Origin of the sequence: Nitratireductor sp. PBL-C9, assembly GCF_050877045.1 — a bacterium.
GTDB lineage: Bacteria > Pseudomonadota > Alphaproteobacteria > Rhizobiales > Rhizobiaceae > Nitratireductor > Nitratireductor aquimarinus.
Genome location: NZ_JBPAXW010000011.1, coordinates 110339 through 168009 on the forward strand (window position 1 = coordinate 110339; position 57671 = coordinate 168009).

The following is a 57671-nucleotide window of genomic DNA, read 5'->3' on the forward strand; positions in this document are numbered from 1 at the left end:
GCCGCTCTGGGTGCCGCATCTGGCGATCCCGCTCGGCGGAACGCTTCTGGTCCTGTCGCTGGCAGTGGATCTGACGATCCGGCTGTGCGGCGGGCGGCTTGATGTGCCGCAGGGAGGGCATCACTGATGGATCCGGTCACGCTTGCCTTCGTTTCGGTTGGCATTCTTCTTCTTCTCATTCTGGCAGGGCTGCCCATCGGCTATGCGCTGCTGGGCGCTATGGTGGCTTCCTCCGTTATGGTGGGGGAGCCGCGCGAACTGCTCTACATCGCGGAAACCGCCTTCCAGTCGCTCGATTCCATCGAGCTGGTGGCATTGCCCATGTTCATCTTCATGGGCGCGGTGGTGGCGGTCAGTCCGGCCGGCGCGGACATCTATTCCGCCCTGAGCAGGCTCCTGCCCGTGCCGGGCGGTCTTGGCATGTCGACCATTGCCGGCTGCGCCATGTTCTCGGCCATTTCCGGGTCGTCACCGGCCACGGTGGCGGCAATGGGCTCGTCGGGCGTGCCGGAAATGCTGGCGCGGCGCTATCCGCCGGGGCTCGCCTGCGGCATCGTCGTCGGTGGTGGAACGCTGGGCATCCTCATCCCGCCATCCATCGTGCTTCTGCTTTATGGCGTGGTGACGAAAACCTCCATTGGTCAGCTCTTTCTTGCCGGCATTCTGCCGGGGCTGATGCTGGTGGCGCTGTTCTCGCTCTACACCTGGTTCGTCATGTGGCGGCACCTGAAGCGGCTGACGCCCGGGCAGCGTGCAGAATTCGAAGCACTGGGCGCAGAGCGCGCGGCGAATGGCGGGAATGGCAGCTTTGGGCGTGTCGTTCCGTTCTTCGCGCTGATGGCCGGCATCATGCTGGCGCTCTATGGCGGCTGGGCCACGCCTTCCGAAATCGCCGCCGTGGGGGCCACCGCCTCCATCCTCCTGGTTCTGGTGATCTACCGCATCACGAGCTGGTCGGTATGGCGCGAGCTGTTGCTCAAGACGGTGCAGGACACGTCGATGATCCTCATCATCGCCGCCTTCGCCTACACGTTCTCGCAGTTTCTCGCCTTCCACGATGTCGTTTCCGCGATCACCAGCCTGCTGGTCGATGCGTTCGACAATCGCTGGGTGACGCTGTTTGCCCTGTGGTGCGTGATGCTGGTTCTGGGCTGCTTCCTGCCGCCCTTTGCCATCGTCGTGATCGTGGCGCCCATGTTCCTGCCCTTCGTGCTCAGCGCCGGTTTCGACCCGGTCTGGTTCGGCGTCTTCGTGACCCTGAACATGGAGATGGGCTGCATCACACCGCCTCTGGGCATCAATCTGTTCGTGGTCAAGGCCATCGCCCGCAAGGTCGACATGCGCGAGATCATGATGGGTTCGCTGCCCTTCCTGGCGATCCTGGGCATCGGCACGCTGCTGATCACCCTGTTTCCAGAGATCGTCCTTTTCCTACCTTCGCAGATGATGAGATAACCATGTTGCAGTCGCCTTCGGCACAAGCGCGCGCCATCACGCGCATCCAGAGCTACGCTCTCAACATACCAGCCGAGATCACGGCGGCGGGCGTGACCCGCAGTCTCGATCTCTCCGCGGTGGTCTGTACGGTGGAAACCGCCGATGGCCATGTGGGGCACGGATTTACCGCCATCACCGAGGAACGCACCGTCGCCGAGGCCATTCGCGAAGTGGCGGCGCCCGCGCTGGAGGGCATGGACCCGCTGGCGACGGAGGCGATCTGGGAAAAGCTCTTCTGGCTCATGAGCCCGCGCGGCCAGACTGGCTATGCAGCGCATGCGATCTCCGCCGTCGACACGGCGCTGTGGGATCTGAAGGGAAAGATCCTCGGCCAGCCGGTGTGGCGGCTTCTGGGCGGCGCGCGCCGGGACGTGCCGGTCTATGTGACCTGCGGCTTCAATTTCCTCAGCATCGACCAGCTGGTGCAATCGGCGCAGTTCTGGGTGGATGCCGGCTTCAAGCGTCTCAAGATGACGGTGGCGCCCGAGGCGACCCGCCGCCGCGATGTGATCGACGTTGCCGAAATGATTGCGGAGGATGCGCGCCGGGTGGCCGCAGTGCGCGAAGCGGTCGGCCCGGAAGTGCAGCTCTTCATCGACGCAAACTGCAATCTCGATCCGCACAGCGCGTTCAAACTGGCGCAGGCGGTTGCGCCCTACAGGGTCGACTTCTTCGAGGAGCCGCTTTTGAAAAACGACATCGGCTGGCTTGCGGATCTGCGCCGGCGCTGCCCGGTGCCGCTGGCAGGCGGGCAGAATGAAGGGCTTTCCTACCGTTTCCGCGATCTGCTGGTCGAGAAATGCGTCGATGTCTTGCAGCCGAATGTGGTGATCGGCGGTGGCTTTACGCAGGCCCAGAAAATCGCGGCGATGGCCGACGCCTTCGCAACGCCCATCGCCAATGGCGGTGGCTGGCCGTTCCACAATGCGCATCTGCATGCCGGTGTGTCGAATGGCGGGCTGGTCGAGTATCACGTGCCGGCGGTCAATGTGTGCGAGAAGATCTTCACCGGGCTACAGAAGCCGGAACGCGGCAGGATGAGCCTTTCGGAACGCCCGGGCCTCGGCTTCGATCTGAACATGGAGGCCGTCGAGGCGTTCGCTGCGAGACCGTCGGCTGCCGGTCATGGCAAGGGGTGAGGGGATGGGCGGCAAACCGGTAATCGGCATGATCGTTCCACCGGCGGCGGGTGCTGTGCCGCCGGAACCTCTGGCGCTTTATGCGGGACGGGCTGAATTCATCGCCGAGGGGCTGGCGCTGAAGGCGCTCTCGCCGGAAGGCTATGATGCGGTGATCGAGCGGGTGGAGGAATTGTCCGCGCGTCTGGCGGAGCGGGGCGCGCAGGCAATTTCGCTGATGGGCACATCGCTGAGCTTTTATCGTGGCGCTGCATTCAATGCGGAGCTGATCGCGACGATGGAGAAAGCGTCGGGATTGCCCGCAACAACGATGACCGACAGCGTGCTCGAAGCGTTTGCGGCCCTTGGCGTGCGCCGGCTCGCGGTGGCGACTGCCTATCGCAGCGCCGTCAATGACCGCCTGAAGGCCTATCTGGAGGCCGCCGGATTCGAGGTGACGGTTCTGCGCTCACTCGACATCGAGGATGTGGACGCGATTGCATCCGTGACCAGTGAAACGCTGATCGATCTGGGAGCGGAAACCTGCCGGGCGGCGAAAGACGCAGAGGCGCTCTTCATTTCATGCGGCGGTCTGCAAACGCTTCCGGTGACGGAGCCGGTCGAGCAGCGTTGTGGCCTGCCGGTCGTCTCGAGCGCTCTGGCCGGGGCCTGGGGCGCGATGGGGCTTCTTGGCCTTGACCGGCGCGCCGACGGGGCCGGGCGTCTGTTCCAGGTCTAGTTTTTTGCAGAAACGAAAACCGCCCGCGAGGCTCGACCACGCGGGCGGTTTGCAGTCTGAAAAGGCCTGTGCCCAGGGTCCTGACTCTAGAGTGCGTTCACCGCTTCAAGGGCGCGGGCGAGGTCGGCCTGCAGGTCCTCGACATCCTCGAGCCCGATTTGCAGGCGCATGACCGGGCCTTCCTTGGGCGCATGCGCCACGGTGCGGTCGTTGAGCTGCACATGCACGGCGAGGCTCTCATAGCCGCCCCAGGAATAGCCGAGACCGAAATATTGCAGCGCGTCGAGGAAGGCATGGGCTTCCTTCTCGTCTCCGCCATCGAGCACGATGGAGAACAGGCCGCTCGCGCCGGTGAAGTCGCGCTTCCAGATTTCATGGCCCGGATGCGATTCGAGGCCCGGATGCAGCACGCGCGCCACGCCTTTCTGGCCTTCCAGCCAGCGGGCGAGCGTGAGCGCGCTTTTCTGGTGGCGTTCAAGGCGCACGCCCATGGTGCGCAGGCCGCGCAGCACCTGATAGACATCGTCGGGCGCAGCACACATGCCGAGCGCCCCATGCGTGTCCAGAAGCTGCTCCCAGCAGGCTTCATTGGCCGAAACCGTGCCGAGCAGAATGTCCGAATGGCCGCCCGGATATTTGGTGGCTGCCTGGATCGAGATGTCGACACCGTGATCGAGCGGACGGAAGAAGAGGGGGGTGGCCCAGGTGTTGTCCATCATGACGATGGCGCCGCCCTTGTGCGCTGCCTCGACGATTGCCGGGATGTCCTGCATCTCGAACGTGCCGGAGCCGGGCGCTTCCGTCAGAACCACCTTGGTGTTCGACTGCATGACCGAAGTGATGTCGGCCCCCAGATGCGGATCGTAATAGGTGACCTCCACGCCAAGCCGCGCCAGCATCGTGTCGGCGAAATAGCGGGTCGGGTGATAGACCGAATCGACAATCAGCACATGGTCGCCCGCCGAAAGGAAGGCGAGCATGGGCACCGTTACGGCCGCAAGCCCCGTGGGCACGATGACGGTTCCGGCAGATCCTTCAAGCTCGTTCATGGCCGCTGCAAGCGCGTCGCTCGTCGGGGTGCCGCGGGTTCCGTAGGTGTATTTCTGGTTCCGCGTCGCCATGGTGTGTGCGTCGGGGAAGAGCACGGTGGAGGCGTGCACCACCGGCGGATTGACGAAGCCGTGGAAGTCGCGCGGATTGTTGCCCATATGGGCAAGGCGCGTGTTGTCTCCGACTTTAGTATTAGTCTTGTCGTTCATGGAACCCTGTCGCTTGATTGTCTGCGGCGCTTGCCGGAAGGCCAGGAGCGTTGAAATGCGCCGGAAAAGGCGGGCGGATGGAACGCGATTGTGCGCTGCACGTCAACCGCAAACGGGCGTCTCCTTTGCTTCTGGAACAAGCCTCTTTCACACTTGACCCAAAAGAATTTATCGCATTCGATGGCTGCAGTGCGTGGGAGAGGAAGCGCGTGTCCGTTCGCCTTTTGGGTATTGAAGCTCCACTTCTGGAGTATGCTGCCCGAAGAGCCCGGTGTTCGGCATTCGCCTGCTTCCGCACTGAAAAGTGTCAGGGGATAAGCCCAAAAACAGAAAAAGGGTTCTGAATCATGAAGAAATTAGTCAAAGCGTTGCTCGGCTCTGCCGTGGTCGCAGTCATGGCCGCGCCGGCTTCTGCCGCTACGCTCGACGATGTGAAGGCGAAGGGCCATGTGCAGTGCGGTGTGAACACCGGTCTGATCGGCTTCAGCGCGCCCGATGATGATGGCAACTGGACCGGCCTCGATGTCGATTTCTGCCGTGCGCTGGCTGCGGCCATCTTCGACGATCCGGACGCCGTTCAGTTCTCGCCGCTCTCCGCAAAGGACCGTTTCACCGCGCTCCAGTCGGGTGAGGTGGACGTTCTTTCGCGCAACACGACCTGGACCATCAGCCGCGACACCGCGCTGGGTCTCAACTTTGCCGGCGTCACCTATTATGACGGTCAGGGTTTCATGGTGAACGCCAAGAACCTGCCCGACATCAAGTCCGCGCTGCAGCTTTCCGGCGCGACGGTCTGCGTGCAGGCCGGCACCACGACGGAGCTGAACCTCGCCGACTACTTCAAGGCCAACAACATGGAATACAATCCTGTTGTGTTCGAGAAGTTCGAAGAGGTGAATTCGGCCTATGACGCAGGGCGCTGCGACGTCTACACGACCGACCAGTCGGGCCTCTATGCCGTGCGCCTGAACTTGGCCAGCCCGGGTGATCACATCGTGCTTCCCGAGATCATCTCCAAGGAGCCGCTTGGCCCGGCAGTGCGCCATGGCGACGATCAGTGGCTCGATATCGTCAAGTGGACCTACTATGCGCTCGTCAATGCTGAAGAGCTGGGCGTGAACAAGGACAATCTCGAAGAGAAGATGCAGTCCGACAATCCGGAACTGCGTCGTCTTCTGGGCACCGAAGAAGGTGGCAAGCTCGGCACGGATCTCGGCCTGACGAACGACTTCGCTGTCCGGATCGTCAAGCATGTCGGCAACTATGGCGACATCTTCGAGCGCAATGTTGGTGCGGAAAGCCCGCTCAAGATTTCGCGCGGCATCAACGCCCTTTGGACCAAGGGTGGCCTCCAGTACGGCATGCCGATCCGCTGATCGCAGATCGGATACCGTCAACATAATGCGTGAAAGGCGGTACGCACCGCCTTTCACCATTCCTGGTGAGGATAGCCATGGCCACCCAGCACTCAACTGCGGAGGGCGCGGCGCCTCGTGTGCCGCTGCTCTATGATCCGCGCGTTCGAGGAATTGCCTATCAAGTCCTGGTGTTTGTCGGCCTGTTTGCCCTGGTCTACTGGATCGTCGGCAACACGACAGCCAATCTTCAACGCGCCAACATCGCTTCCGGTTTCGATTTCCTCAAGGGACGCGCCGGCTTCGATATCGGCGACAGCCTGATCGAGTATTCATCCGATTCCACTTATGGCCGCGCGCTGTTCGTCGGCTTTCTCAACACGCTGCGTGTTGCGATTGTGGGCATTATTACAGCGACCGTGATCGGTTTCATCATCGGTATCGGGCGTCTTTCGAAAAACTGGCTGATCAACCGGATCTGCCTCGTCTATGTCGAGGTTTTCCGCAACATTCCGCCGCTTCTCGTCATCTTCTTCTGGTATTTTGGCGTTCTTTCGGTGCTGCCGCTGCCGCGTGAGAGCATCGACCTGCCGCTCGGATCCTACATCAACGCACGTGGTCTCTTCGTGCCTGCCTTCCAGTGGGGGCCGGGCGCATGGCTCGTTCTTGTGGCTTTTGCGGTGGCGCTTGTCTTCGTCTTCTTCGTGCGTCGCTGGGCACACAAGAAGCAGATGGCGACCGGCGAACAGTTTCCGGTGTTCTGGACGAGTGTCGGCCTGATCATCGGGCTTCCGGCGCTGGCGTTCATCGTCACCGGTTTCCCGCTGAGCTTCGAGTTCCCCCAGCTGTCGACCTTCAATCTGCGTGGCGGCATGCAGATCAGGCCTGAGTTCCTGTCACTCTATCTGGCGCTGTCGTTCTACACCGCGGCTTTCATTGCGGAGATCGTGCGCGCCGGTGTGGTCGGCGTGAACCGGGGGCAAAGCGAGGCGTCGCATGCGCTGGGCCTGCGCTCGGGCCAGACAATGCGGCTGGTCATCATTCCGCAGGCGCTGAGGATCATCATCCCGCCGCTCACGAGCCAGTATCTCAACCTGACGAAGAACTCTTCGCTGGCGGTGGCCATCGGCTATCCGGATCTGGTTGCAACGGGCGGCACCACGCTCAACCAGACAGGTCAGGCCATCGAGGTCGTCGCGATCTGGCTGATTGTCTATCTCGGACTCAGTCTGGGAACGGCAGGTCTGATGAACTGGTACAATGCGCGCATGGCGCTGGTGGAGCGGTAAGATGCAAGAACACGATCTTTCCTTCGTCCGCGCCGAAATGGTTGCGAACCAGCCACCCCCCGCCTCCAATCAGGGGGTGGGCTCGTGGCTGCGCAAGAACCTGTTCGCCAACCCCGTTGACACGATTTTCACGCTCATCGGCATCATCCTGGTCCTGTTGATCGTGCCACCGATCATCCAGTGGGCGTTCATCAACGCACAATGGACGGGTTCGGACCGTTCCGTCTGCGCCACGGTGGCGCAGGGCGGCGTCCAGCCGGATGGCTGGAAGGGGGCCTGCTGGGCGTTTGTCGACGCCAAGTTCAAGCAGTTCATGTTCGGCCGCTATCCGGTGGATGAACGCTGGCGCGTCTATCTGACGGGCGCGATCTTCATCTCGCTCCTGACGCCCCTTCTGCTTCCCAGCGTGCCGCGCAAGGGGCTGAATGCGCTGCTGCTTTTCGTGGCGTTCCCGATTGTGGGCTTCTTCCTGCTTTCGGGCGGCATCTTCGGGCTGACGCCCGTGCCGACGCCGCTGTGGGGCGGGCTTCTGGTGACGCTGGTGCTGGCCTATGTGGGCATCGCCGTTTCCTTCCCGCTCGGCATTCTGCTGGCGCTCGGGCGACGGTCGAAAATGCCGGTGGTGAAGCTTGTCTGCGTGGTCTTCATCGAGACCATTCGCGGCGTGCCGCTGATCACCATCCTGTTCATGGCGAGTGTCATGCTGCCGCTCTTCCTGCCGCCGGGCACCTCGTTCGACAAGCTGCTTCGCGCACTGGTCGGCGTGGCGCTGTTTGCTTCCGCCTATATGGCCGAGGTGATCCGCGGTGGCCTGCAGGCAATCCCGAAAGGGCAGTATGAAGGTGCGGATGCGCTGGGTCTCAGCTTCTGGAAGAAGATGAACCTCGTCGTTCTTCCACAGGCGATCAAGCTGGTCATTCCCGGCATCGTCAACACGTTCATCGGCCTGTTCAAGGATACGAGCCTGGTCTACATCATCGGCATGTTCGACCTTCTGGGGGCGGTGCGTCAGAACTTTTCGGATGCGAACTGGGCGTCGCCCCAGACGCCGATTACCGGTCTGGTATTTGCCGGTTTCGTGTTCTGGCTGTTCTGCTTCGGCATGTCGCGCTACTCTATCTTTATGGAACGCCGGCTCGATACCGGTCACAAACGCTAGAGAGCAATTCCGGGAAAAGCGGGAACCGGTTTCCCGTCCGGAATTGCGCAAGGACCAATAAATTGGAGCGTTTTCGCGATTCAATAAAAAGCGGAAACGCTCTGGGCCGAGAGCCAAGGGGAATTGAACAAAATGGCATCAGAAAACGCCGTTAAAGCAGACGAGCTCCATGCTGACCGGAGCAAGATGCAGATCTCCGATACCGACGTCGCAATCGATATTGTGGGCATGCACAAATGGTATGGCGATTTCCACGTTCTCAAGGACATCAATCTGCGCGTCATGCGCGGTGAGCGCATCGTCGTGTGCGGTCCTTCGGGTTCTGGCAAGTCGACCATGATCCGCTGCATCAACCGTCTGGAGGAGCATCAGAAGGGCAAGATCGTCGTGGACGGGATCGAGCTCACCAACGATCTGAAAAAGATCGATGAGGTGCGGCGCGAAGTCGGCATGGTGTTCCAGCACTTCAACCTGTTTCCGCATCTGACCATTCTGGAAAACTGCACGCTCGCCCCGATCTGGGTGCGCAAGACGCCCAAAAAAGAGGCCGAGGCGACCGCGATGCACTTTCTGGAGCGGGTCAAGATCCCGGAACAGGCGAACAAGTATCCGGGCCAGCTTTCGGGCGGCCAGCAGCAGCGCGTGGCGATTGCCCGCGCGCTGTGCATGAACCCGCGCATCATGCTGTTCGATGAGCCGACCTCAGCACTTGATCCCGAGATGATCAAGGAGGTGCTCGACACCATGGTCGATCTCGCCGAAGAAGGCATGACGATGATCTGCGTGACCCACGAAATGGGCTTTGCCCGTCAGGTGGCGAACCGCGTGATCTTCATGGATCAGGGACAGATCGTCGAGCAGAACACCCCGGCGGAGTTCTTCGACAACCCGCAGCACGAGCGCACAAAACTGTTCCTGTCGCAGATCCTGCACTGACCGCAGGCGCTCCGGCGCAGACACCAAACGCCGCGTTTCCTCACGGGAGCGCGGCGTTTTGCATTTGGGGGATGAACCGGGAAGAGAGCGGCGGGCAGGGGCTGTCAGCCCGCCTCAGCTTTCAGAAGGCGCTTCTGCGTCGAAACCGTAGAGCCAGTCGAAATCCGCCATCAGCGCTTCCTGGCTGCGTGTCTTGAGCACGGCATCGCGCACAAGCGCCACGGGACCGCTGGCGTGCCAGGTGAAGCGGTTGAACGCGCCGCGTCGGGCGACGCGGCTCACGCGCGGTTTGCGCTGCGCCTCATAGGCCGCAAGCGCCACAGAAGGCGCATCGCGGTGCTTCGCAACAAGATTGGCAAGCACGGTCGCATCTTCAATCGCCATGCCGGCGCCCTGCGCCGCAAAGGGCGGCACCGCATGGGCGGCATCACCGATCAACGCGAGGCCCTCGGGCTTTGTCCAGGCATCGGCCGGGTCCACCTGATGGATGGGCCAGACGGTCCAGGAGGCATGTCTGCTGGCGGCCAGCCGGGCAAGGGCGGGATTGGCGCTGGCGAGCGTCTTTTTCAGCGGCGCGTCGTCAGCATCCTGCGCCCAGGCGTTGAGCGGCACTTCGCCCGGCACAATCGCAACCAGATTGATCGCCCTGCCGCCACTGATCGGATAGGCGACCAGATGGAATTTCGGGTGCATGAATGCCGTAACCCGGTCGGGCTGGATCGCACCGTCGCCGGCAGCCAGCGCCTCTTCGACGGGGACTGTCGCGCGCCAGGCGACGTAACCGGTAAAGCGGCTGCGCACGGCGGTCCGGGCGAGGCGACGCAGATGCGACCAGACCCCGTCTGCCGCGATCAGGAGGGGCGTGTGCACCTCTTCACTTTCGCCGTCCCGCAGGATCTGAAGGCGTGGACGACCGGCGTGGAAATCGGCTTTCTCGGCCAGCGCGCCGGTGACGATCTCGATCAGCGGTTGCTGGCGCGCACGGTTCAGAAGGGCTGCCTGCAGATCGGCGCGGTGCACCACAAGATAAGGTGCGCCCCAGCGGGCCTGTGCGGCCGCACCGAGCGGAACATGGGTGAGGGGGGCGAGTGTCGCAGCCTTCTTGAGAACGACGGCCTGCGGCTCCACGGCCGAAGCGCGCAGTTCCTCAAGCACACCCAGCCTGTCGAGCAGGCGGGTCGCGTTGGGCGAAAGCTGAAGGCCGGCCCCCACTTCGTGGAGTTCCGGCGCACGCTCATAGATGCGCGAGGCAAGACCATGCCGCGCCAGGGCAAGTGCTGCCGTCAGCCCGGCAACGCCTGCGCCGACGATGATTGCTGCTGGTTCGTCCGTCATCGGCCTGCGGGCCGATCAGGCCGCTTCGTCGTAAATGCAGCCCTCGGGCTTCGTGTCCGTCGCCTTCAGCGCCGGATTGTAGCGGTAAAGCGTCGAGCAATAGGGGCAGACCCGCTCGTTCTCATCGCCCATGTCGATGAACACATGCGGATGATCGAAGGGCGGATTCGCACCGACGCACATGAATTCCTTCACGCCGATTTCGATTGCCTGGTGTCCGTTGGTGTTCTGGAAATGGGGAATGGCTGATCCGGCCATCATCTTCTCCCGCTTGGAATGCGTTGGAAAGTCGCTTGCGTTTGTAGCATAAACTGCGTCTTTGCAAGCCTCTGATATGAAACTGTCATAAAACCATGTCACGAGGTACACTGGGCCACCAGTAGACAACGGCCCGTGCTGTGGAAATCAAGGGGCGCAGGCAGGATCATGAACCAGTTGAAGCCGGTCACGAAAGAATTCTCCGTTGATGGCGGACCGACTGGGCAGATCGCCGCCGTGGGGCCGGACCGTTTCGTCAATCGCGAATTCTCCTGGCTACAGTTCAATCGCCGTGTTCTCGGCGAGGCGCAGAACGAAAACCATCCGCTGCTCGAGCGGCTGCGTTTCCTGTCGATCTCGGCCGACAATCTCGATGAGTTCTTCATGGTGCGCGTCGCCGGTCTTGCCGGTCAGGTGCGCGAGCACATCGCCACGCGCAGCGCCGATGGCCGCACGCCGGAAGAGCAGCTTGAGCATGTGCTGCGTGAGGTGGCCGGGCTGCAGAACGACCAGCACGCCAGCCTGAATGCATTGCTTGACCTTCTGCGCAAGGAAGGCATTGAGCTGGTGCGCGCCGATGCGCTGAACCCAGTCGACATGCAATGGCTGGAAGATCACTTCATGGAAGCGATTTTCCCGGTTCTGACGCCGCTTTCCATCGACCCGGCGCACCCGTTCCCGTTCATCCCGAATCTCGGCTTCTCCATTGCGCTCGAACTCCAGCATGAGGGCGAACTGGAGCCGATGACGGCGCTTCTGCGCCTTCCGGTGGCGCTCAAGCGCTTCATCCAGCTTCCGGTGCACAATGGCACGGTGCGTTTCATCACGCTGGAAGATGTGGTCAACCTTTTCATCGGCAAGCTGTTCCCGCGTTACAAGGTTATCGGTTCGGGCACGTTCCGCCTCATTCGCGACAGCGATATCGAGGTGGAGGAAGAGGCCGAGGATCTGGTGCGCCTCTTCGAATCGGCGCTCAAGCGCCGCCGCCGCGGCTCGGTGATCCGGATCGAGTTCGACGACGAGATGCCCGAAGGCCTGCGCGACTTCGTCGCCAGCGAGCTGGGCGTTGCCGAAAACCGCATCACGGTTCTGGAACGGCCGCTGGCGATCAACCAGATTTCCGAGATCGTGAAAGTACCGCGCGAAGACCTGCTCTTCTCGCCTTACAATCCGCGTTTCCCGGAGCGCATTCGCGAGCATAATGGCGACTGTTTCGCCGCCATCCGCGAGAAGGACCTTATCGTCCACCACCCGTATGAATCCTTCGATGTCGTGGTGCAGTTCCTGCGCCAGGCGTCGCTGGACCCGGAAGTGGTGGCCATCAAGCAGACGCTTTACCGCACCTCCAATGACAGCCCCATCGTGCGGGCGCTCATCGAGGCGTCGGAGGCCGGCAAGTCGGTCACGGCGCTGGTGGAGCTGAAAGCCCGCTTCGACGAGGAAGCAAACATCCGCTGGGCGCGCGATCTGGAGCGTGCCGGCGTGCAGGTCGTGTTCGGCTTCCTCGAACTGAAAACCCACGCCAAGATGTCGCTCGTGGTGCGCCGCGAGGAAGGCAAGCTGCGCAATTACTGCCATCTGGGCACGGGCAACTACCACCCGATCACCGCACGCATCTATACGGATCTGTCCTATTTCACGGATGATCCGGAAATCGCGCGCGACGTGGCGCAGGTGTTCAATTTCATCACCGGCTACGCCGAGCCCGATGGCGAAATGCGCATTGCCGTGTCGCCATTCTCGCTGCGCAACCGATTACTGGACCACATTCAGGCAGAGATCGAGCATGCCCGGTCGGGCCGTCCGGCGCAGATCTGGATGAAGATGAACTCGCTGGTTGATCCGCTGGTGATCGATGCGCTCTATGAAGCAGGGCAGGCGGGTGTCGAGGTGGATCTCGTGGTGCGCGGCATTTGCTGCCTGCGCCCGCAGGTGCCGGGGCTGTCCGAGCGCATTCGCGTGAAATCCATTGTCGGCCGCTTTCTGGAGCACAGCCGGATCTACTGTTTCGGCAATGGCCACGGCCTGCCGTCGGATGAGGCGATCGTCTACATCTCGTCCGCCGACATCATGCCCCGCAATCTGGATCGGCGGGTAGAAACCATGGTGCCGATCACCAACCCCACCGTGCATGAGCAGGTCATCGGGCAAATTATGCTCGGAAACATCATGGACAATCAGCAAAGCTTTGAAGTATTGCCGGATGGAACTTCGCGGCGCATTATGCCCGACGAGGGAGAAGAACCGTTCAACGCTCAGGAATATTTCATGACGAATCCGAGCCTATCCGGTCGCGGCAATGCCTTGAAGTCCCATGCGCCGAAGCGGATCACCGCTTTCAGAAAGCGCAGGAAAGCGGACGTCGGGCCCGGTTCACCAACGGACTGACGAGCGCTTACTCTTGGGCATAGCTAATTCTCAGGGCCGGCTTCAGGACCGGCGTCCCGTTTCGGTCATCGATATCGGGTCAAACTCGATTCGCCTCGTGATCTATGAGGGAATCGCGCGCTCTCCGAGTGTGTTGTTCAACGAAAAAATGCTTGCCGGCCTCGGCAAGAGCATCGTCACGACCGGGGAACTGGATCCCGAAGGCGTGACAAGGGCTGTTGGCGAATTCCGCCGTTTTCGCGCGCTGTCCGAGCAGGCCGGCGCGCAGTCTCTCCATGTGCTCGCCACCGCGGCTGCGCGTGAGGCGAAGAACGGTCCGGACTTCATTCATCGGGCCGAAGAAATCCTGGGCACGGACATTCGCGTGCTCACGGGCCGCGAAGAGGCGAAATACTCCGCCTACGGCATCATGTCTGGCTTCCACAAGCCAAGCGGCATTGTCGGCGATCTGGGCGGCGGCAGTCTCGAACTGGTGGATGTCGAGGGCTATGACCTGGAAGACGGCATCACATTGCCGCTGGGCGGCCTCCGGCTCAAGGAGATGTCCGACAACTCCGTCGCCAAAGCGGCGCGTATCGCCCGCGATGAACTGGCCCGCGCCCCGTGGATGAAAGACGGGGCCGGGCGACCCTTCTACTGCGTGGGCGGAACCTGGCGAAATCTCGCCCGCCTGCACATGCTGGAGACCGGCTATCCGCTCGAGGTGATGCACCACTATGAGATGGACATCGAGCAGTCGGTCGATTTCCTCAAACGCGTTGCCGGCGGTGTGGACCGTTTTGCCGGCATCAGCCACATCTCCAAGAACCGCCGCGCGCTTCTGCCTTATGGCGCAACGGTGTTGCAGGAGATCATCCGGTCCTCAGAGCCTTCCAAAATCGTTTTCTCCGCGCTCGGCGTGCGCGAGGGGTATCTCTATTCGCTTCTCGAAAAGGAAGACCGCAAGCGCGATCCGCTGCTTTCGGCGGCCGAGGAGCTGGCGGTGCTGCGTTCGCGCTCTGTCACGCATGCACGGGAGCTCGCGGAGTGGAGCGGACCGGCGATGAAGGCGCTCGGCATCGAAGAAACCGAGGAAGAGGCGCGCTACCGCAGGGCCGCCTGTCTTCTGGCCGATATTGGCTGGCGCGCGCACCCCGAATATCGCGGCACCCAGTCGCTGAACATCATCGCCCACGGCTCCTTCATCGGCATCGATCATCCGGGCCGGGCCTTCATCGCGCTCGCCAATCTGTTCCGGCATGAGGGGCTTTTTGACGATGCGCTGTCACCGCGCATGCGCCAGCTTGCAACGCCGCTTTATGTGGAGCGTGCGCGCATTCTGGGCGGCCTGCTGCGGGTGGTCTATCTGCTCACGGCCTCGATGCCGGGCATCATGCCCAAGCTGAAATGGGAAAAGCGCGATGACGGCACGACCGTGCTTCTCATCCCGCATTCGCACAGGGCGCTGATGGGTGAGCGCCCGGTGGGCCGCATGGCGCATCTGGCCAGGGTGACGGGGCTCAAGCTGGCGCTGGAAGTGGCCGAAAGCTAGAGTTTTTGCAGTCAGACGGTTTTGCCTGAAATCTGCATAAATCCGGAAAATCAAAAAGATAGAGCGGAGAGCTGAATCAACTCTCCGCTCGCAATATTCCTTGGGACAGGACGTCCGTTGAGGTGCCTGGACTATTCAGCCGGTTCGCGCTGAGCCCCCGCCGCAGGCTCGAATATCTCGATCTTGCGCCTGTTGAAGCGCAGGGCGAGTTCGCCGCGCACCAGTTTCAGTGCTTCATCGCCGAACACTTCGCGCCGCCAGCCGGACATGGCCGGAACGTCGGCATCCTCGCCATCGGCCGCAATGCGGTCGATATCGTCGCTGGAGGCCAGCATCTTCGCGGCAACGCCCTGACGGTCGGCGACAAGCTTCAGGAAGACTTTCAGGAGCTCTGCTGCGGCTGCGGCGCCTTCCGGCGCCTGCGGTGGGCGCGGCAGGCGGGGAAGCTCTTCCTTCGGCAGCGCCATGGCCTTGGCGACCGCGCCCAGAAGACCAGCGGCAGCGCCCGAGCGCTCCCAGCCTCTGGGGATCGTGCGAAGCCGGCCGAGCGCTTCCGCATCACGCGGCTGCTGCTGTGCCACTTCATAGAGCGCATCGTCCTTCACGACACGGCCGCGCGGCACATTGCGTTCGCGCGCTTCGCGTTCGCGCCAGGCCGCAACGTGCTGGAGAATGGCCAGCTCGATGGGTTTCTTGACGCGCAGCTTCAGGCGACGCCAGGCGTCGTCCGGATGCGGATCGTAAGTCTCGCGGGCGGTCAATACGGCCATCTCCTCATTGAGCCAGTGGGCGCGGCCCTCGCGCTCCAGCTGCCCCTTGAGGTGCTGATAGACATCAATCAGATGCGTGACGTCGGCCAGCGCATAGCTGAGCTGCTTGTCGGAGAGGGGGCGTCTACGCCAGTCGGTGAAGCGCGACGACTTGTCGATGCGCGCACCGGTGATCTTGGCGACGAGCTGATCGTAGGAAACGCTGTCGCCGAAACCGCAGACGGATGCCGCCACCTGCGTGTCGAACAGCGGGTGCGGGATCAGCTTGCCCAGATGGTAGACGATCTCCACATCCTGACGCGCGGCGTGGAACACCTTGACGATGTTCTCGTTGGCCATCAGCTCGAAGAAGGGTTTCAGATCCAGCCCGTCGGCAAGCGGATCCACCAGCGCCGTGACACCGGGTGCGGCCATCTGGATCAGGCAAAGCTCTGGCCAGAAAGTCGATTCGCGAATGAATTCGGTGTCGACGGTGACGAAATCGGACTGCTTGAGCGCGGTGATCGCGGCTTCGAGGTCTTTTTGCGTAGTAATCAGCTGCATTCTGCTTCTTTAGGTCATGCGGAGGAAAAAGGAAAGAAAACGCTGTGCAACACGGCTTATCCGTCGTTCGCAGGGCGGGAGTTCCGGCTGCGCCGGGCCATGCGCATGAAAACGGGCGAGGTGCGCAGGAGCGCTGCAAAGCGCGGGCGATGCGCTCTCGGCACGGCCGGGCGGGCGCGCATCCGGTAGATCGTGACGGCGATGAGAACCGCATAGATGAGGGCGGTATAGGCAAACAATGCATGCGGGCCGAAACGCTGCATGAGAAGCGAGGCGAGCAGCGGGCCGGCCATGGCGCCGACCGAATAGAAGAAGAGCAGTCCGGCCGCCAGCTGCACGAACTGGTCCTTCTTGGCGTGATCGTTGGCATGGGCCACGGACAGCGAATAGAGCGACATGGCGAACGCGCCGAACAGGAAGACGAGCAGCATGTTCGCCGTGCGGTCATCGCCCGCAAACCAGACGATGATGAGCGCGGAGATCAGCGCACCAATGGTGGTTCCCAGCAGGATCTGCCGCCGGTCGCGCCGGTCTGAGAGCGCGCCCAGCGGATATTGCATCACCGCGCCGCCGATGATGCCCGCGCTCATGAAAGTGGCGATCTCCGACACGCTCAGGCCGATGGACTGGCCGTAAATCGGGCCGACGATGCGGAAGGCGCTGTTGGTGAGACCGACGGAAAGGCAGCCAAAGGCGGCCAGGGGCGAGATGCGCCAGACGGCCGGCAGGTTCAGGCTGAACTCGGCCGGGGGCTTGGGGTTGGAGCGGTCGGCCATGGAGACCGGCACCAGCGAAAGGGTGATCATCATGGCCATCACCGCGAAGACCGTGAACCCCTCGATGCCGAGCGCGGGAAGCATGTATTGCGAGCCGGTCACAGCACCGATGTCGATGATGCGATAGACGGCCAGAAGGCGGGCGCGGTTGCTGTTGCTCGCAGCCGAGTTGAGCCAGCTCTCGATGGTGGTGAAAAGGCTCGAAAAGCAGATCCCCGAGAGAAAACGTATGGCGATCCACGCGATGGGATCGACGAACAGAATGAGAAGCAGGGAGCCTGCCGCTCCCATCGCCGCGAGCGCCGCAAAGGCGCGGATATGACCGACGGCCCGCAACAGGCGCGGCACGCACAGGCAGCCAATCAGGAAACCGGCGAAATAGGCGCTGCCCATAAGGCCGATCAGCGTTTCGGAAAAGCCTTCTTCCGCTCCGCGCAGCGCGATCAAAGTGCCCTGAAGCCCGTTGCCCGCCAGCAGGATGCCTGCAGCGATGAGAAGCGGGATCAGCGGGCGAAGGCTGGACATGGCGGAAGGCCCGGTATTGGCGGCGCGGCCGGTCGCGCCCTTCATGATCGAGCTATAGGCCGGGCTGTACCAATTCTCTTGAGCCAGGCGGGTGGGCCGATCATCCCAGCCGCCTCATTCGCGTCAAACGTCGCCGTGCGTCGTCGGACGTCAGTCGTCGTCGGCGTCCGCCAGCATGCCGTCCACCAGATGGATGCGCCGGTCCATGCGCGCCGCCATGTCCAGATCGTGTGTCACAGCCACGACCGTCTTGCCGCGCTCGGAAACGAGGTCGCGCAGGGTCTGGAACACCTGTTCGGAGCTTTTCGAATCGAGGCTGCCTGTCGGTTCGTCGGCGAAAACCATGGGCGGATCATTGGCGAGCGCCCGGGCGACGGCGACACGCTGCCGCTGGCCGCCGGAGAGCTGGTAGGGTTTCTTGTCGCAATGATCGGCAAGGCCGAGCATGGCAAGCAGATCGCCGGCACGGTCGCGCATCTGCCGCCGCGAGAGCCTGCCGAGCTTGCGCATCGGGATCTCGACATTCTGACGGGCGGTGAACTCGGGCAGAAGGAAGTGGAACTGGAAGACGAAACCGAGCATCTCCAACCGTGTGCGGGCAAGCTCGGCATCGTTCATGGGACCGGTGTCGCGGCCCTCGATGATGAGCGTGCCGCTGGTTGGCCGGTCGAGCAGGCCAAGCAGATAGAGAAGCGAGGATTTGCCAGAGCCGGAGGGGCCGGTAATGGCCACGAATTCGCGCTCGGCAACGGTTAGCGAGACATCCCTGACCAGTGTGACCGGGATGGTTTCCGGCAGGATGCGGGTCAGATTGCGGGCTTCCAGAAGCGCGGTCATGAGGCCCCCCGAATGATGTCGACCGGATGAAGCCTTGCCGCCTTGCGCGCTGGCAGATAGCCGGCAATCGCAGCCGAGCCCAGCGCGAAGGCCGAGGCGATGGCATAGTGCAGGGCGCTCCAGGCTATCGGCAGCTCGGTCATCTCCTGACCGCCGGCATCAAGTTCGAAGCGAATGGAGGAGAGGGCGTAGGTGAGGGCAAAGCCCAGAACCCAGCCCAGAATGGAGCCGGCAGCGCCAATGGCGATGCCCTCGATCACGAACATGCGCTGCATGTCGCTGCGGCTGAAGCCGAGGGATTTCATGATGGCGATGTCGCGCGCCTTCTCATGGGTGATGGTGGAGACGATGTTGAAGATGCCGAAACCGGCCACCAGCAGGATTGCCGCCACCACCGCATACATGATGACATTGCGCACCACGAAAGCCTCCATGATGGCCTCGTTCGCCTCCTGCCAGGAAACGGCCTTGTAGCCGAGTTCCGCCTCAATGCGCTGGGCGGCTGTGGAGGCGGCGTAGGGATCGCGCAGTTTGATGCGAATGTCGTTGATGGCGTTGGTCCGCTCGGAAAGGATCTGCGCATTCTTCAGGAGGAGATAGGCCTCGCCCTCGTCGCGGGCCGTGGTGCCGGTGTGAAACAGGCCGGTGATGCGGAAATTGCGCGTCAGGCCCGAAGACGAAACCGCCGTGACCGTGTCGCCGAGATCCGCCCCCAGCTTGTCGGCCATGCGGTCGCCCATGACGATGTTGTTGCCGCCTTCGGACAGGGTGGCGAAGCTGCCACGGGTGAAATCCTCGACAATGGGCGAGATGGTGCGTTCCGTTTCCGGTTCGACCCCGACAAGGGCGGCGCCCGCCTCGCGGCCCTGATAGCGCACCACGCCCTGTGTTCTGAGGCTCTGCGCGACATTCCCGGGCACCCAGCCTTCCAGCCAGGCCAGCGCCGCAGTGGGGTTGATGATGCCGCGCCGGTCGTCGGGCGGGCGCAGGCCGGATATCGCGGCCGCATCGAACGCATCTTCGGCCGGCTGGCGGCGGGCGCTGCGGCGCTCGTCGGTGATCTGCACATGCGGCATGGTGTCGATGAGCTGTTCGACGAAATCGTCCTGGCCACCCTGCATGAGCGCCGCCATGGCGATGGAAAAGCCGACACCGACCGCCACACCGATCACCGCCACGAGCGTCTGTCGCCCGCGACCGACGATGTGGGTCATCGCGATGTCGAGGATGAGGCGCATGTTATTCGGCCTCTATGGCGACGGGCGTTCCGTCTTCCAGCGTGTCGGGGTAGGGGGTGATGATCTGCGCCCCGGCATCGAGGCCGGAGAGGATCTCGATCCGCTCGGTCCCGCGAATGCCGGTCTCGACCGTCACCCGCTTCGCTGCGTCATTCTCGACGATGAAAAGGTCATTGCCATGGAGCGTCAGCGCCGGCACGAGAAGCGTGTCCTTCACCACGCGGGTGATGATGTTGGCGTCGACGGACATGCCGATCATGAGCGGCGTGTCGTCCGGCAGGGCGAGGCGCACGCGATAGGTGCGGGTAACGGGGTCGCCCTTGGGGGTAATGCTGTCGACTATCGCTTCCAGTTCGCGGCCCGGAAAGGCGTCCGAGCGGATCAGCACGTCCTGATCGGGCTCGATGCTCGGAATATCCTCCTCATTGACCTCGGCCACCACAATGCGCGGCGTCAGCCGTCCGACCCAGAACAGGACATGGCCGGGCTCGGCAATCTCGCCGATTTCCACGTCCTGACGCAGAACCATGCCGTTGCTTGGTGCGCGCAGCGTGTAGTCCTCAAGACGCGCGGTCTGGCCGGCGATCAGCGCTTCCACCTGACTTACTTCCGCGCTGGCGCGTTCCAGCGCCGTCACGCTGGTGACATTGCGTTCCACGAGCAGGGTCAGCCGGTCGCGCTCATCCACCGCCAGCTTGTAGCGGGCCTTCAGTTCGGTGAGGATGGCTTCGGCCTCGGTGGCGTCGAGCCGCGCCAGAATGTCACCGGTCTCAACGCGCTCGCCCTCGCAATTGCAGACTTCGACGATGCGTTCGCGCACCAGCGAGGTTACCTTGGCCCAGTTGCGCGGCTCCACCACGCCGGAAGCGAACACGATGTCGGCGGCGCTGCCCCTTTCAGGACCGGTCACTGCGACAGGAGCGGGCTGGTTGTGATACCAGAAAGCCGCACCGGCAGCCGCGGCAAGCAGAATGGCTGCTAGAAAGAGGCGGAGGAATGTCACGTCGTTCTCCCTGACAGCCGCAGGAGGCGGCAAAATAAATACGATGCATATCTGTATCGAAATTATTTCGGTCGTACAATTGCCTTTCTCATGCTGAGAGAGGCTTCGCTTTGATCTGACGCAACGATGGAGAAGAACCCTGTCCGGCGACACGCAAAATTCGCAGGGTAAGGCACGCGGCCCGGGCCGCCCCCGCGATCCGCAGACCGACGCGGCCATACTCGATGCCGCGCTCGGGCTTTTCGTGGCCAACGGGCTCGATGGCGCGAGTTTTGAGAAGATCGCGCGCGAGGCCGGTGTAACCCGCGCCACCATCTATCGGCGCTGGTCGACGCGCGAAACGCTGATCGCCGATGCGCTGGGGCGGCTGAAGGAAAATGCCGAGCAGGATTTTGGCGAATGGCGGGCGCTGCCGCTGGAGGTGCTGGTCGGCATGATGATCGATTACGGGCCGAAGGGGTGGGTGGAGCACGATGCGCGTCGGCTTCTCGCCCGCATCATCGGTTCCGTGCCGGATGCGCCCGACCTGCTCGGCGTCTTCTGGGAGGTTTATCTCGCGCCACGCCGCGCCGCCTTCAATGTGGTCGTGGAGCGCGCACGTGCCGAAGGCGCGCTGCCGGCCGACACGGATGTGGATATGTTTCAGGACATGTTCAGCGGCGCACTGATGTATGAGCTTCTCTTGAAACCCGGGGCGAAGACGGAGGAGGGGCTGCGAAGCTACTTCATCCGCCTTCTCAATGAACTCGGTCTGGGCGATGCGGTCGCCCGCCATCTGGCGAACGCACAAAGTGCTTAAAGCGCACCCTCATTCACCATCGACATGACCTCGGAGACGATGCCGCGCGACACCAGACAGCGCCATGGCGCGCGATTGGGGCCGACGCCGACCATGACCAGCGTGTTCGCTTCGGAGAATTCCGAGCTCAGCACCGTCGCCGTGTTGTTGGTCTGTTGAGCCACGGCGGCGAGGCAGGCCTGCTCGTCCTGCGGGCTGCCGGTGCGCATGGCCGCAGCCGTGCTGCCCGACATTGATGTGCTTTCGGATTGTGTCGTCTGGTTGCATCCGGCAAGCCCCGCAGCCAGTGCTGCGAGCGCGGCTACTCTTTGGAGTGCGTGCATTGTCCCGGTCCCTTCATCGCTTGTTGTTGAAGTCTCTCCTCAAGGACACGGGGGCAAGTGTCGCATGGGGGCAGGGGACCGGCAATTCCTGCATTCGTAGGATGCAGGCTCCGGCGGGGAAGCGGAATGGCGCGGGCGGCAGAGGTTTTGTGAGCGGGTTTTTGGCCGGCGCAGTGCCCGCGCGGGCGCGACACCTTGACAAATCGCACCTCCCATGCGCTTTTCCCGCCGACCTTCTGGCCCTTTTTCCACGGGGCCTGAGCAAGAATTCCAAGACACGGATGATATGACCATGCATCGCTACCGCAGCCATTCCTGCGCCCAACTGAGAAAATCCGATGTCGGCGCCAATGTGCGCCTGTCCGGCTGGGTCCATCGTGTGCGCGACCATGGCGGCCTGCTGTTCATCGACCTGCGCGACCATTACGGCATCACCCAGATCGTCGCCGATCCCGATTCTCCGTCTTTCCAGGTGGCCGAGACCGTGCGTGGCGAGTGGGTCATTCGCGTCGACGGCGAGGTGAAGGCCCGCACGGACGAGACCATCAACGCGAATCTCCCCACCGGTGAAGTCGAAATCTTCGCCCGTGAGATCGAGATTCTGTCCTCGGCCAAGGAACTGCCGCTGCCGGTGTTCGGCGAGCCGGACTATCCGGAAGACATCCGCCTCAAATACCGCTTCCTCGATCTGCGCCGCGAAACGCTGCACAGGAACATCGTGCAGCGCACGAAGATCATCGCCGAGATGCGTCGCGCCATGGGCGAGGTCGGCTTCACCGAATATTCGACGCCGATCCTGACGGCATCCTCGCCGGAAGGCGCGCGCGACTTCCTCGTGCCGTCGCGTCTGCATGAGGGCCAGTTCTACGCGCTGCCGCAGGCGCCGCAGCAGTACAAGCAGCTCATCATGATGTCGGGCTTCGACCGCTATTTCCAGATCGCGCCGTGCTTCCGCGATGAGGACCCGCGCGCCGACCGCCTGCCGGGCGAGTTCTACCAGCTCGACCTGGAAATGAGCTTCGTCGAGCAGGAAGATGTGTTCCAGACGATGGAGCCCGTCATGCGCGGCATCTTCGAGACGTTTGCCAATGGCAAGCCGGTCACGGATGTCTTCCCGCGCATTCCCTACGACGAGGCCATGCGCAAATATGGTTCCGACAAGCCGGACCTGCGCAACCCCATCGAGATGGAAGACGTTTCCGAGCATTTCCGCGGATCGGGCTTCAAGGTGTTCGCCAACATTCTGGCCAATGACGAAAAGGCCGAAGTTTGGGCCATCCCGGCCAAGACCGGCGGCAGCCGCGCTTTCTGCGACCGCATGAACTCCTGGGCGCAGGGCGAGGGCCAGCCGGGTCTGGGCTACATCTTCTGGCGCAAGGAAGGCGAGGGCCTTGAAGGCGCTGGTCCGATTGCCAAGAACATCGGCCCGGAGCGCACCGAGGCGATCCGCACCCAGCTTGGTCTGGAAGACGGTGACGCCTGCTTCTTCGCCGCTGGCGATCCGCGCAAATTCGCCGGCTTTGCGGGCGCTGCGCGTACGCGCGCCGGTGAGGAGCTCGATCTGGTCGACCGCGAGCGTTTCGCCCTTGCATGGATCGTGGATTTCCCCTTCTACGAATGGAACGAAGACGAGGACAAGCTCGACTTCGGCCACAACCCCTTCACCATGCCGCAGGGCGGCCTTGAAGGGCTGGAAGGCGATGACCCGCTGTCGCTCAAGGCCTGGCAGTACGACCTCGTCTGCAACGGCTTCGAGATCGCATCGGGCGGCATCCGCAACCATCTGCCGGAAGTCATGGTCAAGGCGTTCGAGAAGGTCGGTTTTGATCAGCAGGAAGTGGAGGAGCGCTTTGGCGGTCTCTACCGCGCGTTCCAGTATGGCGCACCGCCCCATGGCGGCATGGCCGCCGGCATCGACCGCATCGTGATGCTGCTTCTGGGCGCGAAGAACCTGCGTGAGATCACCATGTTCCCGATGAACCAGCAGGCGCAGGATCTCCTGATGGGCGCGCCTTCCGAGGCAACGCCGGCGCAGCTGCGCGAGCTGAACCTGCGTCTCGCTCCGGTCAAGAAGGACTGACGCGCAGCGCGCTAAACCGGCCTCCCAAACATCTTGAAAACGGCCTCGCCTTCACTGGCGGGGCCGTTTTCGTTTCCGCCCTGCTTCGGCTGCAGGCACAAAAAAGCCAGGCAGCTTGCGCTGCCTGGCCCGTTGGAGCGCCGATGCGCCAGGCGGTGAGACGCCTCTTACTGGTTCGCCAGAACCTGCAGGCCAACCTGCTTGGCGAGTGCTTCCGGTGAGCCCATGGCGGTGCCCATCAGAACGGCGAACGGCATCGGCTCTTCCGGCGCGATGCTGATCGTGAGGTTGCGCGGGTCATCAAGATAGGTGGTGACCGCTTTCGCGAGGCTCTGGGTCAGGTCCGGGCCGAGATACTGGCCGGCCATGAGCGGCACGATGGCCTTTGCCTGATTGGCAACGTCCTCCGGCTTGACACCCTGCTGCGCGGCCACATAGGCGATCAGCTTGCCGGTCAGCGATGCATCGGAAAAGCGGATGGACGCGCCATGCAGGTTGAGCTGCTGCATGAGGCCGAGCATTGCGAGGCCCTGTGCCTGCTGCTGCTCTTCCGTGCCGTTCTCCATCTTCTCTTGCATTTCCTGCAGTGCGCGCAGGAATTGCGGCGTGTAGCCGCTGATGTCGGCGGTGATGGCCAGTGTGCCGGCATTGTCGAGCTTCAGGTCGTAGCGGCTGACCTGCATGCGGCCGTCGTCCAGCGTCCAGCTGCCAGCCATGTCGACGCGGCCGGAAAGCTGCTCGTAGCCATATTCCTTGAGCTGCTCGTGGGCTTCCCTGCTGTCGGTGAGTTTCGACAGATCAAGCGAGAAGCTTTCTGCCGAGCCCTCGAACGACATTTTGTTGGCGCCGTCGCCGAGATCCGTGTCGGCCACCAGATTGCCGAGCGTGAAGATCGGTTCATCGCCATTCTTGCCCACGCGGGCGCTTTCCAGCGCGAAGCGGCGATACTGCATCAGGCCGCCATAGGGAGCGTCTTCCGCTTCCTTGGGCAGAATCAGCCCCTCGATGGACACGCCCTTCAGTGCGATGTCGAAATCATCCTCGGATTGCTGGAAATTATCAACGGCGACGCGGCCGATCTCGTAGACGGTGTCGGTTTCGCTGACGTCTTCAAGAACCAGATCGCCAAGGTTCGCCTTTTTGTCGACGTCGGCGACACCGAACGACGCGCCCTCAAGCACAATCGAATCGCCGTCCTTGCGTGCGGCGGTCCATTCCGCCTCGACGCCCTGATCGCCGAGCAGCGTCTTGTAGCGCGCGGCAACCTCATTCGCTTCCCAGGCCTGGGCGGACTGCAGCGCCGTGGCCGAAAGCAGGGCGGCGAGCGAGAGGGTCTTCAGCTTGGTTGCATGGCTGAGCATGGGCAATTTCCTTAAAGTAACGTAAGATAACGGTTATCTGCTGGCATGGAGGCCGAGAATTACGGTCGGAGGATGGCCTTTGGGTAAACCTGTGTCAATTTTCACAGGCCAGTATTGCGTGTTATCCATGACGCTATGGTTGCTGAACCCTTGGAAAACGGGAGAGAGGTTGGGAATGCGGGCATTCGGGCATTTTGGGGCGAGCGCCTTTCTTTTGATTCTCTTCTCGTTCGCAGCGCAGGCGGTGGAGCTCCATGAAGGCATCACCTACCGCAGTGGCCTGAAACTCGACATTCACGCACCCGACACACCCGGCCGGACCTCCCAGGCCGGCGTGGTGCGCATGAACCTGTTCTCCTTCGGCAGCCCCAAGGTTCCCGTGGTGATCTACGCCCATGGCGGCGGCTGGGTGAAGGGCTCGCGCAAGAAGGTCTATTCGCTTCCCGAATGGCTCACCCAGCGCGGCTACATGCTGGTCGCCATCGACTATCGAAAAGTGCCGCAGACCAACATTGACGGGCAGGTCAACGATCTGTCGGCGGCCATCTCCTGGGTGCGCTCCAACATTTCACGCTATGGCGGTGATCCGTCGCGCATCGTGCTGATGGGCCATTCCGCCGGCGCGCATCTGGTGGCGATGGCGGCGGCGCGCAATGTCGCCGGCGATGTGCGCGGTGTGATTCCCAACGACGTGCAGGCCTATGACATGGTGGCCTATGCCGGCATGCGGGGTTCGCTCGGCTATCCCTATATCAATGCCTTCGGCTCGGACCCGAACGACTGGGTGCGCTGGTCTCCGGTCACCTATGCGCGCCGCGGCTCGGGCTTTCCGCCGCATCTCTTCCTTCACTCGGGTTCCAATGGCGAAAGACGCAGGGCGCTGACCAATGGTTACGCCAATCTGCTCAAGGCGCGCGGGGCGCGGGCGGCGGTTTTCGACGGCGGGCGCTACACGCACGGGTCGATTGCACGCAAGCTTGGCGGTCAGGGCGATCCGGCGACGGTGACGATCGAGCGCTTCCTGGCGCAGGTCACGCGCTGACATACACGTAAAGCAGGTCGCCGTGCATGCATAAGGAAGACCTGCGCTTTTAATGGAGCACCGGAACAGACCGAAAACCGGTTTCCACTTTTCTGTCCTGTGGTCTAGCCACAGCCCTTTTGCCATAAAGGCTTGCCGCGAATCACCCGCTGGTCTAACCGGAAACCATGGGAAAAGATATGCTTCCGCCCGGTGGCGACGGTGGTGATGCCGTAGAGCCGGTCGATCTGAAAAAAGCGCTCGAAGAGCGCTACCTCGCCTATGCGCTGTCGACGATCATGCATCGTGCGCTGCCGGATGTGCGCGACGGGCTGAAGCCCGTGCATCGGCGCATCGTCCACACCATGCGTCTTCTGCGCCTCAGTCCCGATCAGGGTTTTGCCAAATGCGCCCGCATCGTCGGCGACGTGATGGGCAAGTTCCATCCGCATGGCGACCAGTCGATCTACGACGCGCTGGTGCGTCTCGCGCAGCCTTTCGCCATGCGTTATCCGCTGGTCGACGGGCAGGGCAATTTCGGCAATATCGACGGCGATAACGCGGCTGCCATGCGCTACACCGAAGCGCGCATGACCGAGGTTGCCTCGGAGATCCTGACGGGCATCACCGAGGATGCCGTCGATTTCCGTCTGACCTACAATGAGGAAGACGAGGAGCCCATCGTGCTCCCCGGCGCGTTCCCGAACCTGCTCTGCAATGGTTCTTCGGGCATCGCCGTGGGCATGGCGACCTCGATCCCGCCGCACAATGCGGCAGAAGTCTGCGATGCGGCGCTCGCCATCATCGACAATCCGGATGTCGATCCCGAGCGTCTGCTCGATTTCGTCAAGGGGCCGGATTTCCCGACTGGCGGCATCATCGTCGAGGGGCCGGATTCCATCCGCGAGGCCTATGCGACCGGACGCGGCGGTTTCCGCGTTCGCGCCCGCTGGCACAAGGAAGAACAGAGCCGCGGCGCATGGACGGCCGTGGTCACCGAAATTCCCTATGGCGTGCAGAAATCGCGGCTGATCGAGAAGATCGCCGAACTGATCATCTCGCGCCGCCTGCCGCTGCTGGAAGACATTCGCGACGAAAGCGCGGAGGATATCCGCGTCGTTCTGGTGCCCAAGAGCCGCGCCGTCGCGCCGGAATTGCTGATGGAATCGGTCTTCAAGCTGACCGATCTGGAGAGCCGTTTCCCGCTCAACATGAACGTGCTGTCGCGCGGCAAGGTGCCGGGCGTCCTGTCGCTCAAGCAGGTTCTGCGCGAATGGCTCGACCATCGCCGCGATGTGCTCCTGCGCCGCTCGCGCCACCGGCTGGCGGAAATCGAGAAGCGGCTGGAAATCCTTGCCGGCTATCTCGTCGCCTATCTGAACATCGACGAGGTCATCCGCATCATCCGCGAGGAGGATGAGCCGAAGAAGGTGATGATCGCGCGCTTCGAGCTGACGGACACGCAGGCCGAGGCGATCCTCAACATGCGGCTGCGCGCCCTGCGCAAGCTCGAGGAATTTGAGATCCGCAAGGAGTTCGACAAACTTTCCGAGGAAAAGGAAGGCATCGAAGCGCTGCTCGCCTCCTCCGAGCGCCAGTGGAAGACCGTGCGCTGGGAAGTCGCCAAGGTGCGCCAGACCTTCGACCCGGAGAAGAACCCGGGTCTTGGCGCGCGCCGCACCACCTTTGCCGAAGCGCCAGAGCACGATCTGGAAGACGTCCACGAGGCGCTGATCGAGCGCGAACCCATCACGGTGGTCCTGTCCGAAAAGGGCTGGCTGCGCGCCATGAAGGGGCATCTGGCCGACTTCTCCTCGCTCTCCTTCAAGGAGGGCGACAGCCTCAAGATCGCCTTCCACGCCCAGACGACCGACAAGATCCTGCTCTTCACCACGGGCGGCAAGGTCTTCACGCTTGGCGCGGACCGTCTGCCCGGCGGGCGCGGCCATGGCGAGCCGGTGCGTATCATGGTCGACATGGACAATGATCAGGCCATCGTCACCGCCTTCGCGCATGATCCCGAGCGCAGGCTCCTGGTCGCATCGCATGCGGGCAATGGCTTCGTGGTCGCCGAGAAGGAAATCATCGCCAACACCCGCAAGGGCAAGCAGGTGATGAATGTGAAGGCTCCGGACGAGATGAAGCTCTGTCTGCCGGTTTCGGGCGATCACGTGGCCGTGGTCGGCCAGAACCGCAAGCTGCTCGTCTTCCCGCTTTCCGAAGTGCCGGAGATGACACGCGGCAAGGGCGTGCGCCTGCAGCGCTACAAGGATGGCGGCGTTTCCGACATCAAGACCTTCGCCATGGAGGAGGGGCTTTCGTGGAAGGATTCCGCTGATCGCACCTTCGTCAAATCGCGCGAAGAACTGCTTGAATGGATGGGTAACCGGGCGGCCGCGGGTCGCATGGCGCCGAAAGGATTTCCACGCACCGGAAAATTTGGGTAAGCGCCGCAACACAGGCGTGAAGGCCAGGGTGCAAGCAGAGGAGGGGTGATATGCTGCACTGGAATGGAACGGGCCTTCGGGCCGCAACGCTGGCGCTGGCCGGATTTGTCGGGCTGGCGCAGCCGTCTTCGGCTGAAGACCGGCTGTTGAGCGACGCGGTCGAGTTTTCCGGTCAGATCCTCTATCTGCAGACCGATGTGCCCGGTCTTGTGATCGGCGCGGTGCGCAATGGCGAGACCGCCGTTTTCGGCTTTGGCGAAACCGCCAAGGGAAGCGGCAAGACGCCGGACGGCGACACGCTGATGCGGGTCGGCTCCGTGACCAAGGTGTTCACCGGCGCGGTTCTGGCGAGCCTCGTCGCCGATGGCTCGGTGAAGTTCACAGATCATTTGCAGGAGCGCATTGGCTGGGATGTGACCGTTCCGGCGCTGGACGGCAAGCCAATCCGGCTGATTGACCTCGCCACACACACGTCCGGTCTGCCGCGCGAAGTCGACCGCGAGCCCGGTCCGGAGAATGATCCTTTCTCCACGCTGACGAAAGAGACCTACGAAAAGGCCTTCACCAGCGATGTGCAGCTCTTCCCGGCGGGCACGGGCGGGCTCTACTCCAATTTCGGCTTCGACATGCTGGCCGTTGCGCTGGGCTCTGCCGCAGGCAAACCCTATGACGCACTGCTTGCCGAGCGGGTTCTTGAACCCATTGGCCTCAAGGACACGACCTTTGCGCCGGCCGAGGCCGACCGCGACCGGCTGATGCAGGGCCACAGTTTCGATGGATCGCCGCTGCCGGACGTGCCCAACACGCCGGTCATGTCGGGCGCGAGCGGGCTTTATTCCACCGCCAACGACATGGTGACCTGGCTGCAATGGCATCTTGACCGCTTCTCGCCGGACATGGCCGAGATGCGGCTCCTCGACCACGCCTCCTATGTGCAGCGCGATGCGCTCGATCCCACTTATGGCTTTGACGAATCCGGTCATATGGATTCCATGGGGCTTGGCTGGATCGTCATGCAGCCCGAGGGTGACCGTCCGCTGATCCTGCAGAAGGCTGGCGGCCTGCAGGGCATGTTCGTCTACCACGCCTTCGCCCCGACGCGCGGCGTTGGCGTGTTCGTCGCCATCAACGAGTTCGATTTCTCGGCTTCCATGCTGATGGCCGAAGTGGTGAACGGCCTGATCTCCGACCTCGCTCCGCGTTAAGGGGCGAGGGGGCTGTCGGTGCAGGGTGCGCGCTGCATTTGCCCCTTGGTCTTGTGCGGCGCGCGGGAGCGCTGTGCGTCCTTCGACAAGCTCAGGATGAGGGGTGTTAGGCTCATGATGAGGGATGTTGAGAATGACGGGGAGGGCACGCAGAGTTGTACTCGCTCTCCTCGGCCTTGAAGGGTTGGTTGTAGGCTTTTTGCCTGCTTCGCTGAGATCTGTGCGCATCTCCCCACTCTGAGAAGCTGCCTTCCTTGCAGTGAGCGCATGTGTGTTCTCCCGAGCACCCAGACACTCTATCCCATACACCTGACCCGAAATCCGGCTACCCACCTCCCTCATCCTGAGCTTGTCGAAGGACGCACAGCGCTCCCGCTCGCCAATCCCCGCCTCACGCCCCCACCAACTCACCTTGATCACGCCCGCGACTGTGGAAAAGCCACTCTTGTGAGCGGCAGGGGGCGGCGAATGACACTATCTTCGCCGGGTTCACAGATTCAGGAATTCGCATGTCAGCTGACGTCAAACGCATCGCCGCCCTTATTGCCACCGAGATCACCGCCCGGCCGGAGCAGGCTCAGGCGGCCATTGGTCTTCTGGATGAAGGGGCGACCGTTCCGTTCATCGCGCGCTACCGCAAGGAAGTCACCGGCGGCCTTGATGACACGCAGTTGCGCACGCTCGCCGAGCGGCTCTCCTATCTGCGCGAGCTCGATCAGCGCCGTGACACGATCCTCGGTTCGATCCGCGAGCAGGGCAAGCTCACGCCGGATCTGGAGACCAAGATCGTCACCGCCGCCACCAAGGCGGAGCTGGAAGACATCTACCTGCCATACAAGCCCAAGCGGCGCACCAAGGCGCAGATCGCCCGTGAGCGCGGGCTCGGGCCGCTGGCCGAGGCCATTCTGGCGGATCGCTCCAAAGTGCCGGCCGATCTGGCGAAGGATTATCTCGGCGAAGAAGTCGCAGACGAGAAGGCCGCGCTCGACGGCGCGCGCGACATTCTTGCCGAGCAGTTCGCCGAAAACGCCGATCTGGTCGGAAAACTGCGCAATCACATGAAGGAACGCGCCGTCCTGCGCGCCCGCGTTGTCGAGGGCAAGGAGGAGGCAGGCGCGAAGTTCTCCGACTATTTCGACCACTCCGAGCAGTGGTCGGGCGTTCCGAGCCATCGCGCGCTTGCCATGCTGCGCGGCCGCAACGAGGACGTGCTGGCGCTCGACCTGGAAGTGGATGCGGACGACACCAGCCCGCTCAAGCCCGCGGTGCGCATGATCGCGGCTGCCTATGAGATCGGCGGCCAGCGTCCCGGTGACCAGTGGCTGATGGAGGTTGCCGGCTGGACATGGCGCGTAAAGCTCTTCCTGCACCTCAACCTCGATCTGATGCGCGATCTGCGTGAGCGGGCCGAGGAAGAGGCGATCAATGTGTTCGCGCGCAATCTGAAGGATCTGCTTCTGGCGGCACCCGCCGGCACGCGGGCAACGCTCGGGCTCGATCCGGGCATTCGCACCGGGGTCAAGGTGGCCGTGGTCGACGCCACGGGCAAGCTGCTCGACACCTCCACGGTGTACCCGTTCCCACCGCGCAACGATCTGCGTGGCAGCCAGGCCGAGCTGTCGGCGCTGATCCGCAAGCACGGCGTCGAGCTGATCGCCATCGGCAACGGCACGGGAAGCCGCGAGACCGAAAAGCTCGTGGCCGACATGCTGTCGGATATGCCGGCGCCCAAGCCGCTCAAGGTCGTGGTTTCCGAGGCCGGCGCATCGGTTTATTCGGCGTCGCCCACGGCGGCGGCCGAGTTCCCCAATCTTGACGTCTCGCTGCGCGGGGCTGTCTCCATCGCGCGCCGCCTGCAGGACCCGCTGGCGGAGCTGGTGAAGATCGAGCCGAAGTCCATCGGCGTCGGCCAGTATCAGCACGATGTGGATCAATACCGTCTGGCAAAGGCGCTCGACGCCGTGGTGGAAGACGCGGTGAACGCGGTCGGCGTGGACCTGAACACGGCATCCTCATCGCTTCTGGCGCGCGTTTCGGGCCTTGGCGCGTCGATTGCCGAGGCCATTGTGGCGCATCGCGACGCCAATGGCGCGTTCTCCAGCCGCAAGCAGCTTCTGGAGGTGGCGCGGCTTGGCCAGCGCACCTTCGAGCAGTGCGCCGGCTTCCTGCGCATCCCGAACGGCACGGAGCCGCTGGACGCTTCGTCAGTTCACCCGGAGGCCTATGGCGTGGCGCGCAAGATCGTCTCGTCCTGCGGGCGCGATGTGCGCTCGCTGATGGGCGACGCTGGCGCGCTCAAGGCGCTCGACCCGCGCGTCTTCGTGGATGAGCGTTTTGGTCTGCCCACGGTGCGCGACATCATTGCCGAACTTGAGAAGCCGGGCCGCGACCCGCGCCCGGCCTTCCGCACGGCCACCTTTGCCGAGGGCATCGACGACATCAAGGATCTGAAGCCCGGCATGAGCCTTGAAGGCACGGTGACCAATGTTGCCGCCTTCGGCGCGTTCGTGGATATCGGTGTTCATCAGGACGGGCTGGTGCATGTCTCCCAGCTTGCCGACCGCTTCGTGAAGGACGCGCATGAGGTGGTGAAGGCCGGCGATGTGGTGAAGGTGCGGGTGCTTGAGGTCGACATCAAGCGCAAGCGCATCAGCCTCTCCATGCGCAAGGATGCCGGCGGAGCCAGTGGTGGCGCAGATGCCGGTGCGGGCGCTGGCCGTCCGCGCGATGGCGGCAAGCCGTTCCGTGGCGGGCAGCAGCGCAATGGCGGTGGCAAGCCGGGCGGGCGCAGCAGCGAACCGCAGGGCGCACTCGCCGCCGCACTGGCTCAGGCCATGAAGAAGAAATAGGCGCGTTCTTTACCCAGCCGCCATGGTGAGCGCCTGAGCTTGTCGAAGGGCGAACCACGGGGGCGGTGATGACGTGCGCTTCTCACCCTACACCGGATGGCGCAGCGCGGCCTGTGCGCGCCGCCGCCTGCGCCCGGAATGAAGCTGCCAGAGCGAGTGGGCGACCAGCGTGACGATCAGGATCGTGCCGCCGATCAGCGTCGCGCGGCTCGGCACTTCCGAGAAAATCAACCACACCCAGACGGGCGCAAGCACGGTTTCCAGAAGATAGAACATCGCCACTTCCGGGCCTGAAATGTATTTCGGGCCGTTGGAGAGGCAGAAGAACGATATCGGCATGATCACCGCGCCGTTGAGGATGATCCACCAGGGAGCCTCGATGCGGTAGCCGGTCTTGGCGGTCATGATCACGGCCACGATGAAGGGTAATATGACGGCGACCAGCGCCGTAAAGCCCATGTCGCGCCCGCTGCCGCGCGTGATGGTGATGGCGGTCGCCAGCAGGAAGGCAGCGCTCAGCGCCATCACGTCGCCGAACAGATTTCCAGCCCCGATGCCGCCGCCGACAATGATCAGCACGCCGATCAGCATCACCCCCATGGCAATCAGCGTGGCCGGTTTCGGTCGCTCCTTCAGGAACAGCCAGGAGAGCAGCGCTGCGAACATGGAATTGAAGGCGAGGATGAACACCAGATTGGCCGTCGAGGTGTTGTAGACGGCGGTGATGAAACAAAGCGCGGAAAGCGCGTAGAGTGCGGCCACAACGAGGCCGACACGACCGGGCATGAGCGGTGGCGCATTGCGTGAAAAGAGACGCCAGACGAACCAGACGGCGAGCGCCACGGCAACCGTCAGCGCGCTGCGCACCATCAGGATCGGCCAGGGATCACCGTCGGCAAGCCGAATTAAGGGAATGTCGATGGTCAGCGCCATGCCGCCAAACGCGGTCAGTGCGAGGCCTTTTGCATGCGAAGAAGAGGCTGGGTCGGACACGGGCGGCAATCCTCTGAGAAAGGGAATGAAGATGTGCCGTCTTGGCAGACCCTGTCCGGGTGGCGCGCGCTAGTCTACGCGCTCCCACCCCTGCGGGCCGAGATGTTCCTGCGGCTTGAAGCGTACCTTATAGGCCATTTTGCGCGATCCATTGACCCAGTAGCCCAGATAGACATGCGGCAGACCGGCAGCCACGGCGCGGTTGATGTGGTCGAGAATCATGAATGTGCCGAGCGAGCGCTCGGTCAGCGCGGGATTGAAGAAGGAATAAACCATCGACAGCCCGTCACCCATCAAGTCGGTCAGGGCCACGGCCATGAGCTCGCCTTCGCCCTTGCCGGTGATGAAACTGTCCGGGCCGCGGCGGCGATACTCGATCACCTGGGTGCCCACATGGGTGTCCTCAACCATCATCGCATAGTCGAGCACGGTCATGTCCGACATGCCGCCCTTCTTGTGGCGGGCGTCCAGATAGCTGCGGAACAGCGTGTACTGCTCCGTGGAGGGCTCGGCCGCCTGGGCCGTTCCGATCAGGTCCGCATTCTGTCTCAGAATGCGTTTCATGTTCTTCGTCGGCTGAAACTCCTGCGCCAGAATGCGTACGGAAACACAGGCGCGGCAGGTTTCGCAGGCAGGCCGATAGGCGATGTTCTGAGAGCGGCGGAAACCGCCCTGGGTCAGCAAATCGTTCAGTTCGGGCGCCTTGTCCCCGACCAGATGGGTGAAGACCTTACGCTCGAACTGCCCTTCCAGATAAGGGCAGGGCGAAGGCGCGGTCAGAAAGAACTGCGGCGATTGGGCGGGTTGCTGCGTCATGTCGGTAGGGCGTCACTCCTGTCCTGAAGCATCGGACCGAAACGTGGAATCCGGTTTTCGGGATAGTCCGATGCTCCATCAATAATTCAGATCGTCCTTTGTGCGTCAGAATGGGCGCACGCGATCTAAAGCCCATAATACCATGGCCCGACAAACGAAAACGTCAACCAAATTATCGCCACCAGCGGCATGCCGGCCTTCATGAAGTCGCGGAAGGAGTAGTGACCCGGCCCCATGACCATCAGGTTGGTCTGGTAGCCGATGGGGGTGGCGAAGGAACAGTTGGCGGCGAAGATCGTGGCCGCGATGAAGGCTTCCGCCGGCGCGCCGATGGCGGCCGCGATGCCAAGCCCGATGGGTGTGAACAGCACTGCCGTTGCATTGTTGGACAGGAAATTGGTCAGCACGGCCACGACGGCGAAATAGCCCGACAGAATGATGGCGGGGCTCTGACCGTCGAGGAGCGCGACCGCGCTGTCGGCGATCAGGTTTGCGCCGCCCGTGCGTTCCAGCGCCGTGGCGGCGGCAATGGCCGAGCCCACCAGAAGGAATATCTGCCGGTCGAAGGCGCGGCCGGCCTGCGCCAGCGTCAGACAGCCGGTCGCGATCATGGCGAAGGCGCCGGCGATTGCCGTGGCGACGATCGGCGCGATGTCCAGAGCGGCGGTCACCACGATGCCGGCAAAGATGACAAAGGAGATCCAGGCCTTGCGACGCTGCGGCACGGGTTCTGCCGACCATTCGAGAACGAGCAGGTCATGGCTTTCGCGCAGATCCTCGAAGGCGCGGTCGGTGCCGCCGACAAGGATCGTATCGCCGGGCTCCAGCCGGATGTCGGAGACAGGCGTGCGGCCCATGCGGCTCTTGCGCTGGACGCCGAGCATGTGAACGCCGTGCTCGGTCTCAATGCCGGCATTGCGGATGGTGCGCCCTGCATGGCGCGAACCCGGCGGGATCACGGCTTCGGCGATGTGATAGTCCGGACCAACCCGCGCCGCCTCGGTCTGCCCCTCGGCCATGTGGCCGGCCGCCCCATGCGAAAGCGCCTGGGTGAAGGCGCGGCGGGTGGCCGTCACCATCAGCCGGTCGCCTTCGGAAAGCACCACATTCTCGAACGGGGGATGAAAGCTCATGCCGCGCCGTATGATGAGGCGCGGGGTCAGATCGCCGAGCCCCTGAAAGAGACCGGCTTTCGATTCCTTGCCGATGAAGGGGTGGCCGGGCACGATGCGGATTTCACCAATGAACTGCGTGCCCGACTGCACCTGCCGGAAGGTCTTCTCATTGCTCGAATCGCGCAGGATGCGCGGCATCAGAAAGAAGACATAAAGCGCGCCGGCTGCGGCCAGCATAAAGCCCGGCAGGGTGATGTCGAAGAATCCGATTCCAATGCCCGCCTTGGCGGCAACACCGGCAACCAAAAGGTTGGTGGACGAGCCGATCAGCGTTGTCATGCCCCCCAGAATGGTCATGAAGGAAAGCGGCATCAGCGCCTTGGAAACCGGGAAATTGCGCTGCGCGGCAAAGACGATCAGCACCGGAATGAAGATCACCACCACCGGCGTGTTGTTCAAAATGGCGCTGAGCAGGGCCGCTGTCACAAGCGTGATGATGATCGTGCGGGTGCTCGACCCGCCGGCCGATCTGGCGAGAATGCGCGCGGGCTTGTCCAGAGCATCGGTGGCAAACAGTCCCTGACCGACGATCAGGAGCGCGAGAACCGTCGCGAGCGCCGGATTGGCGAATCCTGAAAGAAGTTCTTCGGGCGGCAGGCCGCCGGATGCGTTCTCGTAGGGAATGAAGGCGAAAAGCGCGAGGAACGCCACGAGGCTGCCAAGGGCGACAAGCTCGAGCGTGAAGCGTTCGCTGATATAGGCGGCGACCGTGGCGAAAATGATCGCGTAGGTCGCCCAGAGATGGAAATCGGCCATTCAGCTCCCGCCGCTTGAAACTGTCCCCGCAGGCCATACCCAATGCCTGCCTGCAAGGTCAGGAGAATAAGCACGAGCGGTCGCGCCGCAAGCATGGATTTGCCGATGCCGGCAAAAGGCGGGCAAAGGAAAGGCTTTCGCGTCTTCCGACGGGAAAGGAATTTGCTTGTCGCAGGAGGGCCGAAGCGCGGCATGCGCCGCGTTTCAAAAAGCCGTCGTCAGTCGGTTCTCACCATCACCGTATCGAGCAGCCGGTCATGCACGGTCTGTCTGTGCGACAGAAAGAATGCGGCCAGCAGAATCAGCGGGCTGAAGAGCGTGCAGAGAGCGACTGCTAGCAGGGTATGTGCGGTTGCGTAGCGGGGTGTGATCTCGACGCTGTCGAGCCGTTCCAGTCGCAGACTGAACACGCGCATGCCGAGGGTCGCCTGGTAGCGCCCGCCGAGTGTCGCCCTGATGTAGAGAATGACGGCGACCAGCGTTGCCATTCCGGCCGCGGCCTTGGAAAGCGTATAAAGAGCAGTCGGTATGTCTCCCGGCGTTCGGTCGGGTGCAATCCAGTGCAACACGACATACTCCATGAGCATTGTTGCCAGAACGGACAGAATAACGGCCAGCAATGCATACAGGGCGTAATCCAACAGGAAGGCAAGGCATCGCCGCAAATGCAGCCACGTGCCCTGTCGCACGATGAAATCTGGTTGCCGGTCTCCGGGCGGTGCGGTCAGCTGGGGGCTAAGATCAAATGTATTGGTCATCAAAGTCGCTCGCATAATCAATCAAGGGTTCGAAAACGCCTCACGATAGCGAGCGATCTTGTTTTGATAAATCAGAAGTATATAGCGTCGTTAAAGATGCAACTTTTGCGATAATTTCGATTATCAGCTCGTTCGCACCACAACCGTGCCCAGAAGCAGATCATGGACGGTGCGCTTGTAATCGAGGAACAGGCTTGCGAGCAGGATCAGCGGCGTCAGAACCGCATTGCCGGCCCAGAACAGAACCGTGTGAACCACGGCCAGCATGGAATCGACGCGCCCGCCATCGAGACGAACAAGTTTGACGTCCATGAACTGCATGCCGAGCGTCGCCTGTCTGCGACCGCCAAGGGTCATCGCGACGTAGAGAAGGGCGGTCAGCGGGGCGAGGATGCCGAACAGGAGCCAGCCCAGTCCCAGCGTCATCACGCCCAGAAGGGCCACGATGATTGCGACGGGAACCATCATCAGCCCGATCAACAGGTAGTCGATGCAGAACGCGAAAATGCGCCGCGTGCGAACGCCGCGGTAAAGATGCCAGTCATCCCGTGCGGGATCGATGATTTCGCCGTCGAGGGGCCTTGTGGCCGTCATGAACGTTCCTTCATTGGTTTGTCGAACAAATGAAAAATGGGTGCGTTCACACGGCACTTCAAGATTTTCCGAGCAAAATCAGAGCAATTCAGCAACTTCGGCGGCAAAATAGGTGAGAATTCCGTCGCAGCCCGCGCGCTTGAAGGAAAGCAGGCTTTCCAGCATGGCGCGCTCGCCGTCGATCCAGCCATTGGCGGCTGCCGCGCGGATCATCGCGTATTCGCCGGACACCTGATAGGCGAAGGTCGGCACGGAGAACGTGTCCTTCAGCTGGCGGACAATGTCGATATAGGGAAGGCCGGGCTTCACGATCAGCATGTCCGCACCTTCCTGAAGATCCTGCTCGGCTTCGCGCAGCGCTTCGTCGGAATTGGCCGGATCGATGTAATAGGTCTTCTTGTCGCCCTTCAGCAGACCGCCCGTGCCGATGGCCTCGCGATAGGGGCCATAGAAGGCCGAGGCGAATTTCGTCGCGTAGGACATGATCGCCACGTTCTGGAAGCCGTTCTGGTCGAGCGCGTCGCGAATGGCGCCGATGCGCCCGTCCATCATGTCGGAGGGGGCGATGATGTCCGCGCCGGCTTCAGCCTGGCCAACGGCCGCAGCCGCGATCTGGGCGACCGTTTCATCATTGATGATCTCGCCATCGCGCAGGATGCCGTCATGGCCATGGCTGGTGAAGGGGTCGAGCGCCACATCGGTGATGATGCCGATCTCCGGCACCGCTTCTTTGATGGCGCGGGTGGCGCGGTTGATCAGATTGTCCGGGTCGAGGCTGTGGGAGCCGGTCTCATCGCGGCGCGCGGGATCGATATTGGGAAAGGTGGCGATGGCCGGAATGCCGAGCTTTGCGGCGTATTCGGCCTGCCGGACCGCATGGTCGACCGTATGGCGCATGACACCGGGCATGGCGGAAAGCGGTTCCTGCCGGTTCTCGCCCTCCATGAGGAACAGCGGCCAGATCAGATCGTCGACCGTCAGATGGTTCTCGCGCACGAGGCGGCGCGACCAGTCGGCCTTGCGCGTGCGGCGCAGGCGGCGGCTGCCGGTGATCTCATCGACGGTGCGGCGTGTGGCGGGGCTGTTCATGGTGCGGGAAAACTTGTTCACGGCTTCGACTCCAGTGTGGCGCCTCTCTATCATGCAGGCCCTGTGGGTCCAAGTGCGGGTCCGGTGTCCTGTGGTCGCAGTTCCTTATAGCATTGACGGGGCGAAAAGCGGCTAATAATCAGCTAGAAAGGCCTGCGCGTGGTTGCAACGTTCTGGGGGGTGGCTGTGAAAGTCGATTTCGGTGGCGCTGAGGAAATCCTGTTCGAACAGGTCGGATGTGCCGGGATCGTGACGCTCAACCGGCCTTCTTCCCTCAATGCGGTCAATCACGGCATGGTGCGGGCGCTCGCCCGCGCGCTTTCCGCCTGGGAGACGGACGACACGGTCAAGCTCGTGATCATTCGCGGGGAGGGGCGCGCCTTCTCCGCCGGCGGCGACATTCTTGATGTTTACAAAGCCGGGCTTGCCGGCGAGGCAAAGCCGGATTTCTTTGCAGACGAGTATCGGCTCAATGCGGCAATTGCCCGTTTCCCCAAACCCTATGTGGCGCTGATCGACGGCATTGTCATGGGCGGCGGCGTTGGCGTCTCCTTCCATGGTTCGCATCGCGTGATGACGGAAAACGCCATCTTCGCCATGCCCGAAGTCGGTATCGGCTTTTTCCCCGATGTCGGCGGCAGTTTCCTGCTTTCGCGCCTGCCGGGCGAATTCGGCATGTATCTGGCGCTCACCGGAAACCGCATTCGCAGGGGTGACGCCTGCGCGACGGGGCTTGCCACGCACGCGGTCGATGCGGCGGAACTGCCGGCATTGACCCAGGCCCTGTGCGAGGGCGGTGATGTGGATGCGACGCTGGCAGCATTTGCCGGAACTGCGGAACGCGAAATGGATGACGGCGCGCTGCATGCGATTGCCAGCCATTTTTCTTTCGGCACGCTTGCGGAGGTCCTGCAGTCGCTTGGCGAGGATCAGGACGAATGGGTGCAGAAGACTGCTGCGACCATCGCCAGGCGTTCGCCCACCAGTCTTCATGTCGCGTTTCGTCAGGTCCGCGCCGGCGCGATGCTGACCATGGACGAGTGCATGCATATGGAATTCCGCATCCTGAACCGCATGCTCACCGGGCACGACTTCTATGAAGGCATCCGCGCGGTTCTGGTGGAGAAGGGAAGCACGCCCCACTGGAAGCCCGATACGCTCGACGGCGTGAAGGATGAGGACATTGACGCCTATTTCGCGCCCCTGCCGGGCAAGGAGCTGGCGCTGTGAAAGTTGAAACGCTCTCGGGTCTGCCTTCGGCGCGGCCCTCCCAGCTTGAAGCAGCCTATTACGCGTTCCACCGTATTGTCGCGCTCGTCTGCCTCGTCATGGGGCTTGTGTACTGGGTGCGGCTGCTCGGTTTTTATCCCGGGCTCATGTGGCGGTTCGACCTGATGCCGATCCACTGGCAGGTGGCGAGCATCGTTCTGGCCGTGCTTTATCCGTTTGCGTCCGTCGGTCTCTGGCTGGTCGCGCCATGGGGAGCGGTCATCTGGTTTCTGTGCGCCGGCACGGAAGTGGCCATGTACGGCTTCATGCCAGAGATGTTCGGGCACAATTATCCGCTGTTGGGTTTTCACCTTCTCGTGGCGATTACCTATGCCGGTTTGCGCATTGCGCGCTACCGCCGCAAGCGGCAGGCGATGCTTTAGGGTCAGGCCCGGTTTCAGGCCACAAGCGGCATCCCCTTAATCTCTAAAGCTTTCATCGAATGTCCACAGGCGGGTTTACTGCCTGTTAGCCGTATTAGCAGCGTTGGCTTTTGTAAGGCGTTGTTAAGGCTAGTGTTTAAGTCGAATTTTAGATGCCTTCGCTAGGTTCGGGTCAAGGTGAGACAAAAAACAAAAATCACCGGCGTCAAACGAGAGGCTTTAGTTATGAATACTTCGCGACCCGCGGCGAAACCTGCCGCTTCGAATGAAGAACGCTCGGATGCACTGCGTTCTCTTTATCTTGAATCCCTTCAGCTTGTGGAGCGCCTGCACCGCCGTCTGCTCGACGTCATCAAGGACGAGTTCGAGCGCAACGGCCGCAGCGACATCAACGCCATTCAGGCGCTGCTGCTCTTCAACATCGGTGACACGGAACTGACGGCAGGCGAGCTGCGCTCGCGCGGCTACTATCTCGGCTCCAATGTTTCCTACAACCTCAAGAAGCTGGTTGATCTCGGCTTCGTCAACCATCAGCGCTCTCGCGTCGACCGTCGTTCGGTGCGCATCAGCCTGACGCCGAAGGGTGTCCAGGTGGCAAAGGTTGTCGAAGGTCTCTACAACCGTCACATCGGCTCCATCGAGCAGGTCGGCGGCATCAGCGCCGATGAGTTCAGCCAGATGAATCGTGCCCTCCAGCGCCTTGATCGCTTCTGGAACGATTCCATCGCCTACCGTATGTAGTCTCGCCTTGATCACCTGACTGCGCGCCGGTGTGCAGTCATTCGAAGGCCGGCGTGGCGGGACGCCGGCCTTCACGCATCCGTTATTTTGCGATAGGTGACTGCTGGTCACGTTAAGGTCATAATCCGGTGGAACCTAAGGCGCAGGAGCCGCTTGGCGTGCGAGCGCCATTTTTGAATAAGGTTCGCGGATTCTTAACGCAGTCGCGGCATGGTCAGGCCGCAACACTGCCCGCAGCCCTCCCGGAGGGGTGCTAGCCACAGAGAGCTCGGACACGCGTATGAAGACGAACCGCCGTATGTTTTTAACCGGTGCCGGTGCTGCCGCTACGGCAGCGATGACCGGAGCCGCCAACGCCCAGGACTTTCTTGACGCGATCATCCGTTCGCCAAGGCGTGGCGCCTGGAACGATCAGTTTGATGCTCGCGCCAGCGCCGGCGGCAAGGTTGCGACCAATCTTCCCATCTTCAGTCAGGAAACCGTTTCCTACCTTCAGCGCGCGATCATGGAATATTCCAACATCGTCTCGCAGGGCGGGTGGCCGCGCGTTCCCGACAACAAAAAGCTTCAGGTCGGTGTGGTCGATCCCAATGTGGAGGTCCTGCGCCGCAGACTGATGGTGTCCGGCGATCTCTCGCCGCGTGCGGGCATGTCGCAGTCGTTCGATTCCTATGTTGAAGCGGCGGTCAAGCGCTTCCAGACCCGCCATGGCCTTCCTGCCGACGGCGTTACCGGACCGCACACCTTTGCGGCGCTCAATGTTCCGGCGGCCATTCGCCTTGGCCAGCTTCAAACCAATCTGGGCCGGCTCACCTCCATGTCGGGCTCCATGGGCAATCGCTATGTGGTGGTGAACATTCCCGCCGCCGAGATCGAGGCCGTGGATACGGGCCGCGTCGTGCTGCGCCACACCGCCATTGTCGGCAAGGTGGACCGCCAGACGCCGATCCTGAATTCCAAGATCAACGAAATCATCATCAATCCCTACTGGAATGCGCCGGTGTCGATTGTCCGCAAGGACATCATTCCGCTGATGCGCAAGAACCCCAGTTACCTGACCGACAACAATATCCGCCTGATCGCGCCCAATGGCAGCGAAGTGGATCCGCTGACGGTCGACTGGTCGACGGATGATGCCGCAAAATACCGGTTCCGGCAGGATCCGGGCCGGATCAACGCCATGGCGTCGATCAAGATCAACTTCCCGAACCCGCATGCGGTCTACATGCATGACACGCCCCAGCAGGGCATGTTCCGCGATCTCGACCGGTTCTATTCGTCGGGCTGTGTTCGCGTGCAGAATGTGCGCGACCTGGTGACCTGGCTCCTGAGCGAGACCGATGGCTGGGGCCGTCGCCGCATCGAGCAGACCATTCAGACCGAAGAGGATGTGCGCGTCGCGCTGTCCAATCCGGTGCCGGTCTATTTCACCTATATCTCCGCCTGGTCGACCGGCGATGGCGCCGTGCATCTGCGCGACGACATCTATGCCCGCGACGGGGCGAGCGAGCTGCAGATCTCGACGGCGCTTTAGCGTGTCGTCGTCGGGCTGCATTGCCTGACGGGCGCATGAGGGTGTCTTCTGAAACGAAGACGGGCCGGTGCGAGTCTGCCGAAAGCGACGGCTCGGCCCGAGCGCAATATCCTACGGTCAATTGCCGCAGCCGCCCGAAACCGGGCGGTTGCTTCGTTTTTGGAGGATAAATTTTCGTCTGCGGGCGTGGTGGCGGCGAGGGAAAAATGCTAGATGCCCGTCTTCCGCATTTGATCCATCATCGAAGGGAATAAACCGCCATGGCACTTGCGACCGCCGCCGCTTCAAGCGAGGCCGATGCCTTCTTCACCCGCCCGCTCGAAGACAGCGACCAGGAAATCTTTGCCGCAATCCGTCAGGAACTGGGCCGTCAGCGTCACGAAATCGAGCTGATCGCCTCGGAAAACATCGTTTCGCGCGCTGTGATGGAAGCGCAGGGTACGGTGCTGACGAACAAATACGCGGAAGGTTATCCGGGCAAGCGGTATTATGGCGGTTGCCAGTATGTCGATATCGTCGAGGAACTGGCGATCGAGCGCGCCAAGAAGCTGTTCGGCTGCGCCTTCGCCAACGTTCAGCCGAATTCCGGTTCGCAGATGAACCAGGCCGTCTTCCTCGCGCTTCTGCAGCCGGGCGACAGCTTCATGGGCCTCGACCTGAATTCCGGTGGACACCTGACGCACGGTTCCCCGGTCAACATGTCCGGCAAGTGGTTCAACCCGATCTCCTACGGCGTTCGCAAGGACGACCACCTGCTCGACATGGACGAGGTGGAGCGTCTTGCAAAGGAACACAAGCCGAAACTGATCCTTGCCGGCGGCACCGCCTATTCGCGCGTGTGGGACTGGAAGCGTTTCCGCGAGATCGCCGACGAGGTTGGCGCATGGCTCATGGTCGACATGGCCCACATTGCAGGTCTCGTGGCCGCTGGAGAGCATCCGTCGCCGCTGCCGCACGCCCATGTGGTCACCACCACCACGCACAAATCGCTGCGCGGCCCGCGTGGCGGCATGATCCTGACCAATGACGAGGCGCTGGCGAAGAAGTTCAACTCCGCCGTCTTCCCGGGTCTTCAGGGCGGCCCCCTGATGCACGTCATCGCAGCCAAGGCAGTTGCTCTGGGCGAGGCGCTTGAGCCTGAGTTCAAGACCTATGCGCGCAACGTCGTCACGAACGCCCGTGCGCTGGCCGAGAGCCTGAAGGACACCGGTCTCGACATCGTGTCCGGCGGCACTGACAACCATCTGATGCTGGTCGACCTGCGCCCGAAGAACGCCACGGGCAAGCGCGCCGAGGCAGCTCTTGGCCGTGCCAACATCACCTGTAACAAGAACGGCATTCCGTTCGACCCTGAAAAGCCCTTCGTCACCTCCGGCATCCGTCTTGGCACGCCGGCCGGCACGACGCGCGGTTTCGGCGCTGCCGAGTTCCGCGAGATCGGCCAGCTGATCGCCGAGGTTCTGGACGGCCTCAAGGTCGCCAATTCCGACGAAGGCAATGCTCAGGTCGAGCAGGCTGTGAAGGACAAGGTGATCGCGCTCACCGAGCGCTTCCCGCTCTACCCCTATCTGGGGTAAGCCTGTCACGAATGGATTCGTGAACAAGGGCCCGATATGCGCTGTCCGTACTGTCAGTCGGAAGACACACAGGTAAAGGATTCCCGCCCCGCAGAAGACGGGGCGGCAATCCGCAGACGGCGCGCCTGTCCCGATTGCGGCGGGCGCTTCACCACATTTGAGCGCATTCAGCTGCGCGATCTGGTGGTGGTCAAGCGGTCGGGCCGCAAGGTGCCGTTTGACCGCGACAAGCTGATGCGTTCCTTCGACATCGCGCTCAGAAAGCGCAATGTCGAGCCGGAGCGCATCGAGCGTGCGGTCACCGGCATCGTGCGCCAGCTGGAAAGCTCCGGCGAGACGGAGATCCCCTCCGATGATATCGGCCTTCTGGTCATTGATGCGCTGAAAGTGCTCGATGACATTGCCTATGTGCGCTTCGCCTCCGTTTATCGCAATTTCCGCGAAGCCAAGGATTTCCAGGACGTTCTTGGCGAGCTGAAAGGCAATGAGGAAAACGAGGGATAGGATGGACACCGGCAGGGCGTCGGCCAGCGATCTCGACCGGCGTTTCATGGCGGCGGCCATCCGGCTTTCACGCCGGCATATGGGCCTTGCCGGAACCAATCCCTCCGTTGGAACACTGATCGTCCGCGACGATGGCGCCGGCCCGCAGATTGTCGGGCGCGGCGTGACGGCCATTGGCGGTCGTCCCCATGCCGAACCGCAGGCGCTGGCGGAGGCGGGCGAGGCTGCACGCGGCGCGACCGCCTATGTCACGCTCGAACCCTGTGCCCATCATGGCCGCACGCCACCCTGCGCCAATGCGCTGGTGAATGCCGGCATTGCCCGCGTTGTGGGCGCTGCCGCCGATCCCGACCCCCGCGTCAGCGGCAATGGCTACGCCATTCTGCGCGAGGCGGGCATTGAGGTTGTGGAGGGCGTTCTGGCCGACGAAGCGGCAGACATGCTGCGCGGCTATCTCATGCGCTCCGAGAAAAAACGCCCGGAAGTGACTCTCAAGCTTGCCTTATCGGCTGACGGCATGATTGGCCGCATGGGGGAGGGGCAGATCGCCATCACCGGTCCCGCTTCGCGCCGGCAGGTGCACATGATGCGGGCCGAAAGCGATGCGATCCTTGTCGGCATCGGCACGGCGCTGGCTGACGATCCGTCTCTGACCTGCCGCCTGCCGGGGCTTCAGGCGCGCTCGCCGCTGCGTATCGTTCTTGATCGCGACATGAAGCTGCCGACAAACTCGGCTCTGGCGCGCACGGCCCGCGAGGTGCCGGTTCTTCTGACAGCCGCCAGTGATTGCCCGAGCGACAAACGCAGGGCGCTGGCCGGGGCGGGCGTCGATTTTCTCGGAGTCGAAGTACATGAAGGCCAGATTGCGCTGCCAGAACTTCTTGAAGACCTGGCGGCGCGCGGCATTGCAACGCTCATGGTCGAGGGCGGTGCCTTCACCGCCAGACGGTTCCTTGAAGAAGGGCTGGTCGACCGGCTTGCGCTCTTTTCTGGGCCATCCGAAATCGGGGCTGGTGGAATTGCCGCGCCAGTCGATTTCGACCATATCCCCGAAGGTTTCGGCCTGCTGCGCGAGGCGCGGTTCGGCGAAGATGTTTACCGCGAATATGTGAAAGGCGGCTGATGTTCACCGGCATTGTCACTGATATCGGCACCGTGCAATCGGTCACCCCGCGTGATGAGGGCGTGCTCCTGCGCATCGAGACGAATTACGATCCGGCGACCATCGACATCGGTGCGTCCATCGCCTGTTCGGGTGTCTGCCTCACCGTGGTGAAACTGCCTGAAGAGGGCGCGAACACCCGCTGGTTCGAGGTGGAAGCCTGGGAAGAGGCGCTGCGGCTGACCACGGTTTCCGACTGGCAGTCCGGCCAGCGCATCAACCTGGAACGCGCGCTCAAGGTGGGCGACGAGCTGGGCGGACATATTGTCTCGGGCCATGTGGACGGCATGGCCGAAATCGTCGAGCGCCGGGATGAGGGCGAAGCGGTCCGTTTTGTGCTGGAAGCGCCGAAAGAACTCGCCAAATTCATCGCGCCGAAAGGCTCGGTGGCGCTGGACGGCACATCCCTCACGGTCAACCGTGTCGAGGGTGTTCGGTTCGATGTTCTCCTCATTCATCACTCGCTTGCGGTCACCACCTGGGGGCAGCGCGCGGTGGGCGACCGGGTGAATATCGAGGTCGATACGATGGCGCGTTACGCCGCACGTCTTGCGGATGCCGCCAAAGAGGCTTAAGGCAGCGCTTCTCTTTCTGAATTGTTTGCCGTGCGGAGAATGACCATGGCCGATGCGCGCCCCCTGAGGCTGCTGATCGTCGAAGCCCGTTTTTACGACCACCTGGCCGATGGCCTGCTGGAAGGCGCGAAAGCCGCGCTTGAGGCAGCCGGTGCCGACTATGATGTGGTGACTGTGCCTGGCGCGCTTGAAGTGCCGGCTGCAATCGCCTTTGCCGCGTCCGGCAATGGTGGCCCTGTCTATCACGGCTATGTGGCGCTTGGCTGCGTCATCCGTGGTGAGACTTATCATTTTGACGTAGTGGCCAACGAGTCGAGCCGTGCGCTGATGGACCTTTCGGTGCAGCAGAACCTTGCCATCGGCAATGGTATCCTGACCGTCGAGAACGAAGCGCAGGCTCTGGCCCGCATCGAACAGAGCGAAGGCACCAGCGGCGAGAGCATGGGCAAGGGACATTTCGCCGCCGAAGCGGCACTGACGATGATTGCGCTCAAACAGCGCCTGGGAGCTTGATGTGACCGTACCGACCGCAGACGGCTTTCGCCCGGCCAACAAACGCGGCGCCGCACGGCTGGCCGCCGTTCAGGCGCTTTACCAGATGGATGTGGCCGGCACCGGCCTTCTGGAAACCACCGCTGAATACGAGCTTTTCCGGCTCGGCAAGGAGATCGACGGCGAGCTTTACCGCGATGCCGATCCGCAGTGGTTCCGCGCCATTCTGGCGGGTGTGGTGGAAGACCAGAAAACCATCGACCCGGTGATCCGCAAATCGCTGACCGAAGACTGGCCGCTGTCACGGCTCGATTCGACCCTGCGCGCCATTCTGCGCGCCGGTGTGTTCGAGCTGACGCGCCGCCGGGATGTGCCGGTCGCGGTGATCGTTTCCGAATATGTGGACATCGCCAAGGCGTTCTACACCGAGGACGAGCCCAAGCTCGTCAATGCCGTGCTCGACCGGGTCGCCCGGCGCAGCCGTGATGAGGGCAGGGGGAAAGACAAGGAATGACTGGAACGCGCGATGACCTGTACCGTGAGGCGAAACGCACTGCATTAATCCTCGCTTCCGCCCAGGCCATCGTCGGCTCCGCTGCCCCGATCGCCATTTCCATGGGCGGCCTCGCGGGCTTCTATCTCCTTGGCAGCGACAAGTCGCTCGCAACCGCGCCCGTCACCGGCTTCAATGTCGGCATCGCGCTTGGCGCGCTTCCCGCCGCTGCACTCATGCGCGCCGTCGGTCGCCGCAATGGCTTCATGGCCGGCGGTCTTGTCACCGCCTGTGGCGGTTTCGTCGCGGCGAGCGCGCTCTTCCAGAGCAGTTTCTGGCTCTTTGCCTTCGGCTTGATGCTTGTCGGCGTCGGCAACGCCTTCCTGCAGCAATACCGCTTCGCAGCCGCAGACAATGCGCCGGCCGATTTCAAGCCGCGCGCCATTTCCTGGGTGCTGGGCGGCGGTGTGTTTGCCGCGATCATCGGACCGCAGACCGTCATCTACACGCGCGACCTGTTCGCGCCGATCATGTTCGCGGGCGCGTTTGCCGCGCTGATCGGTCTTGGTCTTTTAGGCACGGTCATCCTGTCTTTCCTGCGTCTCCCCAAGGAAGCGCCCTCGGCAACGCTTGACGATCATGAGCCGGCAAGGCCGCTGGCGCAGATCCTGTTGCAGCCGCGCTTCCTGGTCTCGCTGTTCTGCGGCGTGGCTTCCTACGCGCTGATGAGCTTCGTCATGACCGGCGCGCCGCTGGCCATGGTTGGCTGCGGCTTTACGCCGGACGAGGCAACGCTGGGCATTTCCTGGCACGTCATGGCGATGTTCGCGCCGAGCTTCATCACCGGCCGGCTGATCGCCCGCTTCGGCAAGGAAACCATTGTCGCGACGGGCCTCGTCACGCTTATCGGCTGCGCCATCGTTGCGCTTTCGGGCATTGAGCTGTGGCAGTTCTGGACGGCCTTGATCCTGCTGGGCATCGGCTGGAACTTCGGTTTCATCGGCGCGACCGCCATGGTTGCCGAGTGCTACCGCTCGTCGGAGAAGAGCAGCGTGCAGGGTGTGCACGACTTCATCCTGTTCTCCACCACTGCTTTCGCCTCCCTGATGTCGGGCCAGATCTACAACGCCTTCGGCTGGAACATGCTTGCCTGGATCGTTATCCCGGTTGCGGCCACATGCCTTGTGGCTCTTGGCATTCTGGCTATGAGCAAGCGCACGAAGCAGGCCGCCTGAGGCCGCTTCAACCGGCGCTGACATCTCCTGGAAAGCATCTGGTCTTTCCGGGAGGTGTGACAATTTATCCCAGCACAACCTTGACGGTGCGTCACGGCTTCGACCAAGCTGCGCGGATTGGGCCGGAGAGGGCGCAAATGCCGCCGGCCTTTCCAGCATGACCCGGGAGGGGGTTCCAACTGCGGGTCGAAATCAAGGGATAGATTGGCAATGAACATGCTTTTCGTGGTCATCGCCTGCGGCGTGCTTTCCGTACTCTATGCCATTTGGGCAACCCGGTCGGTGCTGGCCGCCGACCAGGGCAATGCACGCATGCAGGAAATCGCCGGCGCCATCCGTGAGGGTGCGCAGGCTTATTTGACAAGGCAGTACACCACCGTCGCCATTGTTGGCGTCGTGGTCTTCATTCTCGCATGGTGGCTGCTCACCGGCGTGGCGGCCATCGGCTTCCTCATCGGTGCGGTTCTCTCCGCCGCCGCAGGCTTCATCGGCATGCATGTTTCGGTGCGCGCCAATGTGCGCACGGCGCAGGCCGCATCCAACAGCCTCGCAGCCGGCCTCGACATCGCCTTCAAGTCGGGCGCGATCACCGGCCTTCTGGTCGCCGGTCTCGCACTGCTCGGCGTGTCAGTCTATTTCTGGATACTCACCGGCCCGCTCGGTCACGCACCGACGGACCGCATCGTCATCGACGCTATGGTCGCGCTCGGTTTCGGCGCGTCGCTGATCTCCATTTTCGCGCGTCTCGGCGGCGGCATCTTCACCAAGGGGGCAGATGTCGGCGGCGATCTCGTGGGCAAGGTGGAGGCGGGCATTCCCGAAGATGATCCGCGCAACCCGGCCACCATCGCCGACAATGTGGGCGACAATGTCGGTGACTGCGCCGGCATGGCCGCCGATCTGTTCGAAACCTATGTGGTGACGGTCGTGGCCACCATGGTGCTCGCCTCGATCTTCTTTACGGGCGAGACGGCGCTGACGCTGATGCTCTTCCCGCTGGTGATTGGCGCTGCCTGTGTCGTTACCTCGATCATCGGCACCTTCTTCGTGAAGCTTGGTTCCAACAATTCCATCATGGGCGCGCTTTACAAGGGCTTCTGGGCCACCGCCGGTCTGTCGGTCGTGGCGCTTGCGATCATCATCTGGGGCTGGCTTGGCGGCTCGACCGCGTTCTCGGCCAGCAATGGATCGGAGTTCACCGGCGCATCGCTCTTCTGGTGCGGCGTGGTGGGGCTCGGTGTGACCGGCCTCATCATCTGGATCACCGAATATTATACGGGCGTCGGCTATCGGCCGGTCCGCTCCATCAGCCAGGCGTCGGTGACCGGGCACGGCACCAATGTCATTCAGGGCCTCGCCGTCTCGCTTGAGGCGACGGCGCTGCCGGCCATCGTCATCATTGCCGGCATCATCCTGTCGTTCAATCTGGCGGGCCTGTTCGGCATCGCCATCGCGGTGACGACGATGCTGGCGCTGGCCGGCATGGTGGTGGCGCTCGATGCGTTCGGCCCGGTGACGGACAATGCCGGCGGCATTGCCGAAATGGCGGATCTGCCAAGCGAAGTGCGTCAGACGACCGATGCGCTCGACGCGGTGGGCAACACGACCAAGGCGGTGACCAAGGGCTATGCCATCGGTTCGGCGGGTCTCGGCGCACTGGTTCTGTTCGCGGCCTATACGGAGGATCTCAAATTCTTCGCGGCCAATGCGGAGCCGGGCACCTTCTTTGAAGGCGTCACCGTCGATTTCTCGCTCTCCAATCCATATGTGGTGGTCGGCCTTCTGTTTGGCGGTCTGCTGCCATTCCTGTTCGGTGGCCTCTCCATGACGGCCGTTGGCCGGGCAGGGGGCGCGATCGTACAGGAGGTGCGCCGGCAGTTCCGCGAGAAGCCGGGCATCATGGAAGGCAGGGAGAAGCCCGATTATGGCCGGGCGGTTGACCTTTTGACCAGGGCGGCGATCAAGGAAATGATCATTCCTTCGCTCCTGCCGGTGCTTTCGCCGCTTGTCGCATTCGCCGTGGTCTATGCGATTGCCGGCAAGAACGAGGCCTTCTCGGCGTTGGGCGCAATGCTTCTGGGCGTGATTGTGACCGGTCTCTTCGTGGCGATTTCCATGACCGCCGGCGGCGGTGCCTGGGACAATGCCAAGAAATCCTTCGAGGACGGTTTCGTGGACGCCGATGGCGTGAAGCATGAAAAGGGCTCGGAGGCGCACAAGGCGTCGGTTACCGGCGATACGGTGGGTGATCCCTACAAGGACACCGCAGGCCCGGCCGTGAACCCGATGATCAAGATCACCAACATCATCGCGCTTCTTCTGCTGGCCGTACTGGCGCACTGACAGGGCGCGCTCCGTCCTCGCCGCTCTGCAAAAGGGTGGCGGGGCGAGGAACTTCCGGAGGCGGAAGGAGAGACAAAGAAAAAGCCCGCAGGCAACGCCTGCGGGCTTTTCGATTGAAACCGGGATTCGGATCAGCCGCCGCCGCCGAACATGCCTGCAGGTGGCCCGCCCTTCGATGCGCCGGCGAGAATCTGGCCGATGAAGGTCTGTTCCTTGCCGCCGGTCGGCGTGGTGCGCGAAATGAAGTCGAAGACCCTGCCGTCTTCCATTCCGTAATGGGCGATCTTCGAAACGCGCTCATCATCGCCGAAATAGACGGCGAGAACCTGCTGCTCCACAAGGCGTGCGCGCATGAAGGCTGCGCCGCGAACGCGCTTCTGGGAAATATAGTAGAAGGCCTCGTTGTCGAAGGTCGCCGTGGTGGAGGGCGAACCAAGCGCCAGGAGAACCTGCTCGCGGCTGGAACCCACCGGCACGAGTTCGAGTGCCTGCTGGTCGATCACATAGCCCTGCGTCAACGTTTCGCGCGCATTGAGCGTGTTGGCGACATTACAGCCGGACAGCACAGCCGCCGAACCCACGATCCCGGCCGCCAAAATTGTGCGTCCGACAGGATAGCTGTTGATTTTTTTCACCTGCAACGACATCTCCATAGCGTCCCCGGCGCCAAGGCTTTCAATCGAAAGCCCTTGTTCCCGCCGGCAAAACGGGTAAACCAGCTTAAGCGCCGATGCAACCTGATCCTGTCCCAAACCAGCCCCGAGGGAGGGCAATTCCCATGTTCAAGAAGCTGTTTGGCTTTGGGCAGCGTTCGCGCCTCACCGTCATTGACGGCTTGTATGAACGAATCGTGGCGGCCTCGCGGCAGCCCGTCTTTTACGCAAAGTGGGAAGCGCCGGACACGCCACTTGGCCGTTTCGAGATGATTGCGCTGCACATGATCCTCGTTTTGCGCCGCGTTCGCAACGAAGAGGACCCCAAGGTCCGCGAGACGGCCCAGGAGCTGACCGATCTCTTTTTCAGCGATGTCGAATATGCGATTCGCGAACTGGGAATCGGTGATCTGGGCGTGCCCAAGCGCATCAAGAAGCTGGCGCGCATGTTCTATGGCCGCGCCGCCGCCTATGGCGATGCGCTCGATGCAGGCGATGTCGAGGCGCTGGCAGCCGCCATGCAGCGCAACATCCGCCCCGATGTCGAAAACTGGCAGGGCGCGCGCCCGCTTGCCGATTACGCGGTGGAAGCCGCCGATGCGCTCGATGCGCAGCCGGTGGAAAAGCTGATCGCCGCCGAAATTTCATTCCCTGACGCACAAAGGGAGATCTGAACCATGTCCGCCACCAGGAAATCCCCGGTTTCATTCGAGGTGAATGTCCACCGTCTGCCGCGCAAGGGCATGCCGGTTGAGATCAACGCCGATGAGAACCAGCGCCGCGCGCTGGCTGCCGAACACGACCTTCTTTCCGTTGAGCGTTATGTCGCCGCAATGACCGTTCGCCCCTGGAAGGCCGATGGCGTGCGGATTATCGGAAAGGTGGAAGCTGATATCACACAGTCCTGCGTGGTCACGCTGGAGCCGGTGACGACTCACATTGAGGAAGAGGTCTCGGCCACGCTGGTGCCCGAGGGCTCCCGGCTCGCCCGCAACGACATTGATGGCGGCGAGTTCGTGCTCGATGCGGAGGGGCCGGACATGCCCGAACCCTTCCAGGGCAGCATCATTGATGTGGGCGCGCTGGCCGAGGAATTCTTCGCGCTTGGCATTGACCCCTATCCGCGCAAGCCCGGGGCTGTTATTGACGCTCCCGATGCAGGCGATGATGCACCGAAAGAGGCCGGGCCACTCTATGAAGGCCTGCGCAAGCTCGGGCAAAAAAGCTGAATTGCGTGACCGATGGGCGAAACAAGGTTGTGCCACCGGTCAAAAGCGCTATTTTCGCCGCACATTTGAGCCGATGCCGGCGACCGATCAACGTTTGAGGCAAATCACGCGTGGTACGCATTTCGATTGACGCGATGGGTGGGGATCATGGTCCCGAGGTCACGCTGCGTGGCCTGACCAAGGTCATCGAGCGGCGTCCCGACGCCCGCTTTCTTGTATACGGTCGTGAAGACGCCGTTGTTCCGGTGCTTGATGCGCTGCCGGGCCTTCGCGATGTGAGCGAGTTCACCCATTGCGAAGTCGCGGTGCGGATGGACGACAAGCCCAGCCAGGCACTGCGCCAGGGCCGCTGGAAGTCTTCCATGTGGAAGGCCATCGAAGCGGTGAAGAATGGCGATGCGGATGCCTGCGTTTCCGCCGGCAATACCGGCGCGCTGATGGCCATGTCGAAATTCTGCCTGCGCACCATGGCCGATATCGAACGCCCTGCCATTGCGGCCATCTGGCCGACCATGCGCAGCGAGAGCATCGTGCTCGATGTGGGCGCGACCATTGGCGCAGACGCCCAGCAGCTCGTCGATTTTGCGATTCTGGGCGCTGCCATGGCCAATGCCCTGTTCGACGTGGAGCGTCCGACCGTGGGCCTGCTCAATGTCGGCGTTGAAGAGATCAAGGGTCAGGAAGAAGTGCGCGAAGCCGGTCGCATGCTGCGCGAGGCCGCACTCAAATCCATGCGCTATGAAGGTTTTGTCGAAGGCGACGATATCGGCAAGGGCACGGTCGATGTGGTCGTTTCAGAAGGTTTCGCCGGCAATATCGCGCTGAAGACCGCCGAAGGCACGGCGCGTCAGATTGCCGGTTATCTCCGCGAGGCGATGGGACGCACCATGATGGCGCGCATCGGTTATCTGTTTGCACGCGGCGCTTTCCAGCGCCTCGGCGAAAAGATGGATGTGCGCAAGATCAATGGCGGCGTCTTCCTCGGGCTCAACGGCATCGTGGTGAAAAGCCATGGTGGCGCCGACGCTGAAGGCTTCTCTGCCGCCGTGGAACTTGGATATGAAATGGCGCGCAGTCATCTGCTCGACAAGACGCGCGCCACTCTTGACCTTTATCACGCCCGCCAGCCGCTTCCGGCCGCCGGCGCTGCAGCCGTGAATGAATAGGACGCTGTGATGATTAGATCCGTCGTGCGTGGCATTGGCTCCGCTTTGCCCCGCCGCATCATGAAGAATGCGGAATTCGAGAAGCTCGTCGACACGACTGACGAGTGGATCGTGCAGCGCACGGGTATCCGCCAGCGCCATATCGCTTCGGAAGACGAGACCACGGCGTCGCTGGGCGAGGCGGCTGCGCGCGCAGCGCTCGACAGCGCCGGGCTGACCGCCGACGACATCGACATGATCATTCTGGCCACGTCGACCCCCAACAACACGTTTCCCGCCACGGCCGTCGAGATTCAGGAACGTCTCGGCATGCGCGGCGGTTTCGCGTTCGACATGCAGGCCGTGTGCAGCGGCTTCGTCTATGCCATCACCACCGCCGATCTCTACATTCGCGGTGGTCAGGCAAAGCGCATGCTGGTGATTGGCGCGGAAACCTTCTCGCGCATTCTTGACTGGAACGACCGCACCACCTGCGTGCTCTTCGGCGATGGCGCCGGCGCTGTCGTTCTGGAAGCACAGGAAGGCGAGGGCTCTCTGGATGATCGCGGCATTCTCGCCGCATCCTTACGCTCCGATGGCAGCCAGCGCGACAAGCTCTATGTGGATGGCGGGCCCTCGACCACCTGCACGGTGGGGCATCTGCGCATGCAGGGCCGCGAAGTGTTCAAACATGCCGTTGGCATGATCACCGACGTCATCGAAGACGTGTTTGCCAAAACGGGCATCACTGCCGACGATATCGACTGGTTCGTGCCGCACCAGGCCAACCGCCGCATCATCGACGCCTCCGCCAAGAAGCTCGGCATTGCCGAGGAGAAGGTTGTGATCACCGTCGACAGGCACGGAAACACCTCGGCGGCGTCCGTGCCGCTGGCGCTTTCCGTTGCGGTGGAAAACGGCCAGATCAAGAAGGGCGATCTGGTTCTTCTTGAGGCGATGGGCGGCGGATTCACCTGGGGCGCCGTTCTGGTGCGCTGGTAGCGACAGCAAATCACATGCATCGTCCTTGACCGTTACGAAGCAATTTTTGTAACGTCAGCGCCGCGTATTGAAATCATAAGCATTTTCAAGATTTGGATGGGTAGCCCTATGGGGGGAAAGACACTGACGCGTGCCGAGCTGGCTGAGGCCGTCTATCGGAAAGTCGGACTGTCACGCACCGAGTCCGCCCAGCTTGTCGAAATGGTTCTGCAGGAAGTCTGCGACGCGGTTGTTCGCGGCGAGACCGTTAAGCTCTCTTCCTTCGCCACCTTCCAGGTGCGCGACAAGAACGAGCGCATCGGCCGCAACCCGAAGACCGGCGAGGAAGTACCGATCTCGCCACGTCGCGTCATGACGTTCAAGGCTTCCAACGTCCTCAAGGATCGTATCCTCAAGGCGCATCAGGACAGGCAGCCGCGCGAAAGCGCCTGACCTTTTCCGGCCCCGCAGGGCCACCACGGTGCACAATTGCGCGTGGTGCTTTCGACAGGCTCACGAACTGGTTAAACTCCCGAATCGTCGGGCGTTGGCTGGAAGCTGTTGCGTTTCCCTCCGAGGCCCGCATCGTTCGGCAGGGCTCCGCACGCAGGTCGGAGCCACAGCCCGCAGGAGACGCGTGACCATGGAAAAGAGCCCCGACGCCTTCCGTACCATCAGCGAAGCCGCCGAAGAACTCGATCTGCCGCAGCACGTGCTGCGTTTCTGGGAAACGCGGTTCTCGCAGATCAAGCCTTTGAAGCGGGGCGGTGGACGCCGCTATTACCGGCCGCAGGACATCGACCTGATCAAGGGCATTCGTCACATGCTCTACGATCAGGGTTACACCATCAAGGGCGTACAGAAGCTTCTGCGCGAGAACGGCAACCCGTTCGTCGTCGCCATTGGTCGTGGCGATGTGGCGGCGGTCGAGGCCATCGCCCAGAGCCAGCAGGCGGACGTGGAAAAGACGGTTTCCGAGGAGGAAGTGCTGGTTGGCGCTCCGAAAGCGAAGCCGAGCAAGCGTTTTTTCGGCCTTGGGCGCGGCGAGCAGGAGGGGCCCGTCCCGGCGGATGCGGAGAGCCTTTCGCGTGACAACAGGGCGCTTTTGCAGGAGGCGCTGTTCGATCTCCTGGAGTGCAAGCGCCTTCTCGACCAGGTGCGCTGATCGTTTCGGATCGCCACCGCGCATCCTTGTTGTTGAAAGCCGGCCCCGTTGCCGGCTTTTTGCTGCGGAATGATTTTTAGGCCTTGCGCGCCCCCCTCGGAAACTATATCCCTTGCGCCGGTTCGGAGCGTAGCGCAGCCCGGTAGCGCACTTGACTGGGGGTCAAGGGGTCGTGGGTTCGAATCCCGCCGCTCCGACCATTTTTCTTCCATAATTCAGCATGTTGCAGCGTCGTTCATTTGACGCCGCGACCTGCTGGTTTACAATTTTCTGGCTGGTTTACAGAACGCGTTCCTGTTTCGATCTTTTCCACAGCCGCGCTCGACACCAGATAGTGCTTGCGAATGATGCCTTCGGCGTCCTTTTCCGCGTGCCCGGTGATCTCCGCAATCTCACGAATCGATGCACCGTTTCTGTAGGCGAGGGTTACGAACGTCCCCCTCAGGTCGTGGAATGTCTTGCCCTCGATCCCGGCTGCGGCGACTGTTTTCCTCCACGAAGACTTGAAACCGGAGGTCCATGGCTTGCCGCTGCGATTCGTCAGGATCGTTGCTGCTGGCGTGTCTCGTTTGGCGTTCTCGGCCTTCGCCGCATCCAGAACTGCGCGAAGCTCTCCAGAAACCTTCACGGCGACATGGGCGCCGGTTTTGGACTGCCGAAGCCTGATGGCATTCCCGTCGTAGGCTGACCAGGTGAGGGCGAGCAGATCCCCCTGCCTTTGCCCGGTCCATGCGGCCAGCATCATCGCGCGCACCAGTGGCTCGCGTGCCTTCTCCCGGAACGCCTTTATGTCCATGTCGGTCCAGATGATGTCTCGTCTGGTTCCGTCGCTTACCTTGGTGATGCGCTCCAACGGGTGGCGTTCGATCATCTCACGGTCGAGGGCGAACCAGAACAGACGCTGCAGAACGCTCATGTAGAGGTCGGCCTTGCGGGGATGCGTCTCTGCCATCTCGTCGCGCCACTCGAGAAATAGGGTGCGACTACCAGCTGCGGATATCCGCTCTGCCGTCATGTCGTAGAATTCGCCCTCAATGGCGCGGATTGCCAGGTCATAGCCCTCACGGGTGCTGGGTTTCAGGTCTTTGTAGTGTGGGGATTTGAGGTAACCGCGAATGATCTCGGCCATGCAGCCCTGATAGGGCGCGTCTTCTCGGTCGCGCGTCAGCCGCAGGTATTCCTCAGTGAATTTTCGGTGCTCGGTTTCTGGATCGGCCTTGATGGCCGGGCCCCCTCGCCACGCATAGTGGTAGGTTTTGACCGATCCGTCGGCCAGTCTCTTCTTGACGCTATGAACGCCCACGAGTTTTACCCGCACTGTGTCTGTCCCTCCATGCGCGGAGGGAATTGCCGCCATTCAGAGGCGCG

52 protein-coding genes and 1 tRNA gene (1 of these 53 cut by a window edge) are annotated in these 57671 nt (G+C 62.4%); 35 read left to right on the forward strand and 18 right to left on the reverse strand.

Going from position 1 to position 57671, the window contains the following annotated elements; all coding sequences use genetic code 11:
* The 4 genes in view from ACRTG1_RS21440 to ACRTG1_RS21455 are tightly spaced (at most 4 nt apart) and all read left to right on the forward strand, a layout consistent with a single transcriptional unit that may run on beyond the window.
* On the forward strand, positions 1-127 hold the end of the coding sequence (locus tag ACRTG1_RS21440) for a TRAP transporter small permease (RefSeq protein ID WP_432517126.1). Its footprint begins 470 nt before the window's first position; 127 of the gene's 597 nt are visible here — the last part of the coding sequence; its start codon lies beyond the left edge, outside the window; its stop codon occupies positions 125-127.
* Complete coding sequence (locus tag ACRTG1_RS21445) at positions 127-1455, forward strand: TRAP transporter large permease (protein ID WP_206546730.1); 1329 nt, start codon at positions 127-129, stop codon at positions 1453-1455. The genes ACRTG1_RS21440 and ACRTG1_RS21445 overlap by 1 nt, the downstream gene beginning before the upstream one ends.
* A gap of 2 nt (positions 1456-1457) precedes the next feature.
* Positions 1458-2636 (forward strand): mandelate racemase/muconate lactonizing enzyme family protein, encoded by a 1179-nt coding sequence (locus ACRTG1_RS21450; protein ID WP_113154857.1) that lies wholly within the window; start codon positions 1458-1460, stop codon positions 2634-2636.
* Positions 2637-2640: 4 nt separating this feature from the next.
* Positions 2641-3354 (forward strand): aspartate/glutamate racemase family protein, encoded by a 714-nt coding sequence (locus tag ACRTG1_RS21455; protein WP_432517128.1) that lies wholly within the window; start codon positions 2641-2643, stop codon positions 3352-3354.
* An 86-nt stretch (positions 3355-3440) separates the two neighbouring features.
* Here the strand turns inward: ACRTG1_RS21455 and ACRTG1_RS21460 are convergent, their stop codons facing one another.
* Entirely contained in the window at positions 3441-4613 is a 1173-nt protein-coding gene (locus tag ACRTG1_RS21460; RefSeq protein ID WP_317090329.1) for a cystathionine beta-lyase, read from the reverse strand.
* A gap of 347 nt (positions 4614-4960) precedes the next feature.
* On the opposite strand from ACRTG1_RS21460, the gene ACRTG1_RS21465 reads away from it, so the two are divergent.
* The 4 genes from ACRTG1_RS21465 (at position 4961) to ACRTG1_RS21480 (ending at position 9352) form a co-directional block, all read left to right on the forward strand.
* Positions 4961-5989 carry an amino acid ABC transporter substrate-binding protein gene (locus tag ACRTG1_RS21465; RefSeq protein WP_113154860.1) on the forward strand — a complete coding sequence of 343 codons (1029 nt, stop codon included), beginning with the start codon at positions 4961-4963 and terminating at the stop codon, positions 5987-5989.
* Between the two features lie 77 nt (positions 5990-6066).
* Positions 6067-7257 carry an amino acid ABC transporter permease gene (locus tag ACRTG1_RS21470; protein WP_206546726.1) on the forward strand — a complete coding sequence of 397 codons (1191 nt, stop codon included), beginning with the start codon at positions 6067-6069 and terminating at the stop codon, positions 7255-7257.
* Position 7258: 1 nt separating this feature from the next.
* Entirely contained in the window at positions 7259-8416 is a 1158-nt protein-coding gene (locus ACRTG1_RS21475; protein ID WP_206546725.1) for an amino acid ABC transporter permease, read from the forward strand.
* A 132-nt stretch (positions 8417-8548) separates the two neighbouring features.
* A complete protein-coding gene (locus ACRTG1_RS21480) occupies positions 8549-9352 on the forward strand; it encodes an amino acid ABC transporter ATP-binding protein (protein ID WP_113154863.1) in 804 nt (267 codons plus the stop codon).
* Positions 9353-9466: 114 nt separating this feature from the next.
* Here ACRTG1_RS21480 and ACRTG1_RS21485 read toward each other — a convergent pair whose 3' ends face one another.
* Entirely contained in the window at positions 9467-10687 is a 1221-nt protein-coding gene (locus ACRTG1_RS21485; RefSeq protein WP_432517131.1) for an FAD-dependent monooxygenase, read from the reverse strand.
* Positions 10688-10702: 15 nt separating this feature from the next.
* Positions 10703-10945, reverse strand: a complete 243-nt coding sequence (locus tag ACRTG1_RS21490; RefSeq protein WP_113156251.1) for a zinc-finger domain-containing protein — start codon at positions 10943-10945, stop codon at positions 10703-10705.
* 168 nt (positions 10946-11113) lie between these two features.
* Between ACRTG1_RS21490 and ACRTG1_RS21495 the strand changes: the two genes are divergently transcribed.
* Entirely contained in the window at positions 11114-13333 is a 2220-nt protein-coding gene (locus ACRTG1_RS21495) for an RNA degradosome polyphosphate kinase (RefSeq protein ID WP_206546723.1), read from the forward strand.
* A gap of 13 nt (positions 13334-13346) precedes the next feature.
* Positions 13347-14864: an exopolyphosphatase gene (gene ppx, locus ACRTG1_RS21500; RefSeq protein ID WP_206993548.1), complete on the forward strand. Its 1518-nt coding sequence runs from the start codon at positions 13347-13349 to the stop codon at positions 14862-14864.
* A 131-nt stretch (positions 14865-14995) separates the two neighbouring features.
* Here the strand turns inward: ppx and rnd are convergent, their stop codons facing one another.
* From rnd to ACRTG1_RS21525, 5 genes are all read right to left on the reverse strand, one after another.
* Positions 14996-16177 (reverse strand): ribonuclease D, encoded by a 1182-nt coding sequence (gene rnd, locus ACRTG1_RS21505; protein ID WP_206549211.1) that lies wholly within the window; start codon positions 16175-16177, stop codon positions 14996-14998.
* Positions 16178-16233: 56 nt separating this feature from the next.
* Positions 16234-17478 (reverse strand): MFS transporter, encoded by a 1245-nt coding sequence (locus tag ACRTG1_RS21510; protein ID WP_206546742.1) that lies wholly within the window; start codon positions 17476-17478, stop codon positions 16234-16236.
* Positions 17479-17628: 150 nt separating this feature from the next.
* Positions 17629-18315: an ABC transporter ATP-binding protein gene (locus ACRTG1_RS21515; protein WP_432517132.1), complete on the reverse strand. Its 687-nt coding sequence runs from the start codon at positions 18313-18315 to the stop codon at positions 17629-17631.
* Entirely contained in the window at positions 18312-19553 is a 1242-nt protein-coding gene (locus ACRTG1_RS21520) for an ABC transporter permease (RefSeq protein WP_432517133.1), read from the reverse strand. Before ACRTG1_RS21520 ends, ACRTG1_RS21515 begins: the two co-directional genes overlap by 4 nt.
* 1 nt (position 19554) lies before the next feature.
* Positions 19555-20556, reverse strand: coding sequence for an efflux RND transporter periplasmic adaptor subunit (locus tag ACRTG1_RS21525; protein WP_432517135.1), 1002 nt, complete (start codon positions 20554-20556; stop codon positions 19555-19557).
* Positions 20557-20773: 217 nt separating this feature from the next.
* On the opposite strand from ACRTG1_RS21525, the gene ACRTG1_RS21530 reads away from it, so the two are divergent.
* Complete coding sequence (locus tag ACRTG1_RS21530; protein WP_432517224.1) at positions 20774-21355, forward strand: TetR/AcrR family transcriptional regulator; 582 nt, start codon at positions 20774-20776, stop codon at positions 21353-21355.
* Here the strand turns inward: ACRTG1_RS21530 and ACRTG1_RS21535 are convergent.
* A complete protein-coding gene (locus ACRTG1_RS21535) occupies positions 21352-21678 on the reverse strand; it encodes a hypothetical protein (RefSeq protein ID WP_432517136.1) in 327 nt (108 codons plus the stop codon). The genes ACRTG1_RS21530 and ACRTG1_RS21535 overlap by 4 nt on opposite strands.
* Before the next feature lie 292 nt (positions 21679-21970).
* Between ACRTG1_RS21535 and aspS the strand changes: the two genes are divergently transcribed.
* Positions 21971-23758 (forward strand): aspartate--tRNA ligase, encoded by a 1788-nt coding sequence (aspS, locus tag ACRTG1_RS21540; protein WP_162742288.1) that lies wholly within the window; start codon positions 21971-21973, stop codon positions 23756-23758.
* 167 nt (positions 23759-23925) lie between these two features.
* On the opposite strand, the gene ACRTG1_RS21545 is transcribed toward aspS, so the two are convergent.
* Positions 23926-25119, reverse strand: a complete 1194-nt coding sequence (locus ACRTG1_RS21545; protein WP_432517137.1) for a hypothetical protein — start codon at positions 25117-25119, stop codon at positions 23926-23928.
* A gap of 175 nt (positions 25120-25294) precedes the next feature.
* Between ACRTG1_RS21545 and ACRTG1_RS21550 the strand changes: the two genes are divergently transcribed.
* From ACRTG1_RS21550 to ACRTG1_RS21565, 4 genes are all read left to right on the forward strand, one after another.
* Positions 25295-26161, forward strand: a complete 867-nt coding sequence (locus ACRTG1_RS21550) for an alpha/beta hydrolase (protein ID WP_299941072.1) — start codon at positions 25295-25297, stop codon at positions 26159-26161.
* Between the two features lie 167 nt (positions 26162-26328).
* Positions 26329-28587: a DNA topoisomerase IV subunit A gene (gene parC, locus ACRTG1_RS21555; RefSeq protein WP_432517138.1), complete on the forward strand. Its 2259-nt coding sequence runs from the start codon at positions 26329-26331 to the stop codon at positions 28585-28587.
* 50 nt (positions 28588-28637) lie between these two features.
* Positions 28638-29792 (forward strand): D-alanyl-D-alanine-carboxypeptidase/endopeptidase AmpH, encoded by a 1155-nt coding sequence (gene ampH / locus ACRTG1_RS21560; protein WP_297565136.1) that lies wholly within the window; start codon positions 28638-28640, stop codon positions 29790-29792.
* Between the two features lie 509 nt (positions 29793-30301).
* Entirely contained in the window at positions 30302-32641 is a 2340-nt protein-coding gene (locus ACRTG1_RS21565) for a Tex family protein (RefSeq protein ID WP_432517140.1), read from the forward strand.
* An 87-nt stretch (positions 32642-32728) separates the two neighbouring features.
* Here ACRTG1_RS21565 and ACRTG1_RS21570 read toward each other — a convergent pair whose 3' ends face one another.
* The 6 genes from ACRTG1_RS21570 to hemB form a co-directional block, all read right to left on the reverse strand.
* Positions 32729-33574, reverse strand: coding sequence for a DMT family transporter (locus tag ACRTG1_RS21570; RefSeq protein ID WP_394855505.1), 846 nt, complete (start codon positions 33572-33574; stop codon positions 32729-32731).
* 129 nt (positions 33575-33703) lie between these two features.
* A complete protein-coding gene (locus ACRTG1_RS21575) occupies positions 33704-34450 on the reverse strand; it encodes an arginyltransferase (RefSeq protein ID WP_206546711.1) in 747 nt (248 codons plus the stop codon).
* A gap of 125 nt (positions 34451-34575) precedes the next feature.
* Positions 34576-36381 (reverse strand): SLC13 family permease, encoded by a 1806-nt coding sequence (locus tag ACRTG1_RS21580; protein ID WP_113154881.1) that lies wholly within the window; start codon positions 36379-36381, stop codon positions 34576-34578.
* Positions 36382-36599: 218 nt separating this feature from the next.
* A complete protein-coding gene (locus ACRTG1_RS21585) occupies positions 36600-37139 on the reverse strand; it encodes an RDD family protein (protein ID WP_206549222.1) in 540 nt (179 codons plus the stop codon).
* 123 nt (positions 37140-37262) lie between these two features.
* The gene (locus ACRTG1_RS21590; RefSeq protein ID WP_206549223.1) at positions 37263-37733 is read right to left on the reverse strand and encodes an RDD family protein; all 471 of its coding nucleotides are present in this window, start codon (positions 37731-37733) and stop codon (positions 37263-37265) included.
* Between the two features lie 78 nt (positions 37734-37811).
* Positions 37812-38843 carry a porphobilinogen synthase gene (gene hemB, locus ACRTG1_RS21595; RefSeq protein WP_206546708.1) on the reverse strand — a complete coding sequence of 344 codons (1032 nt, stop codon included), beginning with the start codon at positions 38841-38843 and terminating at the stop codon, positions 37812-37814.
* 165 nt (positions 38844-39008) lie between these two features.
* Here hemB and ACRTG1_RS21600 point away from each other — a divergent pair, with 165 nt between their 5' ends.
* The 12 genes from ACRTG1_RS21600 to ACRTG1_RS21655 all read left to right on the forward strand — a co-directional run bounded on the left by ACRTG1_RS21600 (position 39009) and on the right by ACRTG1_RS21655 (position 51130).
* The gene (locus tag ACRTG1_RS21600; protein WP_206549224.1) at positions 39009-40052 is read left to right on the forward strand and encodes an enoyl-CoA hydratase/isomerase family protein; all 1044 of its coding nucleotides are present in this window, start codon (positions 39009-39011) and stop codon (positions 40050-40052) included.
* Positions 40049-40474 (forward strand): DUF6163 family protein, encoded by a 426-nt coding sequence (locus tag ACRTG1_RS21605; protein WP_113154885.1) that lies wholly within the window; start codon positions 40049-40051, stop codon positions 40472-40474. Before ACRTG1_RS21600 ends, ACRTG1_RS21605 begins: the two co-directional genes overlap by 4 nt.
* A 225-nt stretch (positions 40475-40699) precedes the next feature.
* Positions 40700-41215, forward strand: a complete 516-nt coding sequence (gene ldtR, locus ACRTG1_RS21610) for a transcriptional regulator LdtR (protein ID WP_113154886.1) — start codon at positions 40700-40702, stop codon at positions 41213-41215.
* 280 nt (positions 41216-41495) lie between these two features.
* Positions 41496-42749: a L,D-transpeptidase family protein gene (locus tag ACRTG1_RS21615; protein WP_113154887.1), complete on the forward strand. Its 1254-nt coding sequence runs from the start codon at positions 41496-41498 to the stop codon at positions 42747-42749.
* A gap of 260 nt (positions 42750-43009) precedes the next feature.
* Positions 43010-44326 (forward strand): serine hydroxymethyltransferase, encoded by a 1317-nt coding sequence (gene glyA, locus ACRTG1_RS21620; RefSeq protein WP_113154888.1) that lies wholly within the window; start codon positions 43010-43012, stop codon positions 44324-44326.
* 36 nt (positions 44327-44362) lie between these two features.
* Positions 44363-44830: a transcriptional regulator NrdR gene (nrdR, locus tag ACRTG1_RS21625; protein ID WP_113154889.1), complete on the forward strand. Its 468-nt coding sequence runs from the start codon at positions 44363-44365 to the stop codon at positions 44828-44830.
* A 1-nt stretch (position 44831) separates the two neighbouring features.
* The gene (ribD, locus tag ACRTG1_RS21630; protein ID WP_297557731.1) at positions 44832-45953 is read left to right on the forward strand and encodes a bifunctional diaminohydroxyphosphoribosylaminopyrimidine deaminase/5-amino-6-(5-phosphoribosylamino)uracil reductase RibD; all 1122 of its coding nucleotides are present in this window, start codon (positions 44832-44834) and stop codon (positions 45951-45953) included.
* Positions 45953-46567 carry a riboflavin synthase gene (locus ACRTG1_RS21635; RefSeq protein WP_299941101.1) on the forward strand — a complete coding sequence of 205 codons (615 nt, stop codon included), beginning with the start codon at positions 45953-45955 and terminating at the stop codon, positions 46565-46567. Before ribD ends, ACRTG1_RS21635 begins: the two co-directional genes overlap by 1 nt.
* A gap of 45 nt (positions 46568-46612) precedes the next feature.
* Positions 46613-47080, forward strand: a complete 468-nt coding sequence (gene ribH / locus ACRTG1_RS21640; protein ID WP_206546703.1) for a 6,7-dimethyl-8-ribityllumazine synthase — start codon at positions 46613-46615, stop codon at positions 47078-47080.
* 1 nt (position 47081) lies between these two features.
* Positions 47082-47573: a transcription antitermination factor NusB gene (gene nusB / locus ACRTG1_RS21645; protein WP_113154893.1), complete on the forward strand. Its 492-nt coding sequence runs from the start codon at positions 47082-47084 to the stop codon at positions 47571-47573.
* Positions 47570-48787 (forward strand): MFS transporter, encoded by a 1218-nt coding sequence (locus ACRTG1_RS21650; RefSeq protein WP_206549230.1) that lies wholly within the window; start codon positions 47570-47572, stop codon positions 48785-48787. The genes nusB and ACRTG1_RS21650 overlap by 4 nt, the downstream gene beginning before the upstream one ends.
* A gap of 210 nt (positions 48788-48997) precedes the next feature.
* Positions 48998-51130 (forward strand): sodium-translocating pyrophosphatase, encoded by a 2133-nt coding sequence (locus tag ACRTG1_RS21655; RefSeq protein WP_113154895.1) that lies wholly within the window; start codon positions 48998-49000, stop codon positions 51128-51130.
* A gap of 131 nt (positions 51131-51261) precedes the next feature.
* Here ACRTG1_RS21655 and ACRTG1_RS21660 read toward each other — a convergent pair whose 3' ends face one another.
* A complete protein-coding gene (locus ACRTG1_RS21660; protein ID WP_206549232.1) occupies positions 51262-51783 on the reverse strand; it encodes an outer membrane protein assembly factor BamE in 522 nt (173 codons plus the stop codon).
* Between the two features lie 125 nt (positions 51784-51908).
* On the opposite strand from ACRTG1_RS21660, the gene ACRTG1_RS21665 reads away from it, so the two are divergent.
* The 7 genes from ACRTG1_RS21665 (at position 51909) to ACRTG1_RS21695 (ending at position 56503) form a co-directional block, all read left to right on the forward strand.
* The gene (locus ACRTG1_RS21665; RefSeq protein ID WP_206549233.1) at positions 51909-52457 is read left to right on the forward strand and encodes a ubiquinol-cytochrome C chaperone family protein; all 549 of its coding nucleotides are present in this window, start codon (positions 51909-51911) and stop codon (positions 52455-52457) included.
* A gap of 3 nt (positions 52458-52460) precedes the next feature.
* On the forward strand, positions 52461-53012 hold the full coding sequence (locus ACRTG1_RS21670; protein WP_206546700.1) for a YceD family protein: 552 nt from the start codon (positions 52461-52463) through the stop codon (positions 53010-53012).
* 110 nt (positions 53013-53122) lie between these two features.
* A complete protein-coding gene (gene plsX / locus ACRTG1_RS21675) occupies positions 53123-54178 on the forward strand; it encodes a phosphate acyltransferase PlsX (RefSeq protein ID WP_113154899.1) in 1056 nt (351 codons plus the stop codon).
* Positions 54179-54187: 9 nt separating this feature from the next.
* Positions 54188-55159, forward strand: coding sequence for a beta-ketoacyl-ACP synthase III (locus ACRTG1_RS21680; RefSeq protein ID WP_113154900.1), 972 nt, complete (start codon positions 54188-54190; stop codon positions 55157-55159).
* Between the two features lie 108 nt (positions 55160-55267).
* Positions 55268-55591, forward strand: coding sequence for an integration host factor subunit alpha (locus tag ACRTG1_RS21685; RefSeq protein ID WP_113154901.1), 324 nt, complete (start codon positions 55268-55270; stop codon positions 55589-55591).
* A gap of 190 nt (positions 55592-55781) precedes the next feature.
* Entirely contained in the window at positions 55782-56303 is a 522-nt protein-coding gene (locus tag ACRTG1_RS21690; protein ID WP_113154902.1) for a MerR family transcriptional regulator, read from the forward strand.
* A gap of 123 nt (positions 56304-56426) precedes the next feature.
* Positions 56427-56503: transfer RNA gene (locus ACRTG1_RS21695), tRNA-Pro, on the forward strand.
* 35 nt (positions 56504-56538) lie between these two features.
* Here ACRTG1_RS21695 and ACRTG1_RS21700 read toward each other — a convergent pair.
* Entirely contained in the window at positions 56539-57621 is a 1083-nt protein-coding gene (locus ACRTG1_RS21700; RefSeq protein WP_432517147.1) for a tyrosine-type recombinase/integrase, read from the reverse strand.
* Positions 57622-57671: the final 50 nt, after the last annotated feature.

Bases quoted from the DNA above. Each gene is read 5' to 3' on its own strand.
- ACRTG1_RS21445 (WP_206546730.1), top strand. From the start codon at position 127: ATGGATCCGGTCACGCTTGCCTTCGTTTCGGTTGGCATTCTTCTTCTT.
- ACRTG1_RS21450 (WP_113154857.1), top strand. From the start codon at position 1,458: ATGTTGCAGTCGCCTTCGGCACAAGCGCGCGCCATCACGCGCATCCAG.
- ACRTG1_RS21455 (WP_432517128.1), top strand. From the start codon at position 2,641: ATGGGCGGCAAACCGGTAATCGGCATGATCGTTCCACCGGCGGCGGGT.
- ACRTG1_RS21460 (WP_317090329.1), bottom strand. From the start codon at position 4,613: ATGAACGACAAGACTAATACTAAAGTCGGAGACAACACGCGCCTTGCC.
- ACRTG1_RS21465 (WP_113154860.1), top strand. From the start codon at position 4,961: ATGAAGAAATTAGTCAAAGCGTTGCTCGGCTCTGCCGTGGTCGCAGTC.
- ACRTG1_RS21470 (WP_206546726.1), top strand. From the start codon at position 6,067: ATGGCCACCCAGCACTCAACTGCGGAGGGCGCGGCGCCTCGTGTGCCG.
- ACRTG1_RS21475 (WP_206546725.1), top strand. From the start codon at position 7,259: ATGCAAGAACACGATCTTTCCTTCGTCCGCGCCGAAATGGTTGCGAAC.
- ACRTG1_RS21480 (WP_113154863.1), top strand. From the start codon at position 8,549: ATGGCATCAGAAAACGCCGTTAAAGCAGACGAGCTCCATGCTGACCGG.
- ACRTG1_RS21485 (WP_432517131.1), bottom strand. From the start codon at position 10,687: ATGACGGACGAACCAGCAGCAATCATCGTCGGCGCAGGCGTTGCCGGG.
- ACRTG1_RS21490 (WP_113156251.1), bottom strand. From the start codon at position 10,945: ATGGCCGGATCAGCCATTCCCCATTTCCAGAACACCAACGGACACCAG.
- ACRTG1_RS21495 (WP_206546723.1), top strand. From the start codon at position 11,114: ATGAACCAGTTGAAGCCGGTCACGAAAGAATTCTCCGTTGATGGCGGA.
- rnd (WP_206549211.1), bottom strand. From the start codon at position 16,177: ATGCAGCTGATTACTACGCAAAAAGACCTCGAAGCCGCGATCACCGCG.
- ACRTG1_RS21510 (WP_206546742.1), bottom strand. From the start codon at position 17,478: ATGTCCAGCCTTCGCCCGCTGATCCCGCTTCTCATCGCTGCAGGCATC.
- ACRTG1_RS21515 (WP_432517132.1), bottom strand. From the start codon at position 18,315: ATGACCGCGCTTCTGGAAGCCCGCAATCTGACCCGCATCCTGCCGGAA.
- ACRTG1_RS21520 (WP_432517133.1), bottom strand. From the start codon at position 19,553: ATGCGCCTCATCCTCGACATCGCGATGACCCACATCGTCGGTCGCGGG.
- ACRTG1_RS21535 (WP_432517136.1), bottom strand. From the start codon at position 21,678: ATGCACGCACTCCAAAGAGTAGCCGCGCTCGCAGCACTGGCTGCGGGG.
- aspS (WP_162742288.1), top strand. From the start codon at position 21,971: ATGCATCGCTACCGCAGCCATTCCTGCGCCCAACTGAGAAAATCCGAT.
- ACRTG1_RS21545 (WP_432517137.1), bottom strand. From the start codon at position 25,119: ATGCTCAGCCATGCAACCAAGCTGAAGACCCTCTCGCTCGCCGCCCTG.
- ACRTG1_RS21550 (WP_299941072.1), top strand. From the start codon at position 25,295: ATGCGGGCATTCGGGCATTTTGGGGCGAGCGCCTTTCTTTTGATTCTC.
- parC (WP_432517138.1), top strand. From the start codon at position 26,329: ATGGGAAAAGATATGCTTCCGCCCGGTGGCGACGGTGGTGATGCCGTA.
- ampH (WP_297565136.1), top strand. From the start codon at position 28,638: ATGCTGCACTGGAATGGAACGGGCCTTCGGGCCGCAACGCTGGCGCTG.
- ACRTG1_RS21565 (WP_432517140.1), top strand. From the start codon at position 30,302: ATGTCAGCTGACGTCAAACGCATCGCCGCCCTTATTGCCACCGAGATC.
- ACRTG1_RS21570 (WP_394855505.1), bottom strand. From the start codon at position 33,574: ATGGCGCTGACCATCGACATTCCCTTAATTCGGCTTGCCGACGGTGAT.
- ACRTG1_RS21575 (WP_206546711.1), bottom strand. From the start codon at position 34,450: ATGACGCAGCAACCCGCCCAATCGCCGCAGTTCTTTCTGACCGCGCCT.
- ACRTG1_RS21580 (WP_113154881.1), bottom strand. From the start codon at position 36,381: ATGGCCGATTTCCATCTCTGGGCGACCTACGCGATCATTTTCGCCACG.
- ACRTG1_RS21585 (WP_206549222.1), bottom strand. From the start codon at position 37,139: ATGACCAATACATTTGATCTTAGCCCCCAGCTGACCGCACCGCCCGGA.
- ACRTG1_RS21590 (WP_206549223.1), bottom strand. From the start codon at position 37,733: ATGACGGCCACAAGGCCCCTCGACGGCGAAATCATCGATCCCGCACGG.
- ldtR (WP_113154886.1), top strand. From the start codon at position 40,700: ATGAATACTTCGCGACCCGCGGCGAAACCTGCCGCTTCGAATGAAGAA.
- ACRTG1_RS21615 (WP_113154887.1), top strand. From the start codon at position 41,496: ATGAAGACGAACCGCCGTATGTTTTTAACCGGTGCCGGTGCTGCCGCT.
- glyA (WP_113154888.1), top strand. From the start codon at position 43,010: ATGGCACTTGCGACCGCCGCCGCTTCAAGCGAGGCCGATGCCTTCTTC.
- nrdR (WP_113154889.1), top strand. From the start codon at position 44,363: ATGCGCTGTCCGTACTGTCAGTCGGAAGACACACAGGTAAAGGATTCC.
- ribD (WP_297557731.1), top strand. From the start codon at position 44,832: ATGGACACCGGCAGGGCGTCGGCCAGCGATCTCGACCGGCGTTTCATG.
- ACRTG1_RS21635 (WP_299941101.1), top strand. From the start codon at position 45,953: ATGTTCACCGGCATTGTCACTGATATCGGCACCGTGCAATCGGTCACC.
- ribH (WP_206546703.1), top strand. From the start codon at position 46,613: ATGGCCGATGCGCGCCCCCTGAGGCTGCTGATCGTCGAAGCCCGTTTT.
- ACRTG1_RS21650 (WP_206549230.1), top strand. From the start codon at position 47,570: ATGACTGGAACGCGCGATGACCTGTACCGTGAGGCGAAACGCACTGCA.
- ACRTG1_RS21655 (WP_113154895.1), top strand. From the start codon at position 48,998: ATGAACATGCTTTTCGTGGTCATCGCCTGCGGCGTGCTTTCCGTACTC.
- ACRTG1_RS21660 (WP_206549232.1), bottom strand. From the start codon at position 51,783: ATGGAGATGTCGTTGCAGGTGAAAAAAATCAACAGCTATCCTGTCGGA.
- ACRTG1_RS21665 (WP_206549233.1), top strand. From the start codon at position 51,909: ATGTTCAAGAAGCTGTTTGGCTTTGGGCAGCGTTCGCGCCTCACCGTC.
- ACRTG1_RS21670 (WP_206546700.1), top strand. From the start codon at position 52,461: ATGTCCGCCACCAGGAAATCCCCGGTTTCATTCGAGGTGAATGTCCAC.
- ACRTG1_RS21680 (WP_113154900.1), top strand. From the start codon at position 54,188: ATGATTAGATCCGTCGTGCGTGGCATTGGCTCCGCTTTGCCCCGCCGC.
- ACRTG1_RS21685 (WP_113154901.1), top strand. From the start codon at position 55,268: ATGGGGGGAAAGACACTGACGCGTGCCGAGCTGGCTGAGGCCGTCTAT.
- ACRTG1_RS21690 (WP_113154902.1), top strand. From the start codon at position 55,782: ATGGAAAAGAGCCCCGACGCCTTCCGTACCATCAGCGAAGCCGCCGAA.